Origin of the sequence: Micromonospora sp. KC213 (assembly GCF_004348325.1) — a bacterium.
Classification (GTDB): Bacteria; Actinomycetota; Actinomycetes; order Mycobacteriales; family Micromonosporaceae; genus Micromonospora.
The window spans coordinates 1-44519 of the sequence record NZ_SMKF01000028.1; the positions used below are offsets into that span (position 1 = coordinate 1).

37 protein-coding genes are annotated in these 44519 nt (G+C 71.7%); 20 read left to right on the forward strand and 17 right to left on the reverse strand.

Features of this window, described 5'->3' with window-relative positions:
* Positions 1 to 1115: PQQ-dependent sugar dehydrogenase (locus E1166_RS09215; protein ID WP_243710258.1), on the reverse strand; the 1115-nt coding region annotated here is incomplete at its 3' end.
* Positions 1116 to 1627: 512 nt separating this feature from the next.
* Here E1166_RS09215 and E1166_RS09220 point away from each other — a divergent pair.
* The 5 genes from E1166_RS09220 (at position 1628) to E1166_RS32475 (ending at position 9764) form a co-directional block, all read left to right on the forward strand.
* Positions 1628 to 2635 (forward strand): LacI family DNA-binding transcriptional regulator, encoded by a 1008-nt coding sequence (locus E1166_RS09220; protein ID WP_132337539.1) that lies wholly within the window; start codon positions 1628 to 1630, stop codon positions 2633 to 2635.
* Positions 2636 to 2816: 181 nt separating this feature from the next.
* A complete protein-coding gene (gene chvE / locus E1166_RS09225; RefSeq protein WP_132337541.1) occupies positions 2817 to 3959 on the forward strand; it encodes a multiple monosaccharide ABC transporter substrate-binding protein in 1143 nt (380 codons plus the stop codon).
* A gap of 87 nt (positions 3960 to 4046) precedes the next feature.
* Complete coding sequence (gene mmsA, locus E1166_RS09230) at positions 4047 to 5585, forward strand: multiple monosaccharide ABC transporter ATP-binding protein (protein ID WP_132261191.1); 1539 nt, start codon at positions 4047 to 4049, stop codon at positions 5583 to 5585.
* Positions 5582 to 6832, forward strand: coding sequence for a multiple monosaccharide ABC transporter permease (gene mmsB / locus E1166_RS09235; protein WP_132337543.1), 1251 nt, complete (start codon positions 5582 to 5584; stop codon positions 6830 to 6832). Before mmsA ends, mmsB begins: the two co-directional genes overlap by 4 nt.
* Positions 6833 to 7178: 346 nt before the next feature.
* Positions 7179 to 9764 carry a rhamnogalacturonan lyase gene (locus E1166_RS32475; RefSeq protein ID WP_132337545.1) on the forward strand — a complete coding sequence of 862 codons (2586 nt, stop codon included), beginning with the start codon at positions 7179 to 7181 and terminating at the stop codon, positions 9762 to 9764.
* Between the two features lie 48 nt (positions 9765 to 9812).
* Here the strand turns inward: E1166_RS32475 and E1166_RS09245 are convergent, their stop codons facing one another.
* On the reverse strand, positions 9813 to 10526 hold the full coding sequence (locus E1166_RS09245) for a hypothetical protein (protein WP_132337547.1): 714 nt from the start codon (positions 10524 to 10526) through the stop codon (positions 9813 to 9815).
* Complete coding sequence (locus E1166_RS09250) at positions 10519 to 11073, reverse strand: RNA polymerase sigma factor (RefSeq protein WP_132261154.1); 555 nt, start codon at positions 11071 to 11073, stop codon at positions 10519 to 10521. The genes E1166_RS09245 and E1166_RS09250 overlap by 8 nt, the downstream gene beginning before the upstream one ends.
* Before the next feature lie 99 nt (positions 11074 to 11172).
* Between E1166_RS09250 and E1166_RS09255 the strand changes: the two genes are divergently transcribed.
* From E1166_RS09255 to E1166_RS09275, 5 genes are all read left to right on the forward strand, one after another.
* A complete protein-coding gene (locus tag E1166_RS09255) occupies positions 11173 to 12414 on the forward strand; it encodes a hypothetical protein (protein ID WP_132337549.1) in 1242 nt (413 codons plus the stop codon).
* 102 nt (positions 12415 to 12516) lie between these two features.
* Positions 12517 to 13200, forward strand: a complete 684-nt coding sequence (locus tag E1166_RS09260; protein ID WP_132337551.1) for a hypothetical protein — start codon at positions 12517 to 12519, stop codon at positions 13198 to 13200.
* Positions 13201 to 13205: 5 nt separating this feature from the next.
* Positions 13206 to 14891, forward strand: coding sequence for a hypothetical protein (locus E1166_RS09265; protein WP_132337552.1), 1686 nt, complete (start codon positions 13206 to 13208; stop codon positions 14889 to 14891).
* 9 nt (positions 14892 to 14900) lie between these two features.
* Positions 14901 to 15254: a hypothetical protein gene (locus tag E1166_RS30840; protein ID WP_165944295.1), complete on the forward strand. Its 354-nt coding sequence runs from the start codon at positions 14901 to 14903 to the stop codon at positions 15252 to 15254.
* 100 nt (positions 15255 to 15354) lie between these two features.
* Positions 15355 to 16800: a glucose-6-phosphate dehydrogenase gene (locus tag E1166_RS09275; RefSeq protein WP_132337554.1), complete on the forward strand. Its 1446-nt coding sequence runs from the start codon at positions 15355 to 15357 to the stop codon at positions 16798 to 16800.
* A gap of 44 nt (positions 16801 to 16844) precedes the next feature.
* Here E1166_RS09275 and E1166_RS09280 read toward each other — a convergent pair whose 3' ends face one another.
* The 7 genes from E1166_RS09280 to E1166_RS09310 form a co-directional block, all read right to left on the reverse strand.
* Positions 16845 to 17234 (reverse strand): peptidase inhibitor family I36 protein, encoded by a 390-nt coding sequence (locus tag E1166_RS09280; protein WP_132337556.1) that lies wholly within the window; start codon positions 17232 to 17234, stop codon positions 16845 to 16847.
* A 204-nt stretch (positions 17235 to 17438) separates the two neighbouring features.
* Positions 17439 to 20606, reverse strand: coding sequence for a glycoside hydrolase (locus E1166_RS09285; RefSeq protein WP_207914122.1), 3168 nt, complete (start codon positions 20604 to 20606; stop codon positions 17439 to 17441).
* Positions 20603 to 21340, reverse strand: coding sequence for a DUF624 domain-containing protein (locus E1166_RS09290; RefSeq protein ID WP_132337558.1), 738 nt, complete (start codon positions 21338 to 21340; stop codon positions 20603 to 20605). The genes E1166_RS09285 and E1166_RS09290 overlap by 4 nt, the downstream gene beginning before the upstream one ends.
* 7 nt (positions 21341 to 21347) lie before the next feature.
* Complete coding sequence (locus E1166_RS09295; protein ID WP_132337560.1) at positions 21348 to 22253, reverse strand: carbohydrate ABC transporter permease; 906 nt, start codon at positions 22251 to 22253, stop codon at positions 21348 to 21350.
* Positions 22250 to 23164, reverse strand: a complete 915-nt coding sequence (locus tag E1166_RS09300) for a sugar ABC transporter permease (protein WP_132337562.1) — start codon at positions 23162 to 23164, stop codon at positions 22250 to 22252. Before E1166_RS09300 ends, E1166_RS09295 begins: the two co-directional genes overlap by 4 nt.
* An 88-nt stretch (positions 23165 to 23252) precedes the next feature.
* Positions 23253 to 24530 carry an extracellular solute-binding protein gene (locus E1166_RS09305; protein ID WP_243710259.1) on the reverse strand — a complete coding sequence of 426 codons (1278 nt, stop codon included), beginning with the start codon at positions 24528 to 24530 and terminating at the stop codon, positions 23253 to 23255.
* Positions 24531 to 24572: 42 nt separating this feature from the next.
* Positions 24573 to 25586, reverse strand: coding sequence for a hydroxyacid dehydrogenase (locus E1166_RS09310; protein WP_132337596.1), 1014 nt, complete (start codon positions 25584 to 25586; stop codon positions 24573 to 24575).
* Positions 25587 to 25754: 168 nt separating this feature from the next.
* Here E1166_RS09310 and E1166_RS09315 point away from each other — a divergent pair, with 168 nt between their 5' ends.
* Together E1166_RS09315 and E1166_RS09320 are read left to right on the forward strand one after the other, a co-directional pair.
* Complete coding sequence (locus E1166_RS09315) at positions 25755 to 26852, forward strand: substrate-binding domain-containing protein (protein WP_132337564.1); 1098 nt, start codon at positions 25755 to 25757, stop codon at positions 26850 to 26852.
* Positions 26853 to 27069: 217 nt separating this feature from the next.
* Entirely contained in the window at positions 27070 to 27984 is a 915-nt protein-coding gene (locus E1166_RS09320) for a hypothetical protein (RefSeq protein WP_132337566.1), read from the forward strand.
* A 120-nt stretch (positions 27985 to 28104) separates the two neighbouring features.
* Here the strand turns inward: E1166_RS09320 and E1166_RS09325 are convergent, their stop codons facing one another.
* From E1166_RS09325 to E1166_RS09340, 4 genes are read right to left on the reverse strand one after another with little or no spacing between them, the layout of a single operon-like run.
* Entirely contained in the window at positions 28105 to 30075 is a 1971-nt protein-coding gene (locus E1166_RS09325) for a DUF2264 domain-containing protein (protein WP_132337568.1), read from the reverse strand.
* Complete coding sequence (locus tag E1166_RS09330; protein WP_243710260.1) at positions 30062 to 31960, reverse strand: heparinase II/III family protein; 1899 nt, start codon at positions 31958 to 31960, stop codon at positions 30062 to 30064. Before E1166_RS09330 ends, E1166_RS09325 begins: the two co-directional genes overlap by 14 nt.
* The gene (locus tag E1166_RS09335; protein ID WP_132337572.1) at positions 31953 to 32729 is read right to left on the reverse strand and encodes a TIM barrel protein; all 777 of its coding nucleotides are present in this window, start codon (positions 32727 to 32729) and stop codon (positions 31953 to 31955) included. The genes E1166_RS09330 and E1166_RS09335 overlap by 8 nt, the downstream gene beginning before the upstream one ends.
* A 53-nt stretch (positions 32730 to 32782) precedes the next feature.
* On the reverse strand, positions 32783 to 33004 hold the full coding sequence (locus E1166_RS09340; RefSeq protein WP_132337574.1) for a hypothetical protein: 222 nt from the start codon (positions 33002 to 33004) through the stop codon (positions 32783 to 32785).
* Positions 33005 to 33163: 159 nt separating this feature from the next.
* Here E1166_RS09340 and E1166_RS09345 point away from each other — a divergent pair, with 159 nt between their 5' ends.
* The 6 genes from E1166_RS09345 to E1166_RS09370 all read left to right on the forward strand — a co-directional run bounded on the left by E1166_RS09345 (position 33164) and on the right by E1166_RS09370 (position 39581).
* Positions 33164 to 34843 (forward strand): extracellular solute-binding protein, encoded by a 1680-nt coding sequence (locus tag E1166_RS09345; RefSeq protein ID WP_132337576.1) that lies wholly within the window; start codon positions 33164 to 33166, stop codon positions 34841 to 34843.
* Positions 34840 to 35868 carry an ABC transporter permease subunit gene (locus tag E1166_RS09350; protein WP_132337578.1) on the forward strand — a complete coding sequence of 343 codons (1029 nt, stop codon included), beginning with the start codon at positions 34840 to 34842 and terminating at the stop codon, positions 35866 to 35868. The genes E1166_RS09345 and E1166_RS09350 overlap by 4 nt, the downstream gene beginning before the upstream one ends.
* Positions 35865 to 36788, forward strand: a complete 924-nt coding sequence (locus tag E1166_RS09355) for a carbohydrate ABC transporter permease (RefSeq protein WP_132261182.1) — start codon at positions 35865 to 35867, stop codon at positions 36786 to 36788. Before E1166_RS09350 ends, E1166_RS09355 begins: the two co-directional genes overlap by 4 nt.
* A gap of 56 nt (positions 36789 to 36844) precedes the next feature.
* Entirely contained in the window at positions 36845 to 37822 is a 978-nt protein-coding gene (locus tag E1166_RS09360) for an aldo/keto reductase (protein ID WP_132261183.1), read from the forward strand.
* Between the two features lie 97 nt (positions 37823 to 37919).
* A complete protein-coding gene (locus E1166_RS09365) occupies positions 37920 to 38759 on the forward strand; it encodes a fumarylacetoacetate hydrolase family protein (protein WP_132337580.1) in 840 nt (279 codons plus the stop codon).
* 66 nt (positions 38760 to 38825) lie between these two features.
* Entirely contained in the window at positions 38826 to 39581 is a 756-nt protein-coding gene (locus E1166_RS09370; protein ID WP_132337582.1) for an SDR family oxidoreductase, read from the forward strand.
* 12 nt (positions 39582 to 39593) lie between these two features.
* On the opposite strand, the gene E1166_RS09375 is transcribed toward E1166_RS09370, so the two are convergent.
* Positions 39594 to 40568, reverse strand: coding sequence for a hypothetical protein (locus E1166_RS09375; protein WP_132337584.1), 975 nt, complete (start codon positions 40566 to 40568; stop codon positions 39594 to 39596).
* A 206-nt stretch (positions 40569 to 40774) separates the two neighbouring features.
* On the opposite strand from E1166_RS09375, the gene E1166_RS09380 reads away from it, so the two are divergent.
* A complete protein-coding gene (locus tag E1166_RS09380; protein ID WP_132261187.1) occupies positions 40775 to 40999 on the forward strand; it encodes a hypothetical protein in 225 nt (74 codons plus the stop codon).
* Between the two features lie 51 nt (positions 41000 to 41050).
* Positions 41051 to 41653 (forward strand): DUF1349 domain-containing protein, encoded by a 603-nt coding sequence (locus tag E1166_RS09385; RefSeq protein WP_132337586.1) that lies wholly within the window; start codon positions 41051 to 41053, stop codon positions 41651 to 41653.
* A 92-nt stretch (positions 41654 to 41745) separates the two neighbouring features.
* Here E1166_RS09385 and E1166_RS09390 read toward each other — a convergent pair whose 3' ends face one another.
* Positions 41746 to 42849, reverse strand: a complete 1104-nt coding sequence (locus E1166_RS09390) for a CaiB/BaiF CoA-transferase family protein (protein WP_132337598.1) — start codon at positions 42847 to 42849, stop codon at positions 41746 to 41748.
* Positions 42850 to 43174: 325 nt separating this feature from the next.
* The coding region (locus E1166_RS09395; RefSeq protein WP_132337588.1) for a family 43 glycosylhydrolase at positions 43175 to 44519 on the reverse strand (1345 nt) is incomplete at its 5' end.

Below are 44519 nucleotides of genomic sequence, written 5' to 3' on the forward strand. Positions count from 1 at the left end.
CTGGTGGGCGGGGTGGTGTCGCGCGGTGGGAAGCGCAGGATCCGGTCGTCGGTGGCTGCCGGGGACCCACGCCCGTCCCGGTTGCTGGTGGTGACCCAGAGCCAGCCGTCCGGGCCGTACTCGACGGTCCGCAGCCGTCCGTACGTGCCGACGAGTTCGGCCACCGGGGTACCGACGCCGGTGCCGGCGAGCGGTACGTTCCACAACCGGGTGCCGCGCAGGGCGGCCACGTAGAGCCGGTTGCCGGCCACCGCCGCCCCGCTGGGGGATGCCTGGGCGGTCGACCAGACCAGCAGCGGGTCGCGGAACCGTGGGTCGTTGCCGCGGCCTTCGACCGTCGGCCAGCCGTAGTTGCCGCCGGCGACGATCACGTTCACCTCGTCCCACGCGTTCTGCCCGAACTCGGTGGCGAGCAGCCGGCCCTGCGCGTCCCAGGCCAGGCCCTGCACGTTGCGGTGGCCGAGGCTGTAGACCAGGGAGCCGGGGAAGGGATTGTCCGGGGGTGCCGAGCCGTCCGGCCGCAGACGCAGGATCTTGCCGTTACGGCTCCGCGGGTCCTGTGCGGCTGCGGTCTGCCCGGCGTCGCCGACTCCCGCGTAGAGCATTCCGTCCGGGCCGAACGCGATCCGGCCGCCGTTGTGGACGTTGGCCCGGGCCAGGCCGGTGAGGATCGGCTGCTGGGTCTGCGGCGCGGTGGGCCGGAACCGGACGATCCGGTTGTCGGAGGTGGTGGTCAGGTAGACGTAGACGTAACCGTCCTGGGCGTAGGTGGGGGAGACAGCCAGCCCGAGCAGGCCGCCTTCCCCGCTGGCGGCGACGCCGGAGATCTGGGCCACCGGTTCCGGGGACTGCCCGGACCGGACCCGGAGGATCTGGCCGGAGTTGCGCATCGCCACCAGGGCGCTGCCGTCGGGCAGGAAGTCCATCCCCCAGGGGACGGTTAGACCGGTGGCGACGGTCTCCGGTCGGGTGAGGTCGAAATCGCCGACGGCCAGCGTCGAGCCGTCTGCGCCGAAGGGAGCGGCCGATGTCGTCCGGGCGAGCGCGCCGGCTCCGAGACCGGCGACCGTGCAACCGGCGACGACCGCTGTCACCATCATCGACCGTACGCGCACGACGACCACCTCCACCAAAGTGACTTTCGTCAATATAGAGGATGGCGGGTCGGTGTGCAGGGGTGCTGCGGCCCGCCGCCGGACGGGCGGGAGGTGACCGGCTGGCCGCCCCCGGTCCGTCGACGGTCCGAACTCGCCGTGACGAGAGGAATGTTATCGCTAACATTGTCGGCGGCCCTCTCGTCGCTCCGCGACCTTGAGAATCGGCCGCTGCGGCGACCCGGCCAACGACGATCACCACGGTCTGGGCGGCGGCAGGAATGCGCCGCCCCGCCGACGTCGAAAGCTGGTGGCCACGGCGCGCGAGGCGTCCTACGTCCGCTGAACCGGCCTGACGCCCGGCCCACCGGGCGGGCCGGGCGTAACGCTGCCGCGTCATAGGTTGGCGTAGAGTGTCCCTGCCAGCGCTCTCCGCCCGATGAGACGTGCGCCTCGGGTGCCGGGAGACGACCGGGCAGTGATGCCCCGGTCCGCCACGGACGGGGTGACCAAGGGGCAGGTGGGGTAGCGAGATGGCGGTACGCGGTCCGGCGATGACCGATGTGGCCCGTCTCGCCGGCGTCTCCCACCAGACGGTGTCGCGGGTGCTCAACGGGCACCCCTACGTCCGCGAGCAGACTCGACTGCGGGTCGAGGCGGCCATCGCCGAGCTCGGCTACCGGCCCAACCGAGCCGCCCGTGCCCTGGTCACCGGCCGCTCGCAGGTGATCGGCGTGGTCGCGCAGAACACCACCCTCTACGGCCCGGCCTCCCTGCTGGCCGCCCTGGAGCAGGTCGCCGCCGAGGCCGGCTTCGCCGTCAGCGTGGGCAGCGTTCGTGACCTGGACCACCGGTCGATCTCGGCGGTGGTGGAGCGGCACCTGGCGCACGGGGTCGCCGGCATCGTGGTGATCGCGCCGGTCGAGTCGGCCGGTCCGGCGCTGGAACGGCTGCCGAAGGAGGTGCCGCTGGTCACCGTCGACGGCGACCCGCGCCGGTTGGTCCCGCTGGTGACGGTCGACCAGGCGGCCGGCGCACGGCAGGCCACCCAGCATCTGCTCGACGCGGGGCACCGCACGGTCTGGCACGTGTCCGGCCCGGCCGACTGGTTCGACAGCGCCGGCCGGATCAAGGGCTGGCGGGAGACGCTGCTGGCGGCGGGAGCCGAGGTGCCGACGCCGGTGCCCGCGGACTGGTCCGCATCCTCCGGGTACCGGTGCGGGCAGATGCTGGCGCGGATGCCTGAGGTCACGGCCGTGTTCACCGCCAACGACCACCTCGCGCTCGGCGTGCTGCGCGCCCTGCACGAGTACGGCCGGCGGGTGCCGGACGAGGTCAGCGTGGTGGGGTTCGACGACGTGCCCGAGGCCGCGTACTTCATCCCGCCGCTGACCACGGTGCGGCCGGACTTCGCCGCGGTGGCTCGGGCGAGCCTCGATCTGCTGCTGGCCCAGATCGAGGGCGACAGCGGCGGCGAGCTGCGCCAGACCATCGCTCCCACCCTGGTGACCCGGGACAGCGTCGCCGCGCCGCCGGCCTGATCGACGGCCATGCCCCAGCGCGAATGACACGTTTCCATCGCTCTTGCCCCTGTTACGAGACCGTGACGTAGAGATTTCGCCGCACCCGTTGACGATCCCTTTGTGAGCGCTAACACTCAGCCCCTGAACGTGTTACCGGTGCGGCCCTGCCGTCGGTGGGAGTTTCGAGAGGAGCAAGCCTGTGAGCAGGAAATTCCTGGCTGCTGTGGGTAGCGCTGCGCTGGCGCTGACCCTGGCTGCCTGTGGTGGTGAGGGTGCCGGTAGTGGTGGCGACACCAGCGACAAGAAGCCGGCCGATCTGACGATCGGCGTCTCGATGCCGACGCAGACCTCCGAGCGGTGGATCGCGGACGGCAACGCCGTGAAGCAGAAGCTCGAGTCGAAGGGTTACAAGGTCGACCTGCAGTACGCGGGCGACGACATCCCGACCCAGTCCCAGCAGGTCGACCAGATGATCACCCGGGGCGCGGACGTGCTGGTGATCGCGGCGATCGACGGCACCGCGCTGTCCAGCCAGCTGCAGACGGCAGCGGACGCGAAGATCCCGGTCATCGCGTACGACCGGCTCATCCGGGACAGCAAGAACGTCGACTTCTACGTCAGCTTCGACAACTACAAGGTCGGCGTCGCCCAGGCGACCGCCCTGCTGGTCGGCCTCGGCCTGCAGAACAAGGACGGGTCGAAGGGCACGGCGACCGGGCCGTTCAACGTCGAGCTCTTCGCCGGCTCGCTGGACGACAACAACGCCCACTTCTTCTACAACGGCGCGATGGACACCCTCAAGCCGTACATCGACAACAAGTCGCTGGTGGTCAAGTCGGGCCAGACGAAGATCGAGCAGGTGGCGACCCTGCGTTGGCAGCAGGAGACCGCGCAGAAGCGCATGGAGGACCTGCTCACCTCCAGCTACAACGACGGCGCGAAGATCGACGGCGTCCTGTCGCCGTACGACGGCCTGTCCCGCGGGATCATCACCGCGCTGCAGAACGCCGGGTACGGTGGCGCGGGCAAGAAGATGCCGGTGGTCACCGGCCAGGACGCGGAGATCGCCTCGGTCAAGCTGATCAACGACGGCGTGCAGAGCTCCACCATCTTCAAGGACACCCGTCTGTTGGCCGAGCAGGCCGTGGTCGCGGCGGAGGCGTACCTGCAGGGCAAGGAGCCGCAGGCCAACGACGTCAAGACCTACGACAACGGGGTGAAGGTCGTCCCGTCGTTCCTCCTGCCGGTGCAGACGGTCTACAAGGACGACATCAAGCCGGTCCTGATTGACTCCGGCTACTGGTCGGCCGAGGAGGTCGCCTCGGGCCAGGCCAAGAGCTGACCCGACCGTGCGGGCCCGGTGACCACGGCCGCCGGGCCCGCACCCCATTTCGCAGTACGACCAGGATCGACGATCAGGACGATGACCATGGACGACACCATCCTCGAGATGCGCGGCATCACGAAGAGGTTCCCCGGGGTGACGGCCCTCCAGGACGTCAACCTCGCGGTGCGGCGCGGCGAGATCCACGCCATCTGCGGCGAGAACGGCGCCGGCAAATCCACCCTCATGAAGGTGCTGTCGGGCGTCTACCCATCCGGCTCCTACGAGGGGGAAGTCGTCTTCGACGGCAAGCCCGTGCACTTCCGCGGCATCCGGGACAGCGAGGCCCAGGGCATCGTTATCATTCACCAGGAACTCGCCCTGGTGCCGTACCTGTCGATCGCGGAGAACATCTTCCTCGGCAACGAGCGGCGCGGGCGCGGCGGCCTGATCGACTGGAACCGGGCCAACGCCGACGCCGGGACCCTGCTGGAGTCCGTCGGGCTTCGCGAGAACCCGGTCACTCCGGTCATCCAGCTCGGCGTCGGCAAGCAGCAACTGGTGGAGATCGCCAAGGCGTTGTCCAAGCAGGTTCGGCTGCTCATCCTCGACGAGCCGACCGCGGCCCTCAACGACGTGGACTCGGCGCACCTGCTCGATCTGCTGCGTCGGCTGCGGGAGCAGGGCATCACCTGCATCATGATCTCCCACAAGCTGAACGAGATCACCGCGATCGCCGACTCCACCACGGTCATCCGCGACGGTCGCACCGTGGAGACGCTCGACGTGCGCTCCGGCGGGGTGACCCAGGAGCGGATCATCCGCGGCATGGTCGGCCGTGACCTCGACAGCTTCTACCCCGACCGGGTGTCGTCCCCGGGCGAGGAGGTGCTGCGCATCGAGGACTGGAGCGTGCGGCACCCCACCCAGGACCGTCTGGTCGTCGAGGGCGTCAACCTGCGCGTCCGGGCCGGCGAGGTGGTCGGCATCGCCGGGCTGATGGGTGCCGGGCGCACCGAGCTGGCGATGAGTGTCTTCGGTCGGTCCTACGGACGCGACATCAGGGGTCGCCTGATCGTCCGAGGCCGGGAGGTGAAGGCCCGTACCGTGGCCGAGGCGATCGACAACGGCATCGCCTATGTCACCGAAGACCGCAAGCGCTTCGGTCTCAACCTCATCGACGACATCCGCCGTAACGTCTCCGCCGCCGCGTTGGGCAAGCTCGCGCGGCTGGGCTGGGTGAACGGCAACGAGGAGATCAAGGTCGCCGAGCAGAGCCGCCGCGACCTGAACATCAAGACCCCGAGTGTGATGGCGGTGGTCGGCAAGCTCTCCGGCGGCAACCAGCAGAAGGTGGTGCTGTCGAAGTGGCTGTTCACCGATCCGGACGTACTGATCCTCGACGAGCCGACGCGCGGTATCGACGTCGGAGCGAAGTTCGAGATCTACACGATTATCAACCGGCTGGTGGCCGACGGGAAGGCCGTGATCGTCATTTCCTCGGAACTGCCGGAACTGCTCGGAATGTGCGATCGGATCTACACCCTCTCCGCCGGACGGATCACCGGTGAGGTGCCGATCGGTATGGCGACCCAGGAGAACCTCATGGAGCTCATGACGAAGGACAAGGAGCCCGTCGGATGACCAGCACCAAGAACCCCTCGACGCGGCCCACCGCCTCCTCCGGCAGTGCCCCCGCCGCGGCCCTGCACACCGGGGCCAGCGACGTGCGGGCGCTGCTGATGGGCAACCTGCGGCAGAGCGGGATCTACGTCGCGCTGGTCGTCATCGTCGCGCTCTTCGCGATCATGACCGACGGCGTCTCGTTGAGCCCCGGCAACATCACGAACATCGTCCTGCAGTACTCCTACATCCTGGTCCTCGCGATCGGCATGGTGATCGTGATCATCGGCGGTCACATCGACCTGTCGGTGGGGTCGGTGGTCGCGCTCAGCGGCGCGGTCTCCGCCGTGCTCGTCATCCGGCAGGGGCAACCCTGGTGGGTCGGCATCCTGGCCGCGTTGGCCGTCGGTGTCGCGGTCGGTGCCTGGCACGGTTTCTGGGTCGCCTACGTCGGGATTCCGGCGTTCATCGTGACCCTGGCCGGCATGCTGCTGTTCCGCGGGCTCACCCTGCGGGTGCTCGACAACATCTCGCTGTCGCCGTTCCCGGCGGAGTACCAGCAGGTCGCGGCCGGTTTCCTCAACGGGCTGATCGGTGGAGACGGCTATGACGCCTTCACCCTGCTCGTCGGCGCGCTCGCGGTGGCCGGGTACGCGGTCAGCGGCTTCCGCACCCGCGTCGCCCGCGTCCGTTACCAGCAGCCCGTCGAGTCGTTCCCGCTCTTCGTGGCCCGGGTGGCCGCCGTCGGCGCCGTCATCATGTACTTCGCGTGGCAGTTGGCCCACGCCCGGGGACTGCCGATCGTGCTGATCATCCTGGCGGTCCTCGTCCTGGTCTACGGGCTGCTGACCCGGCGTACCGTCTTCGGTCGCCAGGTCTACGCGATCGGCGGCAACCTGTCGGCGGCGACGCTGTCGGGCGTGAAGGTCAAGACGGTCAACTTCTGGATGTTCGTCAACATGGGCTTCCTGGCGGCCATCGCCGGGGTCATCTACTCCTCCCGCTCCAACGGCGCGCAGCCGGCCGCCGGCAACATGTTCGAACTCGACGCGATCGCCGCGGCGTTCATCGGCGGCGCGGCAGTCACCGGCGGGGTGGGCACGGTCGTCGGCGCCATGGTCGGTGGCCTGATCATGGCGGTGATGAGCAACGGTATGCAGCTCATGGGCGTGGACCAGTCGTTGCAGTCGGTGGTGAAGGGGCTCGTGCTGCTCATCGCCGTGGCCTTCGACGTCTGGAACAAGCGCCGCGCCGGCGCCGCCCGCTGACGCGGTACGCCACGGGTCGGGCCAGTCGGCCCCCCGTCGGCGTCCACCCCACCACCATCACCAACACCGGCGGCAGGGCCGGCGCACACCCGTGAGGGACGGGAGTGCGCCGGCCCTGCCGCCGTTGTCGCGCAGCCGCCCCCGATCGGTGGAGAGAAACCGCCGGGGTCGGCGATGTCGTCTTTCCGGGCCGTGTCGCCAGGAGCCGAGGGCCGCTAATATATCTAAATCTTTGCCCTTAAAACGTTTCACGGAGTGTTGGCATCCGGCCCCGTCGGGCACCCCGCGCCGGCAGAGGTCCGCTGGACCACCATCGGCCGCGCCCGGCATCGACCCAGGAGACCAGATGAGTCCTCGCACCAGATCCCGTCGCGGACTCGCCGCGACATCAGGGGCACTGCTGGCGGCTGTCTGCGCCATCGCCGTGCCCGTGGCATCCCTCCCGGCCTCGGCCGATCCCGCACGCGGCGGTTCCGGCCGCGTCCAACTGGAGCACCTCGACCGCGGGCTGGTCGCCGCGGCCACCAGCGACGGCGTCTTCCTCAGCTGGCGCCTGCTCGGGCACGAGGTCACCGGTGCCTCCGCCACCGGCATGACCGGGTCGAACTTCCACGTCTACCGCGACGGCCAGCGGATCGCGACGGTCACCGACAGCACCAACTACCTGGACCGGGCCGGCACCGCCACGGCCAGGTACCGGGTGGCGGCGGTCGCCGACGGGCACGAGGTCGACCGGAGCGCGACGGTGACCGCCTGGTCGGCTGCCTTCCGTGACCTGCCGCTGCGCAAGCCGGCCGACGGCGTCACCCCGGCCGGGGAGAGCTACACCTACTCCGCCGGCGACCTCAGCGTCGGCGACGTCGACGGCGACGGCGAGTACGAGTACATCGTCAAGTGGGATCCGTCGAACGCCAAGGACGTCTCGCAGGTCGGCTACACCGGCAACGTCCTCATCGACGCGTACGAGTCGGACGGCACGCTGCTGTACCGCGTCGACCTGGGCGTCAACATCCGCGCCGGCGCGCACTACACCCAGTTCCTGGTCTACGACTTCGACGGCGACGGCCGCTCGGAGATGATGTTCAAGACCGCGCCCGGTACGAAGATCATCCGGTACGCCAGGACCGGTGAGGTGATCTCCGAGCGGTACATCAAACTCCCGCAGAAGGACGTCCGGGCGGGCGTCTCGCACACCGACGACTACCGCCTCAGCCCGACCGACTACTACGAGCACGTGGTGGAGATGTTCCGGCAGTGGCACCGCCACCCCGAGGTGGTGGCCGGACGCTGGCCCGCCACCCTGGAGCAGGCCTTCGGCATCGAGCCGCGCCACCAGTACCCGCTGTCGCAGCAGGACGCGCAGGCCCTCGCGGACCACTTCATGGACGTCTACGCCCCCAGTCGCAGCACCCGCAACAACCTGCGGGCGTTCCAGGGCTTCATCCTGCACGGGCCCGAGTACCTCACCGTCTTCGACGGCGCCACCGGACGGGACCTGCACACCGTCGACTACCAGCCCGGACGGCACGACGACGGCCTCAGGTGGGGCGACTACGCGATGGCGCGTATCGAGCCGGGAAACCGGGTCGACCGGTTCCTCGCCGGCGTGGCGTACCTGGACGGCCGCCGCCCGTCGGCGGTCTTCGCCCGTGGCTACTACACGCGTTCGACGATCGCCGCCTACCGCTGGGACGGCGAGCGGTTGACGCAGAACTGGTACGTCGACAGTGGGTGGACGCCCATGACCAACCCGTTCAACGACAGCCCCCACGGCCGGGACGGCGCCGACCCGCGGTTCGGCACGATCACGACACAGGGTCAGCACTCGCTGAGCGCGGCCGACGTGGACGCCGACGGCAAGCAGGAGATCGTCTACGGCGGGGCCACCATCGACCATGACGGCACCCTGCTGTACAGCTCGTTCGGGCCGATGCCGCCGGAGAGCGCCGACCCCGGCGCGTCGGCCAGGATCGGTCACGGCGACGCCATGCACGTCACCGACATCGACCCCCGCCGTCCAGGGCTGGAGATCTACGAGGTGCACGAGGGCGGGCGGTGGGCGCCGTACGGCTACAGCCTGCGCGACGGCGCCACCGGCCAGCTGATCTACGGTGGCTACACCGGCGTCGACACCGGGCGCGGCATGATCGGTGACGTCGTCCCCGAGCACCCCGGCCTGGAAACCTGGTGCTCGCAGCCCTCCGGGTCGATCAGCGGCCTCGGGCTGCGCGGCGCGGACGGGGCGCGCCTCGGAGACCGGGTGCCCGGTACGAACCAGAGCATCAGGTGGGCCGCCGACATGACCACCCAGATCGTCGGCGGTTCGCTGGAGGTCACGCCGACCATCGGCGACTGGCGACGCGGCACCCTGCTCACCGCCGAGGGGACCCGCACGAACAACCACACGAAGGGCAACCCCGGCCTCGTCGCCGACATCTTCGGCGACTGGCGGGAGGAGATGCTGGTGCGGACGGCGGACAGCTCGGCGATCCGGATCTACCTGAGCACCGAGGTGACCGACCGCAAGCTGTACACGCTCATGCACGATCCGCAGTACCGTGCCGAGGTGGCCCGGCAGCAGACGACGTACAACCAGCCGTCGTACCCGAGCTTCTACCTCGGCTCGGACATCACCTTCTCCCAGGTGCCGGTGCCGAAGATCTGGGCTCCGGGCAGCGTCGCCGCGCTCGGCGACCAGCTCGACGCGCAGGTCCGCGCGGGCGAGGTGTCCGGCCTCGTGGTGCTGCGGCTGAAGGTCGCGCTCGTCGAGGCCGAGTACCAGCTCGACCAGGGCCGGCAGTCCGCGGCGGTCCGGGCGCTGGAGCGCTTCGTCCGGGACCTCGGGCAGGTCAAGCGCCCGAGCCGGGTCTCCGATTCCGCGTACGCGACGCTCACCTACCAGGCCAGGGCCGTGATCGCGATGCTGTCCTGACCGGGCAGGCCGGGAGGGCTCCCCACGGCCCTCCCGGCCTGCCGCACGTCACGTCAGGGAGGCCGCGATCCCGACGGCCTCGGCCACGGTGAGCTGGCCCTCGAGCCGGTAGGTGACGCCCGCGTCCTGCCAGACCAGGGTCGCGGCCGCCAGCCGGGCGCTCTCCACCCGGACCGCGCCGTCGCGGTCCACGTAGGACACCGGGTGTGGGCCGCCGATCCAGATCGCCGGTTCCTCGCCGACCTGCACCCACTGGGTGCCCGGGCCGCCCGCCTGCTTGAAGAAGACCGGATCGAGGCGACCGTCGAAGGCGTCCAGACGCAGCGCGCCGCCCCGGTAGAGCAGGGTCGCGACCCGGTGGCTGCCGGTGCTGTCCGGGTCGGCCACCAGCACCTGCTCGGGCGGGCCCAGCTTCGCCGGTACCCGGATCGGGAACCGCACCGCGCGCTGCGCCTCGTCGAACCCGGCCGGCCGCTGCGCCGGCAACGGCGACGGGGAGCCGGTCGGCAGCGCCGGCGGGGACGACGTGCTGATGGTGATCCCGGCGAAGCGCAGCAGACCCGCCACGGCGTCGGCGAGCGCGGCCCGTCCCGGCGGCAGCGCCGCGACCACCAGCGCGGTCGACACCACCGCGACCAGATACCGCCACCGGCGCCGCTTCGGTGCGGCCAGCCGCGCGCGGACCCGGGTCACCACCTCGGGCGGGTCGGGGGTCTCCAGCCAGGCCGACAGGTCCCGCAGCTCGCGCTCCAGGTCATCCACGGGCGACCTCCTCGACGGCGAGCAGACCGCGCAGCTTGGCAAGGGCCCGGGAGGTCCGCGACTTCACCGTGCCCCGGGGCCAGCCCAGCATCGTGACCGTCTCGTCCTCGTTCAGGTCGAGGAAGTACCGGCAGACGATCACCTCCCGGTCCTTGACCGGAAGCATGCGCAGGGCCCGCACCAGCGCGGCGCGGCGCTCCCCGGCCAGCACGGTGCCGACCGCGGCGTCCTCGGCGACCTCCGACTGCGGGTTCGCCGTCGCCGCCCGCAGCACGAGCCCGTGGCGCCGGTCGCGGGACCGGTGCAGGTTGCGCGTCTCGTTGGCCACGATCGCCAGCAGCCAGGAGCGGAAGGACGACTCCCCGCGGTATCGGGAGAGCTTGTGGTACCCCTTCACGAACGCCTCCTGGATCACGTCCTCCGCGTCCGAGCCCGCGCCCAGCAGCGTCGCCGTCCGGTACGCGGCCGCGGTGTACCGGGCGACCAGAAACTCGTACGCCTTCCGGTCACCTGCCCGCGCGCGGGTGACAGCCTCGTCGTCGTTCAGGGCAACCTCCGCCTTCGATCACACTGTTGACACCGCCGGGCCGGCGTCGGTTCCACCGCGCCGGAACCCGCGTCCGGTCGGTGGTGTCAGGGGAGCATGATGGCGAAGAGCACCTTTCCGCGTCGCACCGTTCTGACCGCGCTCGCCGGCGCCGGCGCCGCTGCGCTCGTCGGCTGCGAGCCGGCCCGACGTCCCCCCACGGCGATCCCCGATCCACTGCTGGTCGAACTCGACGGTGGAGTCGGCCTGTTACGCGGCACGGACCGGGAGACGATCCCGCACGCCGTCGCCGCTCCGGACGGGCGGGTGGTGCACGCGACCGCCTCGGAAGGAGCCGACACCGCCTGCTGGCGCCTCGACGTGTCGACCGGCCACACTTCGCAGCACGTCACGTTGCCCGGCCGCTGGGTGCCGCAGACGGTTTCCGCCGACGGCTCGCTGGTGGCGCTGACCCCGGACGCGGTGAGCGTCACCACCGCACGTCCCGGCCCCCGGGACGTCACGCCCGTGCTGGTCGTCGACTCCGACGGGATCCGGCACCGGCTCCGGTTGCCGGGCAACGTGGTGCCGGAGGCGTTCACCGACGACCGGTCCGGGCTCTTCGTGCTGGAGTGGCTGCCGCCGCACGCGCCGGACCGCTACCGGGTCCGCGCCGTCGACCTCGCCACCGGCACCGCCGCCGCACTCTCCACTCGGGACAAGGGGGCGGTCCCGGCCGGCGCGGAGGAGGAGATGCGCGGCGACGGGCGGCAGGCGGTGTTCGCCCCGAACCGCCGCACCCTCTACACGCTCTACACCCACCAACCCGACCACCAGCACACCCGGGACCTGGTCAGTGGGCGACCGGGCAACGTGCACGCGTTCGTGCACACCCTGCACCTCGGCGACCGGTGGGCGTACTGCATCGACCTGCCCCACCCGTTCGGCGAGGGGCCGGCGAGCGGGCACGCCATGGCGCTCAGCCCGGACGGCAACCGCCTGCTGGTCACCGACGTCACGTCCGGCACCGTAGCGGAGATCTCCACCGAGGAGTTGACGGTACGCCGCACCGCCAGGCTGACCGGCGGCGCCGGGCCGGCGTACGCGGTGGCCGACCGTGACCGCCTGGTCGTCGGCGCCGGCCGAACCCTGCGCGTCGTCGACCTCGCGGGCCTCCGCGTCGTCGCCGAGCGGCCCGTCCGTGACCCGGTCGCCGGTCTGCTCCGCGGTCCCGGCGGCGCGCGCCTGTACGTGGGCCAGGACGCCGCGGTGAGCTGGCACGATCCCACCACCGGTGAGGAGGCCGGCCGGGCCACCGTGCCGGGGCTGGTGGGACTGCGCGCCCCGGCCGTCCCGGCCTGACGACGCGCGTTCCTCGCGGACCGGCCGGCCCGCCGGGTGGGTAACTGGCGCATGTCGGACAGTAGCGATCACGGCGTTGCCCGGTGCGTCGATGATGGGTTCATGACCTCGTGGACCACGCCCCGTCCGGGCGGCGGCGAGCCGCCGGCGGCGCGCGGCCCGCTGACCGCGTCGCCACTGGATCCGCTGCCGCCACGCATGGTGCCGCCGCCGCCCCCGCCGATCGGTCGCACGTTGCCGCTCACCGCGCGTGTGCTGGTGGCCGTGGTCCTGGTCCTCGGCAACCCGTGGGCGTACCCGGTGCTCTTCGAGTGGGTGAGCGACCTGCCCGACAGCGAGGGCCTGGCCGGGCTGGTCACCGGGCTCGGCGAGATGACCGTGTTCGCGCTGCGTTGGCCGCACTGGGATCCGCGGATCGCCGAGCCCCGCATGCTGGGCTACGCGCTGGCGCAGAACCTGCGGACGCTGCTGTTCGTCCTGGTCACGGTCTGGCTGCTGCGCCGGCTGGCCACCGGCGCCCCACCCCGGCGGGCGTACCGGGTGCTCGCCGTGTTCGCCGCGCCCCTGGTGGGTGCGGCGGTCGCGGCGGTCGGCGTCACCGCCCTGCTCGTCATGGTCGACAACCTCCACGTGTACGGCTACCGCGACGATCCGTCGCGGGTGGTGCGCGACATGCTGGCCGGCGGGCTGCACGCCGGATTCGTGCTGGGGGGCCTGCTGGCCTGGGTCCAGGCCCGCTGGCCTGACCCGGTCGGCACCGATGTTTCGGCGATCGACCGGAGGTGAACGGCATGCTGCGCCAGAGCGTGGGGTCCGAGCGGGACGCCCCGCGACCAGGACCGGAGGCCAGCGAGGCCACCCGCTACCTGTGCGCCGCCGCGCACACCGACGAGTCCTTCGCCGAACGGGCGCTGGCCGAGGCGCTCGACGACGACCTGCGTGCGGTGGCGCCGTCGGTGGGCTTCGACCTGACGTCGGTGCTGCGGCACTGCCTGCACGCCCGTCAGCGGCGACGTCGGCGGGACCTGCGCCTGGTGGTCGCCGGCGGTCTCGCGGTGCTGCTCGCGCCGCTGTGGACGCTGCTGGCCGGTACGGTGATGGTGGTCGGCACGAAACTGGCCCCGTTCCGGCCGAGCCGACACGGCCTGGTGGGGCCGGTGGCGGCGCTGTTCTCGGTGGCGTTGGTCGCCCTGGTGCTGCTCGTCCAGCTCCCGGGCGTCGGCGGGTCCGAGGGAGGATCCGGCCTGCCCGGCTGGATCGTCGGCCGGCCGGTGCTGGCCCTGCCCTTCGGTGTGGTCGCGTACCTGGTGCTGGTGGCCCATCTGCTGGGCACCCGGCGGCTGCTGGTGACCCAGTTGCGGCGTGGCCGGTTCCGTCCGCCGGTCGCCGACGCCGCGCGGGACGGCCGGTACGCCGACCGCCTGGCCGCCGTCGACGAGGCCCAGCGGGGCAACGTCACGGTCTACGGCGGGTACGTGCCGTTCGTCGGACACGGCACCCCGGTCGCCGGCTGGTCGTTCGCCCTGCCGATCGTTCCGGCCGGCCATGGGTCGCTGCTGCCCGGCGTACCACCCGACCCGGCGGACCCGCCGGTGTCGTTCGCGGTGGACGACCTGATCGATCACGTCCGGTCGCGGCTCGGGGCGGTCCGGCTGGACGCCTCGGACACCGACCGGCTGCCGGACCTGCGGCTGGAGGACCGGATTTTCGTCGGGGGGCGGCTGCTCACCGACGATCCGCGGTTGCTGCCCGACCGGGAACGAATGCCCCGGCAGCGCTGGACCGACGAGGAGGTCCGGGAGGTCGCCACCCACCCCCGGGGGGTGGCCCGGCACTACCTGTGCGCCCTGGTCCCGTCCTGGGGCGGCGAGGTGGTCGCCAGCACCTTCCTGCACTTCTCCACCGACGGTCGGGTGCTCTATCTGGAGTGCGCCCGTACCCTGCTGGAGCCGCCCCGGTGGGACCACCACGACGTGGACCGGCTGACCGAGTGGCTGCCGGCGAACCAGTTCGCCCAGCTGCTCGTCACCGCCGGCGAGACACTACTGCGTACGGCGCTCGGGGCGCCGCTGCGGTTGTTGCAGGATCTGATCCGCGCCGTCCGCCTCCACCCACGGCGGGAGCGGGCCCGGCGGCTGGCCCGGGAGGATCTGGGCCACGACTACGGCGCCCGGGTCGGGGTGCGGGAGCTGGCGGCCGGAACCGGGTACCACAACTACTTCCAGGTGTTGGACGCCGCCAAGCACCTCAAGGTGGTGGAGCGGCACGTGCTGGCCGCCATCGTCGACTTCCTCGACGACCGGGGGGTGGAGACCGCCGAGTTCCGCAACCGGCAGACGATGATCCTCAACCAGGGTGTCATCCAGACCGGCGGGCTCAGCGTGGTGGGTAACCAGGCGGTGGGCTCGGGAGCCCGCGCGGAGCAGCGGAGCGAGGCGGTGCCCACGCCTCGCGCCGGCCAGGCGCCAACGGGGTGAGGGAGCGGAATGGCCGAGATCAACTATGGGATTCAGCAGTACGGCGGGACCAGCCAGGTCGGCAACCAGGCGGTCGGCCCGGAGGCGTTCGCCACCGGGGGGAGCCTGCACGCCACCGCGCCGCCGGCCGTGGACGTCGCCGGACTGCTGCGGCAGCTGACGGAGGTGGTCGACCGGCACCGCGGTGCGCTGCCGGAGCCGGCGGTGACGGTCGCGGCGCAGGTCCGCGCGGAGCTGTCCCGGCCGGAGCCGCGGCCGGCGCGGGTGGCGGAGCTGCTGCACCGGCTGGCCGAGCTGGCGGCGCCGGTCGCGCCGGTCGCGGCGGCGGTGACCGAGGTGATCAGGGCGGTGCAGTCCGCCTGAACCACCGGCGACCGTGACGCTGACCAGGCACGTGGCGAGCCGCCGGGCGCCATTGGGCAACCTGCGGGTATGTGCCCGGTCGGCAGGGCATGGTAGGTGCATGACGACATCGACCGCGAGTGCCGCGGTTTCCCGCGCCGAAGGTCCGGGGCGGCGACCACCGCGCCAGACGCTGCTGTTGCTGGGGGCCACCGGTGACCTGGCGGCCCGACTGCTGCTACCCGGGCTGGGGCGGCTGGTGTCCGAGGGTACCCAACCCGGGCTCACGCTGATCGGCAGTGGCCAGGAGGAGTGGGACGACGCGCGGTGGCGTCGCCGGGTGGCCGACTCCTTCGCGGCGGCGGGCGCGGACGGGCCCCGGGAGACCGAGCTGATCCGGGCCACCCGTTACCTGTCCGCCGACGTCACCCGGGAGGAGGATCTGCGCCGGCTGCTGGCGGCCTGCCACGGCCAGCTGGTGATCTTCTTCGCCCTGCCCCCGACGGTCACCGCCCGGACCGCCGCCGCGCTGTGCCGCATCGGGCTGCCGCCGGGCACCCGACTGATGCTGGAGAAGCCGTTCGGTACGGACGCCGTCTCGGCGCGGTCGCTCAACGACATCCTGGCCCGGCTCGTGCCGGAGGACCAGGTGCACCGCATCGACCACTTTCTCGGCAAGTCCACGGTGGTGAACATCCTCGGGCTGCGGTTCGCCAACCGGATCTTCGAGCCGGTGCTCACCTCAGCTCACGTGGCGTGCGTGGACATCGTCTTCGACGAGACCCTGGGCATCGAGGGCCGGGCCGGCTACTACGACGGCGCGGGTGCGCTCGTCGACATGGTGCAGAGCCACCTGTTGCAGGTCCTGGCGCTGATCGCGATGGACCCGCCGCCCACCCTCGCCGCCGGGGACCTGCGCGGACGCAAGGCGCAGGTGCTGCGGGCCACCCGGGTCTGGGACGACGACCCGGTGAGGTGGAGCCGGCGGGCCCGGTACACCGCCGGGGAGGTCGCGGGGCGGCGACTGCCCGCGTACGTCGACGAGTCGGGCGTCGACCCGGCCCGCCGGACCGAGACGCTCGCCGAGGTGGTGCTGGCGGTGGACACCTGGCGCTGGGCGGGTGTGCCGTTTCGGCTCCGTTCCGGCAAGGCGCTGTCCGACCGGCGCAAGGAGGCGGTCATCACCTTCAAGCAACCGCCCCGGGTGCCCACCGGGCTCACCGGGTACGACCAGCCGGACCGGCTGCGGATCGGATTCGGCCCGGACCAGGTGGGTCTCGACGTGAACATCAACGGCCCGGGCAACCCGATGGAGCTGGACCAGGTGCATCTGGTGGCCGACTTCGGCCCGGGCGAACTGCCGCCGTACGGTGAGGTGCTACGCGGCGCCTTCGAGGGCGACCCGACGTTGTCCGTGCGGGGTGACACCGCCGAGGACTGTTGGCGCATCGTGGAGCCGGTGCTGGCGGCGTGGCGGACGGAAGCGGTGCCGTTGCAGGAGTATCCGGCCGGCAGCGGCGGACCGGATGACTCGCTGCTGGTGCCGGCGGGCGGCGAGTGGCCGTGACGGGGGTGGACGGCCGAGGAACGCGCCCACCCCGCCGATACCCGTCAGTACACGTACACGCTCTGCGACACGAAGGTGATCGAGCTGTACGATCCCGACGGCATGATCGTGTACGAGGCGCCCGTGCAGTTCTGGTTGGCGTACAACCTGGCGGGCTGGTTGGCGGTGTTGCGCGCGGACTTCACCCGACCGTTGCCCCAGCCGTGCGCGGCGAGGTCCACGCAGGTGCCGGTCGTCGGGTTGACGGCCTGCGCGGTGAACCGGTTTCCCTGGTACGCCTCCTGGTCCCAGACACACAGCGTGCGGACGAAACCGCACGAGCTGTCAGCGGCCCGGACCGCCGACGAGGCGGCGGCGGCACCGCTTCCGCCCGCGGCGGCGACGAGCGCCGCGGCCGACAGCGCGCCCACCGCCAGTGACCTCCGGACGATCATCTCGATCACATCCTTCCCACCTGTCGCCGGGGCGTCGTGCGGGCACGACACGAACCGGCCGCTACGGCATCGACACCACCCTATTGAGCAGGGCGTCGGCGGGCATCTCCTGGGATGCGGTCACCGGGCACGGGCGTGGTGCCCCCCGGTGCGCGCAGCGCCGCCGGGGCGGGGCCGGTTCTTCCGGCCCCGCCCCGGCGGCCGTCAGCGCCGGAACCGCACCCGATAGGTACGGGTCTGGGTTCCGTCTTCGCTGGTCACCGTGACCGTGGCGGTGCGTTCGGCACGCACCAGGGCGGTGGACACCCCCGCGTACGGGTCGCGCGGGGTCGCCGTCAGTTGTCCGCTGGCGGGGAGGGTGTATTCGAGGACGTCCGGCGTGAAGCCCGGTAGGGCCTTGCCGTTGACATGCAGCGCCGACAGGGCCGCGTCCGAGGACCGCCCGGGTGCCGCGGTGAGGATCTGCACCTCGCCGACGGTCATCCAGAGTCCCGGGCGGGCGGTGAGGACCACCCGTACCCCGTCGGTCGTCGTGACGGCGGACAGCGGCACGGTGAGAGCCGGCGCGGGCGCGCCGCCCGGCACGCTGATCTCGGCACTGGCCCGTACCCAGGCGCCGGTCGCGTCGCGGACCTCGGCGCGCAGCGACTGGGCGTACGTGTCGCTGTTGCCGTCGCGGTGGAAGTGGACCGTGACGCTGGCGGCGTCCCGGCGGGACGGCAGCTGGAAGGTCAGCGTGTCGCTGCTGTTCTTGGTGCCCGAGCGCCAGTTCGACCAGCCCTTCTCCGCACTGACCCCGTTGCGCAGGCGGTCGGCGGAGTAGCCGCTCTCGGTGTAGGTCGCGCTGGCCTGTACACCGGAATCGGTCGCGGCGTTGACCAGTACCGGCGTGGTGACCTGCACCCGGGCGGTCGCCGGCTGGGTGCTTCCGCCCGGCACGGTGGCGGTCCCGGAAAGCTCGAAGACGCCGGTGCGTTCGTAGGCCGGGGGAGCGGACCAGGTAACCGGCAGAAGGACCCGGGCGCCGCTGGCACCCACCCCGGTCACGGTCGTGGGCAGGTTCGGGCGACCACCGGGGTACGCCTTGGCCCGGGCCGGTTCGGTGGCGACGACGGTGTCGACGGTGACCACGGCCCGGGCGGCGATCCTGCGGCCGAGCGGATCGGTGGCGGTGCCCAGGACGGTGACGGTGCCGGGCTTGGACCACCTGTGGTGGGGGATGGTCCGCCACACCACCGGCAGGAGGCCGCGGGCGCCGTCGGGGTGGACCGGTGTGACGGTGGCGGGCAGCACCGGCGGCGTGCCGGGGGTGGTGAAGACGGCGGTGTCGACGGTGGACAGCACGGTTTCGTCGACGATCGTCCAGCGCTGGTTGTTCTGCGAGGTCGGTGTCCAGGTGCCGACCCGGGAGCCGTCGGCGGTGGCGTGGTCGCTCACGTCGATCAGCCGGCCGGTGGCCGCGTTGACCAGGGTGTACGTGCCATCGCCGGTGGTGGAGAGGATCCACTGCGCGACCGGGTCGGCGGCGAGGGCGGTCGAGGACCGCTCCAGGGTGAGGGATCCGTCGCGCAGCACCAGGCTTCGATCCCCGGTGGAGAGCAGGTAGCGGGACCGGTTCCCGCCGGTGGCGGTGACGGGGGTGATCCGCCAGAGCTGGTCGGCGGCGAGCGCGTCGCTGGTGCGGATCACCACGGACGAGCCGGCGGGCGTCAGCGACCGACCGCTCGGTACACCCTGCAGCCGGTACACGTGGCCGGCCCGCACGAGCGCGGCGTCGTCGGCGACGCCCTGTACCCCGTCGACGACGAAGGTCGTCACGGACTTCGCCGGCACGGTGAAGGCGGCGGACTTCTTGTCGACCGGGATGGGCCGCTGGCGGACCAGCGCGCCGGAGGCGTCGGTGACGATCGGCGTGACGGTCGCCTCCGGCGTGACATGTCCGAACCGGGACAAATCAAGGCTGATCCGCCGACCGGTGTCGGCGCTGTTGACGTGCACCACGGTCGCGGCCCTGCCGTTGGCCGACACGGCGGCGACGCTGGCGGTGTCGTTCACCTCGATCACGTGGTCGCCGGGGCGGATGTGGTGGGTGAAGTTGCGCAGGGTGTGGAACTTGGTGTTGATCCGGGCGGGACAGGTCTGCAGCGTGTCCTGGGCGGTGCAGTCGAACGGGATCTGGATCGCGCCCCAGTTCTTGTTCCCCGCGTGCTGCGGGTTGTAGTCCTCGATGGGCTGCCACAGCATCCACGCCGAGGGTTCGAGCTCGCGGAGGTCGCCGACGATCCGTTCGGCGATGCCGAGGCCGGGGTCCATGCTGGTGAAGCTCTGCCCGGTGCCCCAGTGGCCGTCGACCTCGCTCATCCACAGGGGCTTGTCGGCGCCCTTGGCGACGTCCCGGGCGGAGGTGCGCTGGCCGGTGCCGTAGGTGTGGACGTTGAGCTGGTCGATGACGGCGCGGGTGTCGGCGCGGTAGTCGTTCCAGTTGGTCACGAAGGTGCCGGGGTTGGTCTCGTCCATGGCGGCGAGCCGCGCCCGGGTCTGCGCGTTCTCGAGCCGACGGGCCAACGCCAGGATCACCTGCTGTTGCAGGGCCGGGGAGGCGTGGGCACCCTCCTGCCGGCCACCGGTGGGCTGCCCGTCCGGGCCGAGCTGGGTACCCCAGTAGGAGGTGTTCGGCTCGTTGAGCGGTTCGATGGTGTGGAACTCGATGCCGTGCGCGGCCTCCAGGTGCTCGGTCACCCGGACCAGGTAGGTGGCGAAGTCGTCGACACGGTCGGCGCGGATCTGGTCGGCGCTGGAGTTGAAACCGCCGGAGACGTAGCCGCTGACGGTCTGGAAGTACGGCGGGGAGTTGCTGAACGCCTCCCACGTGTCGACCCGGTCCTTGATCTGGTCGACCCACCAGCGCTGGTTGGCGTCGGCGTCCCAGTTCCAGTGCTCGGGATCGTCCGGATTCCACCAGTCGACATCGGTGCGGGTGGTGCCGGGCGGGGCCGTCCAGAAACCGGGCATCGTGGCGCCGACCTTCATGTAGTCGGTGCGTACGTCGGGGGCGTTGCCGCCGCCGATGTTGTACCGGGCCATGTTCAGCCGCAGCCCGTCCGCACCGAAGAGCAGGTCGACCAGGTGGTTGCGGATCTCGTCGGGGTAACCACCGGTGGCGTTGGCGAACCACACCAGGCTGGTGCCCCAGCCCTCCCAGGCCGGCTGCCGGTAGGACGGATCCGGGGTCACCACGACGGTGGGGACGATCTCGGCGGCGGTGCCGGTGGTGGCCACGGCGGGTGGAGACCCGACCGCGGCGGCGGCCACGGCCATGGCGGTCGCGGTGAGCACGGACGCCAGCCGGCTCGGGGTGGAGGGTCCGGTCATGGTCTCTCCTCGCGGGGTGGGTGATGGCCTTCCGGCTCGTCGTCGGGGAGGAGGTGGGCCAGCGCGGCCCGGCTGTTGGCCCACACCGCGACCAACGCGCAGCCCGGTACGGTGGCCAGCCCCAGCAGCGGCGCCTGGTTGACCGACAGCGCGGCCACCAGCAGCAGGACCAGGCTGAACAGGCTCAGTGGGGCCCGCCGCACCGCGGTGTACGCGGCGATCCGGACGGCCGGCCCGAAACCCAGGTGCGGAGCCAGCACGGCCAGTGCCAGCGTCAGCAGGCTCGCGGCGAGCACGAGGACCGCCGTGACAGCCAGCAGCGGGACGAGCAGCGCGCCGTGCCGGGAGTCGTGCAGGACGACGATGTCGGTGGTGAGCACGGCGAGCAGCGCCACCGTGGCCGTCCACCGGCCGATCGCGGGGACGAAGGACCGCCGGTAGGCGCGGACGAAGACGCCGACGGGGGGTTGGTCGGCCGGGGTCTCCGCCCGGCCGAGGTAGCCGAACGCGGCGGCCAGCGACGGGCCGACGCTGATCGACAGCAGCCCGAAGAAGACCGGGTAGCGCCAGGGCTGCGCGACCACGGCCAGCGCCACGAGCAGCGGCAGGTTGGTGACGGCCAGGCCCAGGTTGACCACGAGCACCCGGTGGACGAACGACCAGACGGTCGTCCAGGTGTCCGCGCTGACGTTGACCCGGGCCGAGAGTGTCCGGTGCGGGGTGGGAGCGGTCATGCGGTGGTCACTTCAGCCCGCTGGTGGCGATGCCCTGGACGAAGTAGCGCTGCCCGATGAGGAAGACGGTCAGGATCGGCAGCACCGACAGCACCGAACCGGTCATGATCATGGCGTACTCGGCGTCGTAGACGCCCACGAACGAGCGCAGACCGATCTGCACCGTCCACAGGTCGTTGCTGGTCAGGTAGATGAACGGACCCATGTAGTCGTTCCAGGTGTTGACGAAGGTCAACAGGGCGAGGCTGGCCAGCGCCGGCTTGGACAGCGGCAGCACGATCCGGGCCCAGATGCCGTACTCGCTCAGGCCGTCCACCCGGGCGGCCTCGCACAACTCGTCGGGGATGGTGAGGTAGTACTGCCGCATCAGGAACACCCCGAACGCGCCGAACGCCTGCAGGAGGATCAGCGACAGGTGCGTGTTCACCAGGCCCGCACGCTCCATGATGATGTACTGCGGCACCATGTACGCCTGCCACGGCACGGCGATGGTGGCGATGTACGCCACGAAGAGGGCGTCCCGCCCGGGGAAGCGGACCTTGGCGAACCCGTACGCCGCGAAGCTGCCGGTGAGCACCTGCAACGCCGTGATGACGACGCTGAGGAACAGCGAGTTCTTCAGGTAGGTGACCAGCGGGATGCGTTCCCAGATGCGGGTGTAGTTGTCCCAGTGGAACTCCTCGGGAATCCACTGGATCGGGATGGTGAAGACCTGGGAGTCGAGCTTCAGTGAGGAGGTCACCATCCACAGGAACGGAACCATGACGGCGAGCCCGAGGACGGTGAGCAGGACGTGCAGGGCGATCCGGCCGGCCACGGCGGTGGGCCGCCGGCGCGGCGTCCGGGGCCGGACGTGGGCGGCGCCGGTGGGGGAGCCGTCCCGGTGCTCCGGTGTGGTGGCGGTCGCGGTCATCGTTCTTTCCTCTGCTGAAGTCGGAACTGGACCACCGTGATGAGCAGGACGATCACGAACAGGACCATCGCGATGGCGGAGGAGTATCCGAAGCGGCCCTGCTCGATGCCCTCCCGGAAGATCAGCTGCGAGAGGACGAGGGTGGAGCGGCCCGGACCACCCTCGGTCATCACCTGGACCAGGTCGAAGACCTTGAAGCTGGAGATGGTCAGCATGATCAGGACGAAGAAGGTGGTGGGGCGCAGCGAGGGCAGCGTGATGTGCCAGAACCGCTGCCAAGGGGAGGCGCCGTCCATCTTGGCGGCCTCGTACAGCTCACCGGGGATGGTCTGCAACCCGGCCAGGTAGAGCACCATGTAGTAGCCCATGTCCCGCCAGACGCTGGTGATGATCAGCGCGGGCATGGCCCAGGTCGTCGAGGTCGTCCAGCCGGGCGGGCTGTCGACGCCGACCGCGCGCAGGAACTGGTTCACCGGGCCGGCGTCGGGGCTGAACAGCATGTTCCAGACCACCGCCACGGCGACCAGCGAGGTGATGTACGGGAAGAACAGCGCGGTACGGAAGAACCGCACCCCGCGCAGCTTGCGGTTGAGCAGGACGGCGAAGCCCAGGGCGGCGACGAGGGTGAGCGGCACGTGGCCGACGGCGTAGTAGGTGGTGTTGTACAGCGCGGTCCAGAAGTTCTCGCTGTCCACCAGGCGGCGGAAGTTGTCCAGGCCCACCCACTCGGGCGTGCTGTAGGAGTTCCACTTCATGAAGGCGAGGGCCAGCGAGGCGACGACGGGCACCAGCGTGAGGGCCGCGAAGCCGATGAAGTTCGGCAGGATGAAACTCCAGCCGGCCAGCGTGTTGCGCCGGCGGAGCCTGCTGCGCGTCCGGGGGGTGGACGCGGATGCGGTGGTGGAGACCATGGTGGGTGCTCGTCCGGGGCCCGGACGTTCCTCCTTCCCTGAGGTGGACGGTGCCCCGGGGGCGATCGGCCCCCGGGGCACCCGGCGGTCAGTCGACCTCGGACTTGACCCGCTTGCCCATCTCGGCGATGCCGGCGTCCACGGACTTCTCACCGGTCATGATGAGCTCGTGCTCCTCGTTGAGGATGGTGTCGACGTCGGAGGACTTCTCGCTCACCGGCATCTCCAGCTTGACCTCGCCCGGCTGGAACGCCTTCTTCGCCACCTCGTCGTTGGCCATCCCGTCCACGCCGAAGTACAGGTCGGTGATGGTCGCGTCGGTGTACGCCGGGAAGACCCCGATCTTCGCGATGGCCGCCGCGCCCTTCTCCCCCGACGCCCAGGTGACGAACTTCCGCGCCGCCTCGGCGTTGCGGGCCTTCTTGTTCACCGCGAACGCGGTGGGCGAACCGAAGGTGGTCGAGGCGCCCTCGCTGGCCTGCGGCAGCGGCGCCATGCCCCAGTCGACCTTGATCTTGCCAGCCTTCTTCTCGTCGATCAGCCGGGCGGCGTACCAGGTGCCCATGGGCAGCATCGCCGCCTTCTCCTCGGAGAACATCGTGTGGTAGGTGACCTTCTGGGTCCTGGCGGTGGCCCACTTCAGCGTCGCCCCCGACTTCTCCAGGTCGAGCGCGATGGCGTACTGCGGCTTCATGAAGGTGTAGTCGCCGCCGAGCTGGTCGCCGCCGTTCTGCGCCGCCGCGATGGCCTGCACCAGCGACCGCCAGGTGTGCTGGTACGTCCCGTACACGGTGTCCGCGCCGCTGCCCTTGGTCGTCTTCTTCGCCAGGTCGGCGTACTCCTGCCAGGTGAGGCTGGTCAGGTCGGCGCCGGAGTTCGCCAGCAGCTTCTTGTTGTAGTAGAGCACCCAGAAGTCCTGGCGGTAGGGCAGGGCGAAGTAGTCACCGTCGAGGTCGAAGGCGTCCAGGCCGCGGTACTTGCTCTTGTCGAGCTTGCCCACCTCGTCCTTGAGGGAGGCCAACTGCCCGCGGGTGCCGTACCGGGCGTAGTCGATGACGTTCTTCATGGTGATGACGTCGGTGGTGTCCCCACCGGCCAGCATGGTGGTGACCTTCTGCGGGTAGTCGTCGGCCAGGATGTCGACCGGCTGCACGTCGACATCCTTGTGCTCCGCCTCGTACGCCTCGACCAGGGCCTTGAACTCCGGCGTGGTGTCGTAGTTCCACAGCGCCACCGTCAGGATCGTCTTGCCGTCGGGGGTGGTGGCGGACTTCCCGCCGCTGCCGCAGCCGGTGGTGGCCAGCGCGATACCGGTGGCGATCGCCAGGGCCTGGGTGAACCTTCTCTTCACAAGGAACTCCTTCATCGGGGGATTCAAGCGCGACGACCGGGGGTAGTCGCCAGCGGATCAGGCGTGCAGGATCAGGGCCTCGGGGGTGACCTCGGCCCGGAGCGGTTCGGCGGCGATCCACCGGGACAGCTCGTCGAGGGTGTGGTCGGTCAGCCGCAGGATCTCCGAGCCGAGCGACCCCGCGATGTGCGGAGTGATCATGACGTTGGGCGCGTTACGCAGCGCGGCGTCCGCGGGCAGCGGCTCGGGTTCGGTGACGTCGAGGATCGCGAACAGTCGGCCCGATCGGCACTCCGCCGCGAGGGCCTGGGAATCGACCAGGCTGCCTCGGGCGGTGTTGATGACCGTCGCGTGGTCGGGCAGCAGCGCGAGTTCCGCCGCCCCGATCATGTGGTAAGTGCTGGGCAGCGCGGGGGCGTGCAGCGACAGGATCTCGCTGCGCGGCAGCAACTCGTGCAGGTCCACCAGGGTCGCGCCGGCCAGGGCGACCTCGGTGGGGTCGGCGTGCGGGTCCGCCACCAGACACTGCGCGGAGTCGAGACAGCCGAGGAGGTCGACGACCCGGCGACCGATCCGGGAGAAGCCGACCACGCCGACGGTCCGGCGGTAGTTCGACAGGTCCCCGTACCCGTCGCGGTGTCCCCAGCCCTGGTACGCCGCCTCCGGGTCGGCGGCGATGAACGGCGCCTTCTTGCCGGCGAAGATGATCGCGGCGAGGGTGTACTCGGCGACCGGGATGGCGTTGGCGTCCGCGGCGTTGGTGACCCGGATGCCGCGCTGCCAGACCTCGCTGGTGACCAGAGACCGGACGCTGCCGGCGGCGTGAAAGACGGCCCGTAGGGCGGGGGCTGCGGCGAGCCGTTCGGCGGTCAGCGTCGGAGTCCCCCAGGAGGTCACCAGCACCTCGACCACCGCCAGCCGGGCGCGGGCGGCCGGGGAGTCCAGGTCGTCCACCCAGATCGGGTCGGCCAGGGCCACCAGCTCGGCGAGCCGTGCCAGCCGTGCCTCGTCGAAGTGGGCGCGGAAGGAGTCCCGGTCCATCACGACGAGTGCCTGCTGCTTGGTCTGCACCGTCAATGTGTCTCCCCGGTTACGGATCGCTGGCCGACGCTCGACCGTCGCGGAGCCTTTGAATTCGTGTCGGTGACATGGATAACCTATTCCGAACACGGTCGCTACGAGTCGGTCTCGATCGATCCGAAACGTTCGTAAACGAACACAAGCCTGGAGGACGGCTCCATGCCGAGAGACCGGATGTTCAACCTCCAGCGCCGCGAGCGACTCATGGAGGAGCTGCGTCGCCACGGAGCGGTGCGGGTCAAGGAACTGGCCCAGACCCTCGGCGTCAGCGAGCTCACCGTGCGCCGCGACATCACCGCCCTGGCCGAGGAGAACCTGCTGACGAAGGTGCACGGCGGGGCGACGCTACCCACCCAGCTCGGGCCGGAGCCCCGGCGGCAACGCCCGGCGCCCACCCGCTTCACCATCGGCATGGTCGTGCCGTCGCTCGACTACTACTGGCCGTCGATCGTCACCGGCGCCCGCACCGCCGCCGCCTCCCTCGGCGTGCACATCCAACTACGCGGATCCAGTTACGACCCGGAGGAAGACCGCCGGCAGATCAGCCGACTCATCGAGTCGCAGCAGGTCCAAGGACTGCTGCTGGCACCCAGCCTGGAGGGCGACGGGGTCGACGAGATGATCGGCTGGATCGGGAACCTGCCCGTGCCGACGATCCTGGTGGAGCGGCAGACACCACGATGGACGCCCACCCTGCGCCAGTTGGAGTGGGTGCGCAGCGACCACTCGCTGGGCCTGGAGATGGCGGTGCGTCACCTGCACCAGCATGGCCACCGCCGGATCGGACTGGTGCTCTCCAAGGGCAGCCCCACCTCCGCCCACCTGGCCCGCGGGTGGGCGCTGGCCTGCGCCGACCTCGGCCTGCCCGACGACATGGTGATCCGGGAGGCGGTCGCGCTGGACGCACCGGGGCACCGGGAGATCATCGACAACATCCTGCGCCGGTGTCGGCAGTCACGCACCACGGCGCTGATCGTGCACGGCGACCCCGACGCGATGTCCATCGCCCAGTACTGCGCCGAGCAGCAGGTGTCGATCCCCGACGACCTCGCCCTGGTCTCGTACGACGACGAGGTCGCGCACCTGGCCGAGCCGGCCCTGACCGCGGTCCGGCCGCCGAAGAGCCAGGTGGGCCGGGTGGCGGTCGAGCTGATGGTGGGCCGGCTGCTGGAGGGTAGGCGCCGCTCCTCGCAGCGCGTGCTGATCACCCCCGAGCTGGTGATCCGGGAGTCCTCCACCCCCCGCCCGTTCCGCTGACCGGCGGTGGCGCCCCTGGCCCGCGAGCCTGAGCTTGATTTTCGACTGTCGGGGCGTGGTCGGATGAGCGACAGGCTGACGTCAACGACAGCCGGGTGCCGCAGTGGTCCCCACCAAGTGACCCCCAAGTGGCCCGTTGCGTGGCACCTGCCGCTTGCATTCTCGACAGGTGCCACCGCGACTCCGCGCGGGCGGCACCTGTCGAGAGGAGAGCACCATGCGCCGATCACTTCCGGTGCTTCTGTCCGTCGTACTGTCCACCGTGGCCGTGGTGGGTCTGCATTCCTCCGCCGCGACGGCCACGCCCGCCGCGACTGATGCCACCGGGCGGGCCGCCGCGGCCTCGTCCGGGACGGTGGTGTACAGGTGGTTCACCGGTACGCTGGCCGCCGGGGCGACGACGAACGGTCGCTGGCGGAACGTCGTGACGGACCATGCCTTCCACGTCAGCCTCTCACCGGTCGGTGCGAGCACCTCGAACGCCTGCCGTTTCAAGGTCACCCGGGTCTGGAACGAGCAGCGTCCGGAGGGAAACAAAGACTTCTGGTACACCATCCAGAACACCGGTTCCATCGCCTGCGCGGCGAACGTCATGGTGTACATGATTCCTGGCGCGATCGTCAGGTCGACCGGCGGCATCGCGCCCGGCGGGACCAAGCAGTTCGTGGAGAACGGCGTTGACGACTGGAAAATCTACCGGCTGGGCCTGTTGCCCTCCGGGTCCACCAGTAGCGATCCGTGCAAGCTGGAAGTCACTCGCGTCCGGTACACGCACCGCTTCCAGGGCGATGTCGCGACGGTCTTCGACGTGGCCTACGAGGTGAAGAATGTCGGCAGCATCACCTGCCAGGGTGATGTCGTGCTCGGCTCGACTCCGATCGAACACTCCTGGTCGATCGGCGCACTCGCCCCCAATTCACAGCGTACCGAGCACTGGAACAGCGCTCCCGCGGCGACCGCGTACGTGCCGGGGGTGCAGCCGGACCTCGGCTGCGAACTGGAACTGACGGGTTCCCACGACCTTCAGCTGATCGACAGCAGCAACGGCACCGCCGAACGGGAGGTCCACCTCACCGCCAAGAACGTCGACACGAAGACCTGCGACGGGAAATACACCCTCGCCTCCATCTGAGCACGACCCGTTGCGTGGCCCGGCGACCTCGCCGGGCCACCGCCCGTGGCACGCGACGCCTGACCCGACCCGCTGATCAGGCTGTTGTCGGCTTCCGCGTCGGCTGAGGTGATCGCGGTCCTAACGATGGTCCCGTGTGGGGGGCGCCGGCAGGGACAGGGTCGACGTCACGCCGTCCGGCCAGCGGACCGTGACCGTGTCCGCCGCCCCGTCCGGCCGTACCGCCACGGTGGGCAGCGCGTGCCGCGCCGCGTCCGCCCCGCGCAGCACCACCGCCGCCACGTACACCCCGCCCACCCGGGGCGGCTGCGTGGTGCGCAGCAGCGGCACCGCCACGTGCTCGCCCAGCGGCGAGGTGCGCCGCTCCCGGCGTACCTCGGCGGTGTCCAGCCCGACCAGCCCCACCAGGCAGGACACCACCGGGCCGGCGGCCACCTCGGCCCCGGGGGAGCCGGCGGGCGTACGCGCCTCGGGCGGCGCGTCGCCGGCCACCGGCCACCCGCTGAACTCCAGCCGGGTCGCGGCGTCCAGCCCGACCGGCGAGTCCACCCGGGCCGCCCGCACCTCCACCGCGCCGCGCAGCAGCGACCCCATGGTCAGCGTCGGCCCGTGCCGGACCGCCCCCCGACGGCCTGAGCCGTGGTCCGGGCCGTGATCGTCCTCCGTGGCGACCCAGTGCGCCCGGGCCCGGGACACCGCCCGGCCGACGCCGTCCACCAGCTCGCAGCCCAGCGCCTCGAACCCGTTGCGATGGGTACGCCGACCCGCCCCGTCGACCACCGTCACCGAGTTGTCCGACGGGTCGCCGACCGTCGCCCCGACCAGCGGCGGCAGGGTCGCCGTCGAGTAGCCCAGCCGGGCGTACAACGGCGAGTCCGCCCGCTCGTCGTGCGGCACCGAATGGTCCGTGCCGTGGTTGACGATTCGCACCAGACCGTCCCCGCGGGTGCCGCTGACCAGCCAACCGGGCACCGGCAGCGCGGCGGCCACGTCCCCGGCCTCGACCGGCAGCGGCCCCTCCGGCTCTGTCCAGACCGGATGGTCGGCCGGCAGGGCCAGACCGAGCATCCCCTTGGCCGCCCAGTACGGCGAGCCGGGGCCGGAGTACGACTGCGCCATCGCCGGCCACTCGCGGTGCCAGCCGAGCGTCAGCAACCCCCGCTCGTCCGGCACCCCGTTGGCCGCGAAGTGCGCCAGAATGCCGCTGCACGCGCGCCGGAGCACACCGGGAGGCAGATCGCTGGCGCCGGTGATCGCGCCCATCCAGAACGGCGCGGCGGCGGCGAACCGGTAGCTGAGGCTGCGGCCCTGCAACAGCGGCGAGCCGTCCGCGCCGATCAGGGACACGGCGTCGTCGAGGAACCGGGCGAGCCGGGTGCGCCAGGAGCGGCGCAGGTCGTCCGGGCAGAACTCGCCGGCCTGCTCCGCCCAGAGCAGCGGGTAGACGTGCAGCGCCCACCCGCCGTAGTGGTCGTAGGCCCGCTCGGGTCCGTCGCTGTACCACCCGTGGGCGCGGTACAGCGACTCGTGGACCCGCAGTCCGCGCTCCACGTCGTCGGCCGACCACGGGCCACCCACCGAACGCAGGAACGTCTCGACGACGATCTGGAACCACACCCAGTTGATCGGCGGGTACTCCTGCCCGACCACGGTGCCGAGCCAGGCCACGACCCGCTCGCGGTCACCGGGATCCAGCCGGTCCCACAGCCACGGCCGGCTCAGGTGCAGGCCCAGCGCGATCGAGCAGGCCTCGACCTTCGCCTGGTCGAGCCGGTCCGGGCGCGGCCACGCGGTCGGCGAGGAGGGATCGGTGCCGGCCCGCAGCCCGTCGGCGTACCACTGGGCCAGCCCGTGCGGATCCGCGCCCGACTCGCCGCGCAGCCGGATCGCGGCCAGCAGGAACGACCGGGCGAACGCCTCCAGCGAGTCGCTGTCCCGGCCGTACGCGCTGGCGTGCCCCGGCAGGTCGATGCGCGCGTGGTCGACCGAGGCGTACGGCCGCAGGGCCAGCAGCATCCGGTCCGCCGAGGCGGCCCAGTGCGCCCGGGTGTATCCGGTGAACGGGGACAGCCGCCGGTCATCGACGGTCATGCTGGCCTCCCGAGGCGGTCAGGGTGAACGAGCCGGCGGCCGCTGCCGGCGGTACGAGGACCAGCCGGTGGACGGCCGCACCCCAGACACCGCACAGCAGCGGATCGTCCACGACGTGCCGTTCGAGCCGGCCGGCACCGGCGTGCGGATCCCACGCCAGGGTGAGCACGCGCCCGCCGAGGGAGCGGATGGCCAGTTCCCCGGCCTGGTGGGCGAGCGGCTCGCCGGCGATCACGTGGTGCAGTCGGACGTCGGCCGGGTCGTCGACCTGCCAGGTGTCGGTCACGGCGACCGTCCCCGTACGCCGGTCGAGGCGTACCTGCCGCTGCCACGACCGGCAGCCGGCCTCCGGGGCGTACGCCCCGGCGAGGTCGAGCCGGGCGGTGTCGCCGTCCGGGCCGAGGTCGACGGTCATCGCCACGGCCCGGAACCCCGGCCCCGGGGACTGCCCGTGACCGTTGACGACCGGCAGGTTGTGCCACTGGCTCTGGGTGACCCACTGCTCGTACCGCCGGGCGGTGAAGGAGATCGCCGTGTAGGTCGGCTGCCCGAGGTCGACCAGCACGGGCGCCCGGTCGAGCGCCACCAGGTAGGAGCCCACGTCGTTGTGGTTGTGGTTCTCGTCGTTGTGCCCGCCCTTGACCGCCACGCACAGCCCCCGACTGGCGCCGGGGTGCTCACGGCTGACCAGCACCTCGACCTCGGGCAGCCAGGACGTCGCGGGCAACGGCGCGGCAGCCGGCGACTGGGCGGCCCACGACCCGTCGGCGAGCCCGAGCACGGCCCTGCCCAGCCCGGCGTCGGCCGTCACCGCCGGCGTACCCGGGACGCGGTGACTCGCCGCGTGCGCGACGACCTGCTGGTCGCCGGTGGCCCGACCCCACCGGTGCACCACGTGCCACGCCTGCCCGGCGTCGGGGCGGGCCGGGCCGTCGCCGACGTTGACGTACCACCCGTCGCCGAGCGCCATCCGGTGCGGGTACCGGGCCAGCTCGGGCAGGGGCGCCCAGTGCCACGGGTCCAGCAGCCCGCCGGTGGCCCGGTCGAGCAGGTCGAGGGCCTCGGCGAGACGTGCCGGCCCGTTCCACCAGTAGGCGTACCCCTCGTCGCAGCCCCCGTCGGCGGGCAGGGCGGTGAGATACCGGTCGAGGCCGTCGACGACGAGGTCGACCACCCGAGCCCGCACCGGTGGTTCGTCGATCAGGAACAGGGCGGTCGCGAGGAGGTGACCGTGGATCCACGGGTTCCAGTTGTGCAGGTGCCCGTCCAGGCCGAGCCAGTGCCACTCCCGGCTGCCCAGGAACGGCTCGACCACCCGCAACCGGGCCTCCCGACGCATCCGGTCGCGCAGTCCGGGCACCCGGGCGTCGAGGGCCGGGGCCAGCAGCAGGTCGGCCCAGGCCAGCACGGCGACCGTCTCGGCGGCACCGAGGTCGAGGTAGGGGTGGTCGGGGTCGGGCACCACCTGCCCGCGCTCGGCAGCGAAGGTGTCGTGCGCCGCCCAGCACCAGGTGGTCTGCTCGCAGAGCGCCAGCAGGCCGTCCGCCGCCTCGTCGAGGTACGGCTGCCCGGCGAGCGCGGCGGCCAGCACCGCCCCGGAGGTACGCCGGCGCAGCTCGCCGGCCGGCTCCTCGTAGGCGGTGCGGTTGCCGTCGCGCCAGTAGCGCGCGTAGTCGGACAGCCGCAGCTGCGGCCACGGCTCGCGTCGGTCCCCGTCGGCCCGCTCGATGATCGCGTGGGCGGTCACCTCGTCCACCTGGGACCAGGCCCGCCGGTCACCGGGCGGGGGCAGCCCGATGGCCTTGCGCCCCCGGGCAAGGGCGGCCTCCCGGGCATCGGCGCCGAGCAGTGCCCAGCGTTGGGCGAGCAACCCCCGGTCAGCCACGGTCGTCCTCCCTGATGAGGCGGGTGAGGGTCGCCGCCTCGTCGGCGACGCGGTCGGCGTCGTCGTCGACCACGAACTCCAGCAGGGTGTCGTGCTGGCGTCCGGTTCCACGCAGCAGGGTGAACACGTCGCGCCAGAGCCGGTCGCGGGCCGCCAGCGGCCGGCGTTCCTGCCGGGGCCACCAGGAGAACACGTGCACCGTGTCGACCCAGGGCAGCACCTGCCGCAGGTCGTCGAGGGCGTCGGCGTCGGCGAGCCCCACGTTCGGCTGCCAGTACGTGCGCACGCCGGGATGCCCGACGTCGGCGAGCAGGTCCAGCGTCGACCCGACGGTGTCGGTCAGCGTGCCGGAGTGGTACTCGAAGGCCAGCTCGATCCCGGCGTCGCTGGCCTGCCGTGCCGCGGCCCGGGTCTCGTGGACCACCGCCCGGCGCTGCTCGACGGTGGCCGCGGCGGAGCCGACGGTGCCGGCCCAGATCCGGATCCGCGGGGCGCCGAGCGCGACCGCGCTGGACAGCACGGCGGTGAAGTCCTCGGCGGTGTGCGGGCCGGCGCGGAAGTAGGAGCCGTAGGAGGCGACCCGGATGCCCCGGTCGAGGCCCTCGGCGCGTACCCGGGCCGCCGTCACGCGGTCACCCGGCGGGACGTGCACGTCGGCTCCCCACTCGACGCAGGACAGCCGGGCGGCGGCGGTGACGTCCAGCACCGCCGACGCGGGCAGGTGTCGCAGGGTCACCGAGCAGATGCCGGGGGACAGGGGCCGGTTCACTGGTGGCACGCTCGCCCTCTCGACAGACGGGGTGGGGTAAGCGCTTTCCGACCCTAGGTCAACCGCCGGCACGGAGCAAGGGACCGCGTGTCGGCCGTGGTGCCGTGCACCACCCCCCAACGATCCCGCCACCGCACCACCGTGGGGTCCTTGACCGACACCACGGGGTGTGCCGCGTCCGGCTGGGGGCCGATCAGCACCTCACGGGAGCGCCAGGTCAGCCCGGCCCAGGAGGTGAGGGGCCGGTCGGTGGTCGTCGATCTCCCGGGGGCCATGTGTCGAGCCTCCTCGTCGCCACGGCATCTGCCTCGGCTCAGGGTCCTCGGCCCCTTGTGGGAGCCTTCGATTGTCCCTTAGTTTGTTTGGTATCCAGACCAACTACTCACTCTAGCCGTGTGCGTCCTCTCGACACCGCCCTTCTCGAAGGGGAACCGATGACATCTCCGAACTCCGGCGCGAGAGCCTCGCGCCGTTCCTTCCTCGGCCTCGCGAGCCTGGGCGCGGCGGCGGTCGCCGGTGGTCCGCTGCTGGCCGGGTGCAGCGAGAAACCCGCCGGTTCCGGCGCCGCGCAGAACCTGGACAAGTTCGCCGACCTCCTGCCGGCGCGGAAGGATCTGGCGTTGAACCTCACGCCGGACGTCAAGGGCACCCGCCCCGTCCCGGACGGATACACGAAGTACCCCGGGACGCTGGTCGACGCGATCACCGACAAGCCGGGCACCAGCGGAGCGCAGGTCACCGCGATGACCCCGGCCTGGGGGCCGGCCCCGCCCGGGGTCGCCCAGAGCGCCTACCTGCAGGCGGTGAACGCGGAACTGGGTACGCCGGTGAACTTCACCGTCCAGGACGGCACCACCTACGCCGACAAGCTCAACGCCATGCTCGGTGCCCGGGACGTGCCCGATCTGCTCTGCGTGCCGGGCTGGGAGGTGGAGAAGATCCCGCGCTTCTCCGAGGCGGCCAAGGCCATCTTCGAGGACCTCACCGACCACCTCAAGGGTGACGCCGTCAACGCGTACCCCATGCTGGCCACCTTCCCGACCGGGGCGTGGCGCCACGCGATCTGGAACGAACGGCTGATGGCCGTGCCCAACCCCACCGACGGGCCGTTCCCCTGGGCACTGTTCGCCCGCAAGGACATGCTCGACGATCGGGGCCTGGCCATCCCGAAGAACCTCGACGAGCTGCTCACCATGGCCAAGCAGGTCACCGACCCGGCCAAGAAGGTGTGGGCGTTCAGCGACATCTTCGCCATGATCCAGATGTTCCACAAGGCACCCGGTTCCAAGGGCGGGTGGCGGCTGAAGTCCGACGGGACGCCGGAGTTCAAGTACGAGACCCCGGAGTTCCGGCAGGCGCTGGAGGTGATGGCCAAGATCTACAAGGACGGTCTGGTCCACCCTGATCTCGTCGCCAGCAAGGGCGCGGACGCCGGCCAGCTGTTCGCGAAGAGTGGCCAGGTCGTCTTCCACCAAACCGGCACCGGCTTCTGGCAGGGCGCCCAGGCCGAGCACCAGAAGGTCAACGCCAAGCTCAACATCCAGCCGGTGCCGATCTTCTCCGCCACCGGCGGCGACCCCCTTGTCTGGGGCGACGACGAGCCGATCTCCTACACCTTCGTCAAGAAGGGCCTCGGCAAGGACCGGGTTGAGGAACTGCTGCGGATCATCAACTGGTGCTCCGCGCCGCTGGGCACCCAGGAGGCGCAGCTGCGCGACTACGGGGTGGAGGGCAAGCACCACACCCGGACGCCGAACGGGCCGTCCAAAACCGACCTGGCGTTCAAGGAGATCGCCAACCAGTACTTCTTCATCAGCGGCCGCAACCCCACCATCGGGCCGTACCCCGACACCCCCAACTACGTCCAGGACCTCCTGACGTACTCCAACGACATGGTGAAGTACCTGGAGAAGGACCCCTGGGACGGGGTGAAGCTGGAAATGCCGGCCACGTACAAGGCCAACCAGGTGCCGGTCGAGGACAAGTTCACCGACGTCCTGCGCGGGCGCCGGCCGCTGTCCGACGTCGACGCCATCGTGGCGGAGTGGAAGGCCAACGGGGGTGAGGAGGCGAGGCGACTGCTCGCCCAGTCGCTGCCCAAGGCCGCCCGATGACCACACGCAACACCACCGTCGCGGCCGGGTCCGACCGGACCCGGCCCGACGCGTCGACCACGCCGGTGCCGGCCCCCCGCCGCCGCACCGGCCGCCGCCTGTCGCTGCGGGCCCGGCTGCGCCGCGACTGGCAGCTGCTGGCCATGGTCGCGCCCGGCTTCGTGATCCTGCTGGTCTTCAGCTACGTGCCGATCCTCGGCAATGTCATCGCCTTCCAGGACTACAACCCCTACCTCGGGGACAACCCCCTCCAGGCGTTCGTCAACAGCAACTGGATCGGGTTCGGGCAGTTCCAGCTGCTCTTCGAGGACCCGGCGTTCTGGGACGCGTTCCGCAACACCCTGGCGATCACCGCGTTCCAGTTGGTCTTCTTCTTTCCGCTGCCGATCGTCCTGGCGATCATGCTGCACAACCTGCTCTCCAGCCGGCTGCGCGGCTTCATCCAGACCGTCGTGTACCTGCCGCACTTCTTCAGCTGGGTGCTGGTCGTCAGCTTCTTCGTCGCCATGCTCGGTGGCGCCGGTCTGCTGGCCCAGACCATGCGCGAGGCCGGGATGCAGCCGTGGAACATCATGACCAACCCGGACACGTTCATCATCCTGGTCACCGCCGAGGCGGTGTGGAAGGACATCGGCTGGGGCACCATCGTGTTCCTCGCCGCCCTCTCCACCATCGACCAGAACCTCTACGAGGCCGCGGCGGCCGACGGTGCCGGGCGGTGGCGGCGGCTGTGGCACATCACCCTGCCCGGCCTGCGGCCGGTGATCGTGCTGCTGCTCATCCTGCGTCTGGGCGACGCGCTCTCCGTCGGCTTCGAGCAGTTCCTCCTGCAGCGCGACGCCGTCGGCCGGCAGGCGTCGGAGGTGCTCGACACCTTCGTGTACCACTTCTCCATCGCCACCGGGAACTACGGGTACGGCGCGGCGGCCGGCCTGTTCAAGGCTGCCATCGGGCTCTGCCTGATCCTGGCCGCCAACCGGGTCGCGCACATGCTCGGCGAACGAGGGATCTACTCAAGGTCATGACCGACACCGTCGTGCAGCAGTCACCCACGCGCCGCGGCCGCCGGCCGGTGTGGGAGGAGAACCCGACCGCGATCGGCCAGGGCTTCAAGGCCGTCCTGCTCGGCCTGCTGGTGCTCAGCGTGCTCTTCCCGCTCTGGGTGATCCTGGTGACCAGCCTCTCCTCCCGCGAGACCATAGCCGAGGCCGGCGGCCTCGTGGTCGTCCCCAAGGGCATCGACACCTCCGCGTACGCGACGATCTTCGCCGGTGGGGCGGTCACCCGGGCACTGTGGGTCAGCACCCTGGTCACCGTCATCGGCACCGCCGTGGCGCTGACCGTCACCGTGCTCGCCGCCTACGGCCTGTCCCAACCCCGGTCGCTCGGCTACCGCTGGCTGCTCGCGTACTTCCTGCTGCCGTTCCTGATCTACCCGCCCCTGGTGCCCAGGTACCTCGTGGTGACCGGGCTCGGGCTCAAGGACACCATCTGGGCGCTGATCCTGCCGCCGGCGATCAGCGTGTTCAACCTGGTCGTCGTGCGCGGCTTCTTCCAGGGCATCCCGCAGGAACTGCTCGACAGCGCCCGCATCGACGGCGCCAGCGACTTCCGCACCCTGGCCCGGATCGTGCTGCCGCTGTCCCGTGCGGTGATCGCCGTCGTCGGCCTCTTCTACGCGGTCAGCTACTGGAACGTCTGGTTCGACGCGCTGCTGTTCATGGACCGCAACGACATGTATCCGATCCAGCGGGTACTGCAGAGCTACCTGCTGGCCGGGCAGGCACCGCACACCTCCGGCGGCACCACCGGCGTCACCATGCCTCCCACCGAATCGATCAAGATGGCGGTCGTCGTCCTCACCGTCGCGCCGATCGTCGCCGTCTACCCCTTCATCCAGCGGCACTTCGTCAAGGGAGTCCTGATCGGCGCCGTGAAGGGCTGATCGCCGCTCCCGCCGGCACGGTCCGCGGGAGGACCAGCTCACGACAGGAGGACACCGTGCGGGCCACACAACTGGTGCCGCTGGGGCGCACCGAGGTACGCGTGACCCGGCTCGGTCTGGGACTCGCCCCGATCGGCGGGATGTTCACCAGCGTCGGCGACGAGACGGCCCGGGCCACCGTGGCGGCGGCCTGGCGGCTCGGGCTGCGCTACTTCGACACCGCACCGCTGTACGGCTGCGGACTGTCCGAACGTCGGGCCGGCGCGGTGCTCGCCGGCCGGCCCCGGGCGGAGTTCACCCTGTCCACCAAGGTCGGCCGGCTGCTGGTCCCCGGCGAGGGCCGGGGCCAGGAATTCTGGGCCGAGCCGAGCGGTCTCGTCCCGACGTTCGACTTCTCCGCGGCCGGCGTACGACGCTCGTACGCCGAGAGCCTGGAGCGGCTCGGTCTGGACCGGATCGACATCGCCTACCTGCACGACCCGGACGACCACGTCGGCGAGGCGATCACCGAGGCGTACCCGGAGCTGGCGCGGCTGCGCGCGGCCGGTGAGATCGGCGCGGTCGGCGCGGGCATGAACCAGGCGCCGGTGCTGACCGACCTGGTCCGGGCCGTCGACCTCGACTGCGTCATGCTGGCCGGGCGATACACCCTGCTCGACCAGTCCGGGCTGGACACCCTGCTGCCACTGTGCCGGGACCGGGGCGTGGCGGTGATCGCCGCGGGCGTCTACAACTCGGGTCTGCTCGCCGACCCGCGACCCGGCGCCCCCTACGACTACGCTCCCGCCGACCGGGCACTGCTCGAGCGGGCCAGCGCGGTCCGCGCGGTCTGTGACCGGTACGGGGTGCCGTTGCGGGCCGCGGCGATCCAGTTCCCCCTCGGGCATCCGGCGGTCACCGGTGTGGTGGTCGGCGCCCGTGACCCGGATCAGGTCGCGGACAACCTCGCGATGTTCGAGTGGGACATCCCCGGTGAACTCTGGGCCGACCTCAAACGGGTCGGTCTCCTGCCGGAGGAGGTGCCTACCCTATGATCATCGACGGCCACCATCTGGCGCGGCTCCCCGCCGACGAGCCGTCGGCCCGGCTGGGCCGCACCGCCGTCCGTGCCCGTCCACTGGAGGTTGGTTCGTGAGACTGATGCGGGTGGGCCCGGTGGGCGCGGAGCGCCCGGTCCTGTGGGCCGAGGGCCGCCATCTGGATCTGACCCCGGTCACCGACGACATCGGCCCGGCGTTCTTCGCCGCCGACGGACTGCGCCGCGTCGCCGAGGCCACCGACCTGCCGGAGATCGACATCACCGGCCAGCGGATCGGGTCGCCGATCGCCCGGCCGGGGGTGATCCTCTGTGTGGGACAGAACTACGCCGCGCACGCCGCCGAGTCGGGGGCGCCGCCACCGGTCACCCCCATCGTCTTCTACAAGGCCCCCAACACGGTGGTCGGCCCGTACGACGACGTGCTCATCCCTCGCGGCTCGGTCAAAACCGACTGGGAGGTGGAACTCGGCGTGGTGATCGGCCGCCGGGCCCGCTACCTCTCCTCGCCGGCGGACGCCCTCGCCCACGTCGCCGGATTCGTCTGCGCCAACGACGTCTCCGAACGCGACTTCCAGCTCGACCACTCCGGCGGTCAGTGGTCCAAGGGCAAGTCCTGCGAGACCTTCCAACCCCTCGGGCCGTGGCTGGTGACCCCCGACGAGGTTGCCGACCCGCAGGCGCTGGGCCTGCGGTCCTGGGTCAACGGCGAGCCCCGGCAGGACTGGACCACCGCGGACATGGTCTTCGAGGTGGCCCACCTCGTCTGGCACCTGTCGCAGTACACCGTCCTGGAACCGGGCGACCTGCTCAACACCGGCACCCCGCCGGGGGTGGCCCTGTCCGGGCGCTTCCCCTACCTGCGACCGGGTGACGTCATGGAGGTCGAGGTCGACGGTCTCGGCCGGCAGCGCAGCACGCTGCGGAGCGCCTGATGGCCGCCACCGCGCCCGGCCCGGCCCGGCGTCGGCCGGGACCGTCGGCACGCATGGAGGACGAGCGTGCGGTGTGACGGGCTGGTCGCGGTGGTCACCGGTGGCGGTTCCGGGATCGGCCGCGCCTGCACCGAGGCGCTGCTGGCCGCCGGTGCCCGGGTCGGGGTGCTGGACCTGGACCCGTCCGCGGCGCCACGTGACCCGAGGGTCCACCCGGTGCGCGCCGACGTCGCCGACCGGGCGGCGGTCACCACCGCTGTGGACGCGGTGGCGGAGGCTTTCGGCGGCCTGGACATCGTGGTCAACAACGCCGGCATCTCGGCGGTCGGCACCATCGAGGAGAACGACGACGAGCAGTGGGCGCGCGTCCTGGACGTCAACGTCACCGGGGTGGCCCGCACCACCGCCGCGGCGCTGCGGTACCTGCGCCGCTCCTCGCACCCCGCGATCGTCAACGTCTCGTCCGTCGCCGCCGGCGCCGGGTTGCCCCGCCGCGCCCTCTACTCCGCCTCCAAGGGCGCCGTCCACGCGCTGACCCTGGCGATGGCCGCCGACCTGGTGGGCGAGGGTATCCGGGTCAACTGCGTGGCCCCCGGCACCGTGGACACCCCCTGGGTGGCGCGGCTGCTCGCCGCTGCCCCCGACCCCCAGGCCGAACGACGGCGGCTCGCCGCCCGCCAACCCACCGGCCGGCTGGTCACCGCCGGAGAGGTGGCGGCGGCCGTGGTCTACCTTGCCTCGCCGGCGGCCGGCGCGGTCACCGGGACCGCGCTGGCCGTCGACGGCGGGTTGGCGGGCCTGCGGATGCCGGCCCGCGACTGACCGGCATCGGGATCACCCGTCGATACTGCCGAAGAAGATCTCGTGCCCCGGGCCTCGGACGAAGACGACGGAACCGGCGGCGGCCAGCGGCGCGGAGGTGGCCCGAGGAGCCCCGGCCACGACACGCCAGGCGGACCAGGCTTCGGCCGGCACGTCGTACCGGATGGTGTGCAGCAGGTCGCCGCTGGCGCGGACCGTCAGGTAAAGGGTGCCGGCGTGGGCGCTGAAGGTCGGTGCGGACGCCGTCGCCGGGGTGCCCGGGACGGTCGTCCAGGAGGCCCAGTTCCCGGCGTCGAGGGTGTAGCGGGTGACCCGGAGCGTGTCCCCGCTGCCGCGCACCGCCAGGTGCAGGTGACCGTAGAGAACGGCGGCGGTGGGGGCGGACGTCGCCTGCGGCGCGCCGGGCACGGTGCCCCAGCCGGACCAGGAGTCGGTCGTCAACGTGTAGCGGACGGTGCGCAGCGTGCCGCCGGCGCCCTGGACGAACACGTGCAGATCGCCGCCGTAGACGGCGGTCGCGGGCGCTGACTCCGCTCCCGCCGAGCCGGGCACCGTCACCCAACCCGACCAGGTGCCGGTCATCAGGTTGTACCGGATGGCACGGACGTGACCGGTGGCGGTGCGGACGAAGACGCGCAGATCGCCGCCGTACACCACGGCCGACGGTGCGTCCCTCGCCACCGGCCAGCCCGGGACCTGCGTCCAGTCCGACCAGGTCTGGGTGGTCAGCGAGTAGCGGATCGTCCGGACGTGACCCCGGCTCGTGGTGGTGAACAGCCAGCGGTCGCCGCCATAGACCGTTGTCGCAGGCGCAGTCCCGGGACGGGCGGGCCCCGGCACCAGTGACCAGGGCTCCGCCGATGCGGCCCGGCGTGGCCCGTCAGCCGCGCGGGCGGACGCGGCAGGCCCGGCGACACCGCCGAGAAGAAGGACGACAACGAGTGCGAGCACGCGGTGCAGCGGTCTCGCTGACGGGGTGCCGGGCATCTGGGCTCCCTGGTGTGGTGGGGCGGGGGACGGTGACGCTGCGTCCCTCCGAGGCTTCCACGCCGGCCCTCACCGTGCTGCCCCGTGCGTAAAGACGCAACTCGTGCCACCGTGTACGTCGTGGCGCCGCCCGGGTCGCCGTATCGTGCCCGTACCGTTGCCGGCACGCCCCCGGACGGCTCCCGATCGGCTGGTACGGTCGCCAGGTGATCGTCGAAGAACACTGGTGGAACGGGGACGCCACGCCTCGGGGGCGCCGTGATGTGTACATCCGTACCGACGGGCGACGCTGGGAGGTCCAGGCGCAGATCGGTGGCGCGCAGGGCCGTTCCGAGGTGATGGAGTGCGGCAGTCGCAGCTCGGCGAGCATCCTCGCCGACTCGTGGCGGGCCGGCGGACAGGGCTGGCGCGAGCTGCGCCGCTCGGCGTAGGGTACGCGCCGCGGGCGGCACGGCCGTACCGTCGCCGAAGGGGAGGATCGGATGACCATCGACCTCGCTGGGCTGCCACCGCTGGCCTGGGTGCCGCGCGACGGCGAGGGCACCTACCACGCAGAACGCGGTGAGCTGCTGCTCGTGGCGGACGCCGGCGTCGACTGGACAAACGACTCCCTGGGCGGTGGGCGGCAGCACCGGGCCGCCGCGCTGAGCTTCCCGGCCCCCGCCGAGTTCAACCTCGTCGCGCGGATCCGCGTGGATCCGCCGCGGACGACGTTCGACGCGGGCGCGCTGGCCGTCTGGGTCGACGAGGACCACTGGGCGAAGGTCTGTTTCGAGTGGTCGCCGGCGGGCCAGGCCATGGTGGTCAGCGTCGTGACGAACGACTGGTCCGACGACTGCAACTCCAGCCTGGTGACGGCGGCCGAGGTGTGGCTGCGGATCACCCGGACGGGGCCGGCGTGGGCCTTCCACGCCTCGTCCGACGGCGTCGACTGGCAGTTCGTCCGACTGTTCCGGTTGGCCTCCCGCCAGGACGCCCGCGTGGGCTTCCTGGCCCAGGCCCCGCTCGGTGACCGGTGCGTCGTCCGATTCGACCAGATCCGGCTCACCGGGACGGCACCGGCCGATCTGCGGGACGGTTCCTGACACGCGTGGCACCGCCCGCCACCACGCCGGTGGCGAGACGGATGCGCCCTGCTTGGTGTGCAGTTGCGCCAGGTCGGGGCACCGTTTAGCGATCACCGCCGTTGCGGCCACCCCGCCAGCACGTCCGCCACGTCCAACAGGTCCCGCTGCGGGTCCGGTGCGGGCCGCGGCACCGCCGCCGGGGTACGCCCGAACCGGGGGGCCGGCGCGGGTTGCAGCTGCCCGCCGACGGTGACGAAGGTGCCCCTTGCGGCGTTGTGCGGATGGCGGTGCGCCTCGGTGGGCGAGAGCACCGGCGCCACGCAGGCGTCGAGGTCGGCAAAGACCTCCTCCCACTCGTCCCGGGTACGTTCGGCGAACCGCTCGGTGAACCGGCGGCGCAGCCGTGGCCAGCCGCTCGGGTCGTACTGGGCGGGCAGGCCCTCGTCGGCCAGGTCGAGGCCAGCCAGCAGCGCCGCGTAGAACGGCGGTTCCAACGCGCCGACGGCGACGAACCTGCCGTCGGCGGTGCGGTAGGTGTCGTAGAACGGTGCCCCACCGTCGAGCAGGTTGCCGCCACGCGACGCGGGCCACGACCCGGCGCCGATCATGCCGTGCAGGAACGCGGTGAGCAGCGCCGACCCGTCGACCATCGCGGCGTCGACGACCTGACCGACGCCGGACCGTTCCCGCTCCAGCAAGGCGGCCAGCACGCCGACGGCGAGCAGCATCCCACCACCGGCGAAGTCACCGAGCAGGTTCAGCGGGGCGTGTGGGCGTTCCCCGGCACGGCCCAGTGGCTCCAGTGCCCCGGCCAGCGCGATGTAGTCGATGTCGTGCCCGGCCCGGATAGCCCTCGGGCCGTCCTGACCCCATCCGGTCATCCGCGCGTACACCAGGCGGGGGTTACGCTCCCGGCAGGTGTCCGGCCCGACACCGAGCCGCTCGGCCACCCCCGGCCGGTACCCTTCGACCAGCACGTCGGCGCGCTCCACCAGGCGCAGCAGGTCGGTCACCCCGTCGGGGGACCGCAGATCCAGGGCGACGATCCGCCGGCCGCGCTGCAACGGCCCGGTCGCTGGTGGGGCGAGCCGGCCGGCGGCGGGGCCGCCGGGCCGGTCGACGCGGACCACGTCGGCACCGAGGTCGGCCAGCATCATGCAGCCGAACGGTGCCGGCGCGAGACCGGCCAACTCGACGACGCGTACGCCGGCCAGCGGCCCGCCGCGCCGGTCGGTCGCGCCCTCGGCCGGGCGATCGTCCTGATCATTCCGCTGGTTGCCGTAGCCCGGCCCGTCGTCGACCACGATCGCAGTCTGGCCGATCTGCCACCCCACGTCGCACCCACCCACCGCCCGCGGAGGCTGATGCGGCGGCTTACTGGGGGTAGGCGGGCGTCGAGGAATTTCCGGACGGCCAGCACCCGACGGTTGTCGGTCGGCGACACCGGCAGCTGCAGCTTGCTGACCGGCGGACCGCCCCGGGCGCCCGACGTCCGGGCACCCGGGGCGGTCCGGGCGGGTGCCCGGACGCCGCGGTGGGCTAGCTCGGCAGCAAGACGCTGCCGCGTCCGGCCAGGGCGCCCACCGTCAGCCGTCCGCGTTCGTGCCGCAGGTACGCGCCCGGGTCGGCGGCGAGCTGGACCGCGACGCCGCCCCTGCCCTGGGGCACCCGGCGGAAGCTCGCCGAGGCGGCCTCGGCGCTGCCGGCCGCCACCGGATCGATCCGGACCACGCCGTCGACAACCCGGACGTACCGGTCGGGGAAGTTGACCGACTGGATCGACTCGGTGTCCCCGCCGGCCAGGCCGGGCACGAACCGGAACTGGCTGTCGGCCAGCTGACGGACTCCGGTGTCCACCCGCAGCACGTACTCGTAGTGGCGCAGGAACGCGTCGGGCGCGTCGGCGGGGGAGAGGCGCACGATCGGGCCGCCCTCGCCGACCGGCACCCCGAACAGCGGGGTGCCGTCGGAGTGCCAGTACAGCTTCTGCACCCGGGTGTGCCGGTTCGGGTCGTACAGCGGGTCGCCGGTGATGTCCCGGTAGTCGCGGGCGTGGTAGACCAGCACGTCGGTCACCCCGTCCTCGGCGACGGTGAACGAGTTGTGCCCGGGCCCGTAGCGCCTGGTCGGTTCGTGGGTGGCGAAGACCGGCTCCGGCGTCTTCACCCACGAGGCGTTGTCGAGCAGGTCCGCCTCGGCGTCGGCGGTCAGCAACCCCATGCAGTAGCGGGAGTCGGTCGCGCTGGCGGAGAAGGTCATGAAGACCCGCCCGTTGCGGACGAGCACCGCCGGGCCCTCGTTGACCGTGAAACCCTGCTTCTCCCAGCCCCGGGTCGGGGTGGCGATGCGCACCGGCTTGGTCCGGATAGACCAGGGGGTGTCCATCTCCGAGATGTACAGGTTCGTGCCGGTCAGCTCCGGTTCGGCCTGTGCCCACACCAGGTACCGGCGGCCCCGGTGAGCGAAGGTCGTCGCGTCCAGGGAGAAGTCCTCCCACTCGGTGGCGATCTGGCCGCGCAGCCGCCAGCCAACCGGGTCCCGGGGGTCGGCCAGCGCGGACTCCAGCACGTACATGCGGATGCGGAAGACGTTGTCGGAGTCTCCGGCCGCGAAGTAGATGTACCAGCGCCCGTCGATGCGATGCAGTTCGGGAGCCCAGATGTGCCCGCCCATCTTTCCGCTCGTCGGTCGTCGCCAGATGACCGACTCGGTGGCGGTGGCGAGGCCGGCGATGGTGGGCGCACCCCGCACGACGATCCGGTCGTACTCGGGCACCGAGCCGGTGAAGTAGTACGTGCCCTCCACCGGCAGGGTGACGAACGGGTCGGCCCGCTGCCGGATCAGCGGGTCGACGGTGGTGACGCCGTAGACCTCGGCGTCCGGG

Excerpts from the sequence above, each read along its gene's own strand:
- mmsB (WP_132337543.1), top strand. The coding sequence starts at position 5,582 with ATGACCAGCACCAAGAACCCCTCGACGCGGCCCACCGCCTCCTCCGGC.
- E1166_RS09385 (WP_132337586.1), top strand. The coding sequence starts at position 41,051 with ATGACCATCGACCTCGCTGGGCTGCCACCGCTGGCCTGGGTGCCGCGC.
- E1166_RS09315 (WP_132337564.1), top strand. The coding sequence starts at position 25,755 with ATGCCGAGAGACCGGATGTTCAACCTCCAGCGCCGCGAGCGACTCATG.
- E1166_RS09265 (WP_132337552.1), top strand. The coding sequence starts at position 13,206 with ATGCTGCGCCAGAGCGTGGGGTCCGAGCGGGACGCCCCGCGACCAGGA.
- E1166_RS30840 (WP_165944295.1), top strand. The coding sequence starts at position 14,901 with ATGGCCGAGATCAACTATGGGATTCAGCAGTACGGCGGGACCAGCCAG.
- E1166_RS09320 (WP_132337566.1), top strand. The coding sequence starts at position 27,070 with ATGCGCCGATCACTTCCGGTGCTTCTGTCCGTCGTACTGTCCACCGTG.
- E1166_RS09305 (WP_243710259.1), bottom strand. The coding sequence starts at position 24,530 with ATGAAGGAGTTCCTTGTGAAGAGAAGGTTCACCCAGGCCCTGGCGATC.
- E1166_RS09285 (WP_207914122.1), bottom strand. The coding sequence starts at position 20,606 with ATGACCGGACCCTCCACCCCGAGCCGGCTGGCGTCCGTGCTCACCGCG.
- E1166_RS09350 (WP_132337578.1), top strand. The coding sequence starts at position 34,840 with ATGACCACACGCAACACCACCGTCGCGGCCGGGTCCGACCGGACCCGG.
- E1166_RS09280 (WP_132337556.1), bottom strand. The coding sequence starts at position 17,234 with ATGATCGTCCGGAGGTCACTGGCGGTGGGCGCGCTGTCGGCCGCGGCG.
- E1166_RS09340 (WP_132337574.1), bottom strand. The coding sequence starts at position 33,004 with ATGGCCCCCGGGAGATCGACGACCACCGACCGGCCCCTCACCTCCTGG.
- E1166_RS09300 (WP_132337562.1), bottom strand. The coding sequence starts at position 23,164 with ATGGTCTCCACCACCGCATCCGCGTCCACCCCCCGGACGCGCAGCAGG.
- E1166_RS09355 (WP_132261182.1), top strand. The coding sequence starts at position 35,865 with ATGACCGACACCGTCGTGCAGCAGTCACCCACGCGCCGCGGCCGCCGG.
- E1166_RS09260 (WP_132337551.1), top strand. The coding sequence starts at position 12,517 with ATGACCTCGTGGACCACGCCCCGTCCGGGCGGCGGCGAGCCGCCGGCG.
- E1166_RS09220 (WP_132337539.1), top strand. The coding sequence starts at position 1,628 with ATGGCGGTACGCGGTCCGGCGATGACCGATGTGGCCCGTCTCGCCGGC.
- E1166_RS09290 (WP_132337558.1), bottom strand. The coding sequence starts at position 21,340 with ATGACCGCTCCCACCCCGCACCGGACACTCTCGGCCCGGGTCAACGTC.
- E1166_RS09275 (WP_132337554.1), top strand. The coding sequence starts at position 15,355 with ATGACGACATCGACCGCGAGTGCCGCGGTTTCCCGCGCCGAAGGTCCG.
- E1166_RS09325 (WP_132337568.1), bottom strand. The coding sequence starts at position 30,075 with ATGACCGTCGATGACCGGCGGCTGTCCCCGTTCACCGGATACACCCGG.
- mmsA (WP_132261191.1), top strand. The coding sequence starts at position 4,047 with ATGGACGACACCATCCTCGAGATGCGCGGCATCACGAAGAGGTTCCCC.
- E1166_RS09345 (WP_132337576.1), top strand. The coding sequence starts at position 33,164 with ATGACATCTCCGAACTCCGGCGCGAGAGCCTCGCGCCGTTCCTTCCTC.
- E1166_RS32475 (WP_132337545.1), top strand. The coding sequence starts at position 7,179 with ATGAGTCCTCGCACCAGATCCCGTCGCGGACTCGCCGCGACATCAGGG.
- E1166_RS09295 (WP_132337560.1), bottom strand. The coding sequence starts at position 22,253 with ATGACCGCGACCGCCACCACACCGGAGCACCGGGACGGCTCCCCCACC.
- E1166_RS09375 (WP_132337584.1), bottom strand. The coding sequence starts at position 40,568 with ATGCCCGGCACCCCGTCAGCGAGACCGCTGCACCGCGTGCTCGCACTC.
- E1166_RS09255 (WP_132337549.1), top strand. The coding sequence starts at position 11,173 with ATGGCGAAGAGCACCTTTCCGCGTCGCACCGTTCTGACCGCGCTCGCC.